The sequence below is a fragment of the Bifidobacterium sp. LH_417 genome, from assembly GCF_056357035.1.
Genome location: NZ_JBKEVI010000005.1, coordinates 1 through 57,671, shown reverse-complemented (window position 1 = coordinate 57,671; position 57,671 = coordinate 1). Strand labels below are relative to the sequence as shown.

The following is a 57,671-nucleotide window of genomic DNA, read 5'->3' as shown; positions in this document are numbered from 1 at the left end:
GCCGATCATCGGCGTGGCGTTGTGCCTGGTCACATCCATCTCGTAATCGCCGGAGCCGGTGGTCTGAGTGAGCAGATCCATGTTGCTGGACTTGTCGACGCCGTAATACAACGTCACGCTGTCGCCGGATTCCAGCGACGAGCCGGGCGCCGGATAGGAGCCGGAGATCTTGCCCACATACTGCTTTGATGAATAGTGCGGTTCCAAATCCACGTCGTAGCCCTGCGATTCGAGCTCGCTGACAGCCTTGTCCTTGTCCATGCCCATCACGTCGACGGGGATGCCGTCACCCTTCGAGGCGACGCCGATATAGATGCCGTCCTCCATCTCGTCATCGGTCAATCCCACGCCCGGCGCCGGGTAGGTGGTGCTCACCTGCCCCTCCGGCGTCTTGCTGTCGGAGGAGATCACGACCTGCTTGTAGTGGATCGGCACGCCCATCTGCGCGAACAGGTCGACCACCTTGTTCACGTTCTTGCCGACCGTGTCCTTCGGCACGCCCGGACCGGCCGACTCCTGCACGACCACCGTCGAACCCGCGTCCACGCGGTCGCCCTGCTTCGCGCCCGAATAGCCGAGGAACACGCCCTTGTCGGAACCGGAGAAGACCTGCACGGTCTTCGTCTTCAATCCCTTCGCCTTGAGTGCCTCGGTCACGTCCTTCGCCTTGACGACCGACGACTTCTTCTTGCCCTTCGCGTCGGTCACACTCGTCGCGACGGACGCCGGATCGGGCAGCGACTTGCCGCCCCACACCTCGCTGCGGTACGTGAGGAACGCGACGACGCCGCCGACGACGACCAAAGCCGCCACGACGATCGCGAGAATCAACGGCAGACGGTTCTTCTTCGCGACGGCCTGCACGCCGCCGTCACCCGAACCGCCGTCACCCGAACCGGCGCCGGGAAGCGCGCCGCCGGGTCCGGCGGGCGCGACCGGCGGCAGCGTGGTCGTCGCCGCGGCATCGGCGGGATTCGCGGGCGTCGGAACCGGCGCACCGGGCATCGGCACGGCCGGGCGCGACGGCATGGACGCGCCCGACGGGCCGGGGACCGGCGGCACGGCGGCGCCGGGAGCCGCCGGAACCGGACCCGGCACGCCGGAACCCGGCGCACCACCCGTGACCGTCGCATCGCCCTGAGGCAACGGAGCGCCGCACTCGGCGCAGAACCTGTAGCCACCCTCGTTGGCGGCACCACATCTCGTGCAGATCATCTTCGTTCCTTACTCTCCATGAACGATGAACTGCCCTCAGTCTACCCGCCGCGCATATCACCGGTAGATATGTACCGGAAACGCGGCGGAACGGCGTTTCGGCGTGTCGCGTCGGATGCCGCACTCAGATGAACAGGCTCACGCCGCGTCGTGCGATGCAATACGCGTTGCCGAGCCACGTGTGGCGGGAGTTCGGCCAGACCGCGCCCAGTCGCGGCGCGTTCTGACTCATCCAGATGCTCGGCACGCGGCCGTCGGCGGAACGCGATCCGAGCAGATTGAAGCCGTTCTTCTCCAGCAGCCATTCCGGATGCTGCGTGGCGATCGCAAGCCCCTCCTCCAACGTGAGCGGCAGACGCTCGTCCGAATCGATGAGCTTGCGCGCCACGTCCGGCTCGCGGTTCACGTAGCAGGTGCCGGTATGCGGGTCGACGACCAGGTAAAACGGACCCTCCGGCGGTTCGAAACCGTCCTGCGGCAGGAAGCTGGCGATGTCGCGCGGCGGCATCGTCGTGAAGCCGGCCATGCGGTAGATGGAGGTTCGCGCGATCAGCGACTCCGGCGAGACCAGCTCGCGCGTCGGCACCAGCAGGATGTTCGTGCCGAGATCGGAATGTTCCAACGCCTCGATGAGCGGGTTCGCGAGCGCGCGGAACGCGGCGGCGCTCATATCCGCCACATCCGGGTACCCCAACGCCACGATTCGATCGAGCTGCCTGCGCGCTTCCTGAGATGCAATCGACATGACTCCTACCCTACCGCGTCCCCCGGCTCCCCGTACCGCGCGGCGGCCCGGCCGGCAATCATCTCAGCCGTCTCGCCGTGTGTATGCACACACGCATGCACACGCGCACCGTCCACACGGACGCGCGAAACGGGTACTCTTGGAGACTATGGAATTGCATGTGTTGAATCACCCGCTCGTCGAGCACAAGCTGACCGTGCTCCGCGACAAGAAGACCCCGTCCTCCACCTTCCGCGAGCTCGTCTCCGAACTCGTCATGCTCGAAGCCTACGAGGCGACGCGCGACCTGTCCGTCGTGGCGACGCCGATCGAGACCCCGGTCGCGCCGATGACCGGCAAGAAGCTGGCCGAACCGCGCCCGATCATCGTGCCCGTGCTGCGCGCCGGACTCGGCATGCTCGACGGCATGACCCGTCTGCTGCCCACCGCCGAAGTCGGCTTCCTCGGCATGAAGCGCGACGAGGAGCACCCCACCCAGCAGATCACGTACGCGAACCGTCTGCCCGACGACCTGTCCGGCCGCCAGTGCTTCCTCATCGACCCGATGCTCGCCACCGGCGGCACGCTCGTCGCCGCCACGCACTATCTGGCCGAGCGTGGCGCGAAGGACGTCACCGCGATCAACATCATCGCCGCGCCGGAGGGCATCAAGTACGTCGAGGAGCACATCGACCCGTCCATCGACTTCAAGGTCGTGGTCTGCGCCGTCGACGAGAAGCTCAACGACAAGTGCTACATCGTGCCGGGTCTCGGCGACGCCGGTGACCGCCTGTACGGCGTCATCGACTGAAGCCCGTACACGGGAACGAATCCGCAGAAAACGTACGCCGAACAGGTTCCGGCGTACGTTTTCTGCACTTAGGCACCAGGGACACGGATGCCGCGGGATGCCAGCCCGCCGCCGGACGGCCAGCTTCCGGACCTCACCATCGAACAGCACCACTCCCCCGAACGACCAGGAACGAAAGCGGACATATGCAGATCGACATCATCGCGCCGGGGCGCGTGAAGGAACGGTACCTGCGCGACGCCATCGACGAATACTCGAAACGACTGTCGCGCTATTGCCGTCTCAACATCATCGAAGTCGCCGACGAGAAGACGCCGGAACACGCCTCGGCGGGCGTGGAACGGCAGATCAAAGCGAAGGAGGGCGAACGCATCGCGAAACATCTTCGCGACAACGCGTTCGTCATCGCCCTGGCGATCGACGGCAAGCAGCTGTCCAGCGAAGAACTCGCCGCGAAGATCGACGACCTCGGACTGCGCGGCACCAGCCACATCCAATTGGTCATCGGCGGCTCCATCGGTCTGGATGACGCGATCCTCAGACGCGCGGATTTCAAGCTCAGCTTCTCGAAGATGACGTTCCCGCATCAGCTCATGCGCGTCATCCTCTTGGAGCAGATCTACCGCGCCTACAAGATCAACGCCGGCGAGCCCTACCACAAGTAGGCCTCGTCCTCGCCGCACCCTCGCCGCACCCGACCCCCATCGCCACGCTCGCACCCTCGCCGCACCCTCACCGCACCCGTGCTCCCGCCCGCGCCCCCGCCCGCACCCCGGGGTCCCGTCGACGTGCCGCCCTCGCCGCCATCGCCATACCCGTCAGCAAAGGCTCCTCAATCAGCGGATGGAAGTGGGTCCTGCCCGGCGATGCCCCCTCCCCATGTAGGCTTGGCCTCGCCCTTGCCGACAGCGAGTGTGCCGAGCCTCCATCACCTCCCCGTGTAGGCTTGGTACGCATGACGGGACGCTTCGCACCTACGCCCTCGGGGCGCATGCACATCGGCAATATGACGGCGATGCTGGCCGCATGGCTCGACTCACGGGCGCACGGGGCACGCATGTTGCTGCGTATCGAGGACATCGATACGCCACGCGTACTGCCGGACGCCGACCGGTGGATCATGGACGATCTCGACTGGCTCGGCCTCGACTGGGACGGCGATCCCATCTACCAGTCACAGCGTATCGACCTGTACGAGCAGGCACTGCGACTGCTGGAATCGCAGACCGTCGCCCCACACGGGCCGCGTGAGTCCGTTTCACGCGAAACGGACGCCACGCGCATCCCGCTCATGTATCCATGCTTCTGTTCGCGCGCGGACATCCGCGCCGCATCCGCACCTCAGGAAGGCGACGGATTCCAGATCTACCCCGGCACCTGCCGTCGTCTCGCGCACGAACGCCCGCACGAAGTGCGGGAACGTCTCGCGCGCGGCGACCGCCACTCGCTGCGCATCGCGATGCCCGGCGCCTCCGCGGGCACCGTCGAGTTCGATGATGCGGTGTTCGGCTCCCAATCGTTCGATCTCGCGCGTGAGATCGGCGATTCGGTAATCCGCCGATCGGACGGACTGCTCGGATACCAGTTCGTCGTCACCGTGGACGATCTCGCGATGGGCGTCGACTCGATCGTGCGCGGACGTGACCTGCTGCGCTCCACCGCGTTGCAAACCTACATCCGCGAGCGCCTCATCGCCGGCGGATGGGACTCCGCATTCCCATCGCACGACATCGCGGTGCTCTCCGACACGGGAGCCGCCGCACACAAGTCTTCGTCCTTCTCTGGCGAGGGGGCTGTCAGCCGCGGACCGACCGGGGAAGAGACCACCCGCGCACAGTCCACACAATCCGCGCCGCAATCCGCCGAGATCCCCTCCCCTGCACGCCCCACTTACGCGCACATCCCGCTCATCGACAACGCGGCCGGGAAGCGTCTCGCGAAACGCGAACGCTCGCTCGACATGGGTGCGCTGCGCGCACGCGGCGTCACGGCGGAACAGGTGACGGGCGTGTGCGCGTGGCTGCTGCGACTCGTCGACGACCCCGAGCCTTGCGCGGCGCGCGACCTGCTCGATATGTTCCGCACGAACGGCTGGGCTCCGCTACGTGCGGACCACGCGGACCGACGGCTCGACCCAGCCGACCCGCACATGCCGGACTGGCTGGCCACCGCGTTATAGCACCGCTGCGACCCATCGCAGGCATAGCGCGGACCGAGTTCCCCAGCGAAACAAAGCGGGCACGGCATGTCACGGACGCCTCGCCAACCAAACCCGGCGAAACAAAGCGGGCACGGCATGTCACGAACACCCCGCTGACCAGCCCAGCGAAACAAAACGGTCACGGCATGTCACCAATGCTTCGCAGGCCAGCCTCCCAGCGAAACAAAGCGGGCACTGCCTACCACAGATGCTCCGCTAACCAGCCCAGTGAAACAAAGCGGGCACGACTTATCACGGACGCCCGTCAACCCCGGCGAAACAAAATGGGCACCGCCTACCACAGGCGTTTCACTGAGCAGTCTCCCGGCGAAATGCAACGGACACGACCCATCACAGACGTTTCGCGAATCAGCCCAACGAAACCAACGGGCACTGCCCATCACTCATGCTTCGCGAATTAACAGCCCAGCGAAACAGAGCGAGCACGACCCGCCGCCGATGTTTCGCTGAGCAACCACCCAGCGAAACGAAACGGCCACGCCCAACCACGGATGCCCCGTTAACCAGCCCCAGCGAAACACAACGGGTACGGCATGTCGCTGATGTTTCGCGGAACAGCAGCCCCGCGAAACGACACGGGCATGTCTTACCACAGACGCTTCGCGGAGCAGCCGCCCAGTGAAACACAACGGCCACGACTTACCACGAACGTTTCGCGGAGCAGCTGACCGACGAAACGGAATGGGCACGACCTGTCAGCGAAACGGAATGGGTATGTCCTGCCACAGGCGCATCACTGGTCGACCTCCCAGCGAAACAAGACGGGCACAACCTGCCACAGGCGCTTTGCACAATGGCCTCAGCGAAACGAAACGGGTATGGCACGTCACAGACGCTTCACCGGACGGCCTCCCAGCGAAACGGAATGGGCACGACCTGTCACAGGCGTTTCACGAACCAGCCTCAGCGAAACGGAACGGACACGACTGGCCACAGATACTTCGCAGGACGACCTCTCAGCGAAACGGAATGGGTATGTCCTGTCACAGACGCTTCGCTGGGAGTGGCGACGGCGTCCCAGTGCGGGCTAAGCCAGCGTGCCCGCATATCCGCACGGGGCCATCCCACGGATACGGGCTGTTCCGGGAGACGACCATCGGTGCCCGCATATCCTCACGAGACCATCCCACGGATACGGGCCGTTCCGGGAGACGACCATCGGTGCCCGCATATCCGCACGGGGCCATCCCACTCCGCTTGGCCTAGCCGCACACCCTGCGCGGCGCCCCGCATCAGCACCCGCGTATCCGCACGGGGCCGCTCGCCCGCTCGGCTTGGCCCCACGAAGTCGCCCGGCTTGGCCGCACCCGCATCCCGCGCGAACTGGGTCGCACGGGGCCACACCCCGCTCGGTCTAGCCACACACCTCTGCATCCCCGCATAAACCGGCTGCACGTCCCGCACCAGCACCCGCATACCCGCTCGACCTAGCCGCGCACCCCGCGGGTCAACCCCGCACACCCCGCACACCAGCGCGGACTGGAAGCGCAGCCGCACACCCTGCGCGGTGTAGGCTTGGAGGCATCATCGGCAACACTTATGGGAGGGATTGCCATGTCGAAAGCCTTGAGGAACGCCATTATCGGCGGAACGGTATTGGCCGGAGCGGCCGCATGGGCCATGGCGCCGCGTTCGTTCGGCGACAAGCGCCGCAACTATGTGCCTGTCATCCCCGACGTGTGGTACGCGCATCGCGGTCTGCACGACGCGGGTTCCGGTCTGGTCGGCATAGAGGACATCGCCGACTACACCGGCGATAATCCGGTCAGCGCCGACGCGGACACGGCCGCCGCATCGATCGCCGAGAACGCCGACTATGTGGCGCTCGCCCGCAGTATGGCCCTGAAGGCCGGCTACGGCACTCCCGACGAGACCGGTCCGATTGCGCCGGAGAACTCGCTCGCGGCGTTCGCAGCAGCCTGCGAGGCCGGCTATGGCATCGAACTCGACCTGCAGCTCACGCTCGACGGTCAGGTGGTCGTCGTGCACGACGCGGACCTTTTGCGCGTGGCGGGCGATCCGCGCCGCATCGAAGACCTCACCTACGACGAGCTGACGCGTATCCCCCTGTTCCCCGCGTCGCGCGGTTCGAAGCCGGGTGATCTCAAGGCGCATCCACTGCCGGGCGCGGACGAGAATCCGCCGCTGGTCGTCACGCCGGCCACCGCACCGGACGGCTACTACCAGCATGTGCCGCTGTTCGCCGACGTGCTCAAGGTGGTGGCGGGCCGCGCACCGCTCATCGTCGAATACAAGTTCAACGACAACGCCGCATGGGGCGAACGCGAAACCGAGCTGATGGAGAAGGGTCATGCGCTGCTCGAGGCGTACGCGGGACCGTATGTCATCGAATCGTTCAACCCGGGCGCGGTGAACTGGTACAAGGAGCATCATCCGGAGGTGTGCCGAGGCCAGTTGAGCTGGCCCGCCTCGCTCGCGAAGGACGGCCCGGCCGAGTTCGTCGCGGGACTGCTCGCCTTCGACTGGTTGTCCCGCCCCGATTTCGTCGCCTATGACTGGACTGGCGGCCATCTGCCGCAGGTGCGTCTCGCCCGTTCGATGGGCGCGATCGCCGTCTCGTGGACGGTACGTTCCAGCGACGAGCTCGCGCAGTGCGATCAGTACTTCGACCACCACATCTTCGAGGCCTTCGTTCCGCCGGAACACGGAGCGTCGTCGTCGTTGTGAACGATTCGATGCACCCCCGTGCACCTTCATCGTTCACGCCTGGACGCCGCACGCGTGTCCGGCTTCACTTCGTTCCGCCGCAGCGCTGACCCCACTCGGCTTACCCCGCTGAACCGCACCCCGATTGTTGGACTGAAGTAATTCGGATCTGATGATTGGAGGTGCGGTTTCTCATGTCCGGGAATCGCAGGAGTCATTACGACGACGGTTTCATGCGGGTCGTCGCCGGCCTGATCCGGAGCGAGGCGAGGAGGCGTTCTCTCGCCCGCTGGCGGGGCTGTCGGTCGAAGACCAACTGGGGCGGTCAGCGCGGGCACAACGCGTGCGTCGACAAACCACCCTCAGTCCCGCTATGCGGGACAGCTCCCGCCAGCGGGAGCAGCAGAAACCGAAGGAGCAGCGGCACGGCTTGTGCCAAATACGAACCAAATACGAACCAAATACGAACCAAATACGAGTAAGGCCGGTGCGCTTCCATCGTCGAATGATGGGAGCGCACCGGCCTTACTCGTCACCGTTCGGGGCTCACCGTTCGGGGCTCACCGTTCGGGGCTCACCGTTCGGGGCTCACCGTTCGGGGCTCACCGTTCGGGGCTCACCGTTCGGGGCTCACCGTTCGGGGCTCACCGTTCGGGACTCACTGAGTCACGAATCACTCGTCGGTCCTGACGTCCTCGACGTTGACATCGGGATCATCGGGGCCGTCGGACGTGGACGAGCCGGCACCGCCAGCGAGCGGATCCTCGGGCATGGCGGTGAGCTCCAGGTGTTCGCCGCCGGTCTGGTCGACGAGCACCGTGTCGCCGTCGTGCACCTTGCCGGCGAGCAGCATGCGGGCCAGCTGGTCGCCGACCTCAGTCTGCACGAGGCGGCGCAGCGGACGGGCGCCGTACGCCGGATCGTAGCCCATGTTGGCAAGCCACTCGCGTGCGGCGGCCGTCACGTCGAGCTTGATGCGGCGGTCGGTGAGGCGCGCGCTCACGCTCTTCACCTGGATGTCGACGATACCGCCGAGCTCCTCGCGGGTGAGCGGATGGAACATCACGATGTCGTCCAGACGGTTGAGGAACTCCGGCTTGAAGTTCATGTGCACCGCGTCCATCACGGCCTTCTTCTTCGCGTCGGCGTCCATATCCTCGTTGACGAGGAACTGGGAGCCGAGGTTGGAGGTCATGATGAGGATCGTGTTCTTGAAGTCCACGGTCCTGCCCTGGCCGTCGGTCAGACGACCGTCGTCGAGCACCTGCAGCAACACGTCGAAGATCTCCGGATTCGCCTTCTCGACCTCGTCGAACAGCACGACGGAGTACGGGCGACGACGCACGGCCTCGGTGAGCTGGCCGCCCTGCTCGTAGCCGACGTAGCCCGGCGCGGCGCCGATCAGACGGGACACGGAAGCCTTCTCCATGTACTCGGACATGTCGATGCGCACCATGGCCTTCTCGTCGTCGAACAGGAAGTCCGCCAAGGCCTTCGCGAGTTCGGTCTTGCCGACACCGGTGGGGCCGAGGAACAGGAACGAACCGGTCGGGCGGTTCGGATCCGAGATGCCCGCACGAGAACGGCGCACCGCGTCGGAGACGGCCTGAATAGCTTCCTTCTGGCCGATCACGCGATGCCCAAGATAGTCCTCCATGTGGAGCAGCTTCTCGTTCTCGCCCTGCATGAGGCGGCCGACGGGGATGCCGGTCCAGTCGGAGACGATCTCCGCCACGGAGTCGGCGTCCACGTGGTCCGGGACCATCGGCTCGGGCTTGCCGGAGCCGATGCCGTCACCGCCTTCCTTCGACTCGGCGTCCGCCTTCTCGGCGGCGGCGAGCTCCTTCTGGATGGCCGGGATCTCGCCGTAGAGGATGCGCGACGCCTCCGCGAGGTTGCCCTCACGGGTGAACTTGTCCGCTTGGACGCGCAGCGCGTCGAGCTTGGCGCGCAGATCGCCGACCTTGTTGTGACCGGCCTTCTCCGCGTCCCACCGAGCCTTGAGGCCCGCGAGCTTCTCGCGAGCGTCGGCCATTTCGGCCTGCAGCTTCTCGAGACGCTCCTTGGAGGCCGGATCCTCGGCCTTCTTGAGCTGCATCTCCTCCATCTCGTAGCGGGTCACCTTGCGCTGGAGCTCGTCGATCTCCTCCGGGGAGGAGTCGAGTTCCATCCTGAGGTGCGCGGCCGCCTCGTCGACCAGGTCGATGGCCTTGTCGGGCAGCTGACGGCCGGAGATGTACCGGTTGGACAGGGTCGCGGCGGCCACGAGCGCGTCGTCGCCGATCGTCACCTTATGGTGCGCCTCGTAACGCTGCTTGAGACCGCGCAGGATCGCGATCGTGTCCTCGACGCTCGGCTCGCCGACGAACACCTGCTGGAAACGACGCTCCAGCGCCGGGTCCTTCTCGATGTTCTCGCGGTACTCGTCGAGCGTGGTCGCGCCGATGAGGCGCAGTTCACCGCGGGCGAGCATCGGCTTGAGCATGTTGCCGGCGTCCATCGAGCCTTCGGCCGCGCCGGCGCCGACGATCGTGTGGATCTCGTCGATGAACGTGATGATCTGGCCGTCCGCGTTCTTGATCTCGTTGAGGACGCTCTTGAGGCGTTCCTCGAACTCGCCACGGTACTTCGATCCGGCCACCATGGAGCCGAGGTCGAGCGAGATGAGCTTCTTGCCTTGCAGTGTGGTCGGCACGTCGCCGGCGACGATGCGCTGCGCGAGGCCCTCGACGACGGCGGTCTTGCCGACGCCGGGCTCGCCGATCAGCACCGGGTTGTTCTTGGTACGACGGGAAAGGATCTGGATGACGCGGCGGATTTCCTGATCGCGGCCGATTACCGGGTCGAGCTTGCCTTCCTTCGCGGCGGCGGTCAGGTCGGTGGAGTACTTTTCCAGCGCCTTGTAGCTGCCTTCCGCGTCCGGGCTGGTCACCTTCGCGCCGCCGCGCACGCCCGGCACGGCCTTGCGCAGGGCCTCCGGCGTGACGCCGTTCTTCTTCAGGATGTCGGCCGATTGGTTCGGGGCCGAGGCGGCGATGCCGATGAGCAGGTGTTCGGTGGAGACGTACTCGTCCCCCATGGCCTGCATCTCCTTCTCGGCCTGTGCGATAGCGGCGGTCAGCTGACGGCTGGCCTGCGGCTGCGACGTGGTCGAGCCGGACGCGCTCGGCAGTGCGACGAGCGCGTTGCGCACGGCCGCGCCGATGGCCTGCGGGTCGCCGCCGGCCGCTTGGATGAGCCCGCGTACGACGCCCTGCTCCTGACGCAGCAGCGCGTCCATCACGTGCAGGGTCTCGACCTGCGCGTTGCCCGCGGCGGCGGCGCTCTGAATGGCGTCGCCGATGGCCTCCTGGGCCATGGTCGTGAACTTCTGTTCCATAAGTCTGTCCTCCAAGTCTCGTGGCGGTCCGTCCGCGCACGTCGCCGCGCGTGACCGGATCACCCATGTCATGTTCTGACATGTCCAACCGACCTGGAGGACATTCTATTCCCAAAACTTGAGTCAGCATCACTCAAGTTTGCAAGTCGAACCGATCGCGGACGAACAGGTGAATGGCACCCCGAATCCGGATCGGCCAGACGCGCCAGCATGGAAGCCGTGCATCCTTGGCGCATCCTTGGCGCATCCTTGCATCCTCGCCTGCATGGACTCAAACTCGGACAGCGAAGACTGCGGAGGTAAGGAGGTAGCGAGGATTGCGCGGCATCAGCGGCCTCATCATTCCTTGCTTTTACGCCCCGCGACGACCTTGCCGATCACGAAGACGACGACCGCGAGAACCAGTATCCACGGCTTGTTGCCGATCAGCGGCCACAACACCAGCCAGACGACCGCCAACATGATGGCAAGCCGCGTGAACGTCTTGCCCGACCCCTTGGACGCGTCGCCTTGGCCGGACGCGCCTCCTTGCCCCGACTGGGACGGGGATGCCGACGCATGCGGAAGCGGCGGCGCGGGAACCGGCCTCGGAGCCGCCGCCCCCATGGGCGTCGCAACCGGGGAGTCGCCAACCTGCGATGGCACGGAACGGCTTGGAGGGGCGAAGTCACTGGAATCCGCATCACCCTTGGAAGCGGAATACCGCTGCATCACTTCCTGCTGCTCTGGATCCAACGGATACCCGTTACGCTGGGCGCGGGCGTACAAAGCCGCCGCTGCACGCATATTGGGAACGCCATCATCCAGGGTGCCCTGCGCGTTCAAATCGCCGAGCAGTACGGCCGCGGTTCCGTGACCATGCTTGCTTGCAAGGGAAAGCCAATGGGCAGCCTGATAGACACCCGTATGGATGCCCGCCAATTCAAGTGATTTGAGATGGCTGGCATTGAACACCTGCCCTTGGGCCTGCAGGCAGGCCATGCCGAAGTCATATTCCGCCCGCGCCACGCCCTGCTCCGCAGGGTTCTGCAGGATACGCATGGCAGCCACGAACCCGTCCGGCGTGCCTCCGTTCAGCATCTGCTCGGCCGATCTGATGTCTTTGAGATACGGCGTCGGATCCGTTCCGAACGACGGCTCGTCCACCTCCTCGCCGACAACGACGCTCCTGATGACGGTGGTCTTTTCATGCTTCAGGGATTCAAGCCACTTCGCTTCCCATTCCGCCGCTTCACTCGACGGAACGGCATAGCCGAAGACCTTGCCGCTGCTCAGATCCTCCATGGCGTCCGAAAATCCGTTCTTTGCCGCCAGACGACACCACTGGAGAGCCTCGTCCATATTCTTCGACACGCCGTCGCCGGTACGGTATGCGCGACTCAGCTGCCATTGCGCGTACGCGTTGTTCCGCTGCGCCTTGCGCAACAGCATGTTCATGTCATGCGGCCATTCCGAAGGAATGTTCATCATCGGCCTTTCACATATTGGCATTGGTATTGGCATTGATCGGCATTGGTATAGGCATTGGCATAGGCGTTGCCTACGGGCGGCGTTGAGTAACGCGCGCCGTTCCTACACCTTTACGTCGGCGTTGGTGCAGTACGGGCATCGGACCCGATGATCGGCCGGCACCAGCACCACATGCCCGTTGGGGCATGTGCGGTTGACGTACAGCAACTCTTTGCGGATGTAGTCCAAGGTCTGCTTGGTGGCGTCGTCCGCCTCGCCTTTGAGCAGGCGGCTCATATAATCGTCCGATTCGATGTACACGAAACGGTTGCGACGGATCACGCGTCGGATGAAATCCGCGAGAATCGCGATCATCGGAACGCCGAGCAGTACGATCAACATCCAAGTGAATACCCACTGAACCCCGAGGATCAGGCCCTGCCCGCGGACGCTGTCCACATCATTGCCCACCACGGATCGCAACGCCTCCTTGAGGGAGTCGCTCCACACGGCTTTGCGAAACACGATGGCGGCGACGACGGCCAGCGCGACGTACAACACCGACAGCGTGCCATATGCGCGCATGTACTTACGATCGCGCTGCCGGGCACTCAGCTGCACGTCGTCCTCGGGGCGCCCCTTGCGAATGGTCGGCGGCGCACCGGCGGCGAACTTCGGCTGACGCGCGGGCCCGTTGTTGAACGCGCTCATCGGTTCCCTCCTCTCATGGCATCAGATCGGACTCCTGCCGCGCCAGCCGGCGGCGCAGGAACGGGCACGGGCGACGGAACCGGCATGCCCGGCGGAATATGCCGTTCCAACTCACTCGCGGCGACGGCATGACCGCATATCGCGCAGACGTATGTCCGGTTAAGCCTGCCGGTTCCACGGCTTCCGCAGGACGGACACGTGATCGGCACCTCGCGCCCGGAAGCGGCGGTGGCGGCCTGTCCGGAGTCGACGTGTGCGGTGGCACCGTAACGGTCGGCCATGATGTCGGCTGCCGTCAGCTGGCGACGGCAGCGCGGGCATACCGGCGGCTGGTCGACGTGCCCTGCGATGGTCGTAGCACAGTCGGGGCAGCGGAACGTCACGGCGGCCGTATCACCCCAGATGGCACGACCGTCCACAGCATGCGTCTGCCGCAATGTGTTGAGGTCGCGTTCGGTCACGCCGGTGCCGTCCTGCAACAGCTCATCGTCGTAGGCGATATCGTGGCCGACGATGCTGGTGGCGGTGGCCGTGGCCTGTGCAGCGAACGAGACCGGATTGCCGCAGCCGGCGCACAGGATGGCGTGGCCCATCGGCAGGATGGCCTCGCAGCCGCATGACGGGCATACGACCGTCTTGCTCACGCCCGAGGCGTTGACGCCGGCGGCTCGATGCATGTCGGTGGAATACTGCGTCTCTTCGGCTACACGTCTGTCCACGCGGAGATCGAGTTCCTGACGGAGCGCCTGCATACTGGCGGCGTCACGCCATTCCTCGTACACGCAGTATGCGACCAACACGACACCAGCCGCCATACCAGCGATGCCTTTGCCCACTTCGGCGGTTCCACCGTCCCTGAACGAGCTGTATCCCCACGCCAGCAGAAACACGGCGGCGACGGGAATCAGGAAGTATTTCGTTTTGCCGCGGAACCCGGCGAGATTCGACGACCTTTTCACCAGACGGACGATCAGGACGATGCCTGCAATCGGCACGATGATGGTCATCAGCAGCAGCACAATCAGTATCACGGCCATTACCGCTCCGGATACGTTCATGATGCCTCCCCGCTACGTTGTGACGACTGTGGCGGCTGCATAGGCTGCATAGGCAGCGGCACTGATCCCGGCACGGGCCGCGGCCCATTCGCCGGCGACGGGGCCGCGGCGAACGATGCACCGGCACCCGGAACATCGCCCGGGACACCACCCGGCACACCAGCCCCCGGAGCGGCCGCGGCGGCCATGGTGGCGTCCAGGACGCCGCGAGTGCGAGCCATCGTGGGCTCGTAGCCCATGGTGTCGGCGATCTTGCCGGAGGTCCGCACATACGTATGGTGACTGTAGGTGTCACTGATATCCTGGTACATGGTCATCGTGGCGACCATACCGAGTAGCGAGGTGACCGCCAGTATCACATAGACCGGCAGCACGCCGGTGAGGAACCCCAGCATGCCGCGGAAGGACGCCACCATGTCCGGGTCGAACTGCGAGGCGGCATCCGGGTTGTCCAGCACGAGCATGAACCCCTGCAACATCAGCCCGCTGAACGACAGGAGAATCAGACACACGGCGACCACGGTCCATACGCCTATGCTGAGGCGCACGAACAGTCGCTTGGCGAACAGCAACTTCATCAGAATCCACCCTGCTTCGGGGTGAAACGGTTGGCGGAATCCTGCGCGTACTGCGCGTTGGCCGCGTCATTGCGCCCCTCGGTGTAGGAGACGGCCAATGCGATGCCGGAGACGACCAGCAACGCGAGCAGTTCAACGATCAGCGTGACACGCCACCAGCCCGTATTGGAGAAGAAGGTGAGCACGATCTGCAGCACGTAGTTCACGGCGAGCACCGCGAACACCGGCAGACGCGTGGTGTAGTCCGTGGCGGGACGCACGACCGCCGGGATGAGGAACGCCAGTCCACTCAGGGTGAGCATGACGAACGCCAGCCAGAACGCCAACACGTTGACATGCGGAATGACCAGCATGATGATGTCGACAACGACCGTGAGCAGCACGGCGAAGATGATGAATTGCTTGCCTTTCATGGGATATCCTCTTTCTTCTGTTCTCAAAGGTTGTTCCGAGGGCTGCCGCATCCGCCGTCGGCGGCGCTGCATGCCGCAGGGGTCCGACGGCGCGGGTCACATGCGCGCGAGAATCTCCTGCTGTTTCGCGGCGAATTGGTCATCGCTGATGAGGCCCATGTCGTGAGCCTTCTTCAGCGTCTGCAGAGCCTCGATCGGATTGCTCGACGGCTGCCCGGATTGCGGTTGCGCCGCGGGCGCCTGCTGACCTGATGCCGGCTGCCCTGTAGGAGCCTGTGGGGCAGGCGGCATCGGAACCGCGGCAGCTCCCGGAGCCTGCGACACAGGCTGCGTCGGGGCAACCGGAGTCTGCGTCGAATCGACCGGGGTCGGCGCAAGCGGCTGGGACGCCAACGGTTGATGCTGACTCGGCATTGCGGTCGTGGGCGTGAAGTCCATGGCTCCCATCGAGGAGACGGCCGCCCCCAGTCCCTTGACGATGGATCCGCCCACGCCGAGACCCACGCCCAGACCGATGCCGCCGTTCATCAGATCGGAGCCGGTTCCCGTGTTGGCCGCCGCCGTCTTGAGCACATCCAACGTGTGTTCCTGTTGGAAGGTGTAGCCACGCTGCCGCTGGTCGTAGGCCTTGGCATCGGTGTGGGCCATGTCGCCCAACGCATCCATACGCTCCCGCACGTACTTCGTCTGCGCGTCCATGCGCTGCGTGTATTGCCTGGTCTCGGCTTTGGCGGCCTCGTCCTCGAATTCCTGGGCACGCTTCTCGTATCGCAGATAATCCCTGCTCGATCTGTCGATGACGACCGCGTTGAGCGTGAAATCGAAGACCTTCACGCCGTACTGCTGCTCCATCTGGGCGAACGGCTCCCGCAGCCGCAACCTCAGCTCGTCGGCGATCTCGGATGTTTTGCTGTCAATCATGTTGATGGGGATTCCAGCCTCCGTGAGGACTTTGCTCAACACGTCACGGATGCCCTCGTTGATCTTCTGCCTCAACGCCGCGACCACATCGTCCACGGTCGTGACCTCACGATCCGAGACGAACTGATGGAAGAACGCATCAAGATGCGCGGCGTTGGATTGATCGGTCTGCGGCCCCGGAGTCGTGTCGGGGTCGATGTAGGAGAGGGCGATCGAGTACATTCCATTGGCGCCAGCGGGAATGGTCAATGCGCTGCCTCGCGGACCGACGTTGCCCGGCACCGGGATGAGAATGGGCGAAGGGGTCCCCCACCCCACGCCGATTTTGTCGGTCAGATTGATGAAGTATACGCGCGCATCATTCGGATTGACCCCGCCGGTGAACATCTTGGTCATGCTGGTCAGCAGCGGCGCACTGTTGCCTTCGATGACGCTGGCCCCCTCGCGGAACGTCTGCGCGATACGACCGCTTTTGACGAACACGGCAAGCTGGTGCGGCATCACCGTGAGTTTGGTCCCCGCCTTGAGTTCGGTGCTCGGATGCCTCCATGCGAACACGTCCTTGGTGTCTCCTCCGCCATAGCGAACGACATCGATGAAATTGAACGGCATGACCGTGTCCTCTCCCTTCCGCCGGTGAACCCCTCAGTGGGTTACACGCCCATAGTCCCCCCCCTAGGGACACGCGGATGAGATACAGACCGATTGAGGGCGGCCGTAACGCAAGTCGACGGCCGCCCTCAGTCCCGCTTGAACGGGACAGCTCCCGCTGGCGGAAGCATCGGGAGCATAGATGCGCATGCGCCGCGCGGTCATGCGGTCAAGCACTCATGCAGGCATGTGAGACCGCACGGCACAACCTCACGCGCGCACGATCACGTTGCGCAGATCGCCGACGCCCTCGACGTGGACGATGGTCTCGTCGCCCGGCTCCAGATGTCCGGAGGCGTTCGGCGTGCCCGTCATGATGACGTCGCCGGGCAGGAGCGTCGAGAACGAGCTGATCGCGGCGATCTGCTCGGGGATGCCGTGGATGAGGTTCGCGGTCGTGCCGGACGCCATCGCCACGTCCTCGCCGTTGAGCGTGAACGAGATCTTCGCGTCCTTCCAGTTCACGTCGTCGCGCGTGACGATCCACGGGCCGAGCGGGCAGGACGTGTCGAAGCCCTTGGCGCGCGTCCACGTCGGGTCGAGGCCCTGCAGGTCGCGCAGCGTCACGTCGTTGACGCAAGTGAAACCGAGCACGTAGTCCATGGCCTTCTCGACCGGCACGTTCTTGGCGACACGGCCCATGACGACGGCGAGCTCCGGCTCGAAGTTCATGTCCTTCGAGCAGGCCGGGTACACGATCGGGTCGTCCGGGCCGATCACGGAGGTGGACGGCTTGGTGAAGATGACCATGTCCTCCGGCGCGTGCGAGATCTCGGAGTGGCCGGCCTCGTGCATGAACTGGGCGTGCGCCTCGTAGTTCTTGGCGAGTCCGTACACCTTGCTCGGCAGGACCGGCGCGAGCAGACGGATGCCGTCCGCGTCGAGCGCGTAGCGCTTGCCGGCGGGGGCGACCTTGCCGCCGAGCAGCGGGTGGCCGTCGAGTTCGACGAGATAATCCTTGCCGTCGGCCTCGTCCGTCTGGACGAAGGCGTATCGCGGCGTGTCATTGAGTGAAAAACGTGCGATTCTCATGTCGCCCAGTCTAGTCCCGTCGCGCGTTCCGGCGGCGTGTGCGCCGCACGCCGGAACGCACGACCGTCGCGGACGCGGCTTCCGCGCTTACGCGACGGTCGCGTACGCCGCGGCGACGACCGCGTCGAGACGCGCGGTCGCATCGTCCGGCGCGGCTGCGAGACGGTCGGCGGCGGTCGTCACGTCGTCGCCGTCGTCGTAGGAGTAGCCGCCGTCGCCGTCATCGTATGAATAGTCGTAGTTGGGGTCGTACGACAGTGCGCTGGAGACGATCGCGACGAGCAGGACGACGAGCAGCACGGACACTATGAGGGATATCGTGCTGATGATGATTCCGGCGATGGCGAGCCCCTTGCCCTTCTCGCCGGTCCGGTTGATCTGGTTGAGTCCGATGATGCTGAGAATCAGACCGACGATCGAGAACAGGAACGACGTGATGAATCCGGCGATGGCCATCGCGTTCCAACCGGGTTCCGGCTGATAGTACTGCTGGTACGGCTGTGAGTATGGCTGCGCATACGGCTGCGAGTATGGCGAGGCGGGGTATTCGTTGGGAGCGGGGTACCCGTTGGGATTCGTGTTGGTTGGCTCGGTCATTGCGTCCCCTTCTCGTCGATGGCGTCGACTCGTCCAGCCGTCGGATGCCTCGCCGAATCATCCGAAACGATTCCGGATGACGGCCTCTCCCCCACCCGCCACGTGGGAAGCACTCTCATCGGAGAGCGATGAACGCACGGCTCGACGTATCCCTCTCAGCTTACCGCGTGGAATCCCGACGCACGACGCCCGGCACGGCATAATGGGATACGGCAAGCAACCACATCACGGCCGGCCGCGCCCAAGCACCGACATGCTCGGCGCGGCCGGTCCGTTCCCAAGCATTCCAAGGAGGAATCATGGCCATCGCGGACAAGAAGGTGCTCATCATCGTGAACAACTGGGGCATCGAGGAGACGGAGCTCACCCGCCCGCTGCGCGATTTGAAGGCCGCGGGCGCGCAGGTAACGCTCGCCGCGACCGAGCTGGAACCGTGCGAGACCGTGCAGCACGACCGCTACGAGGGCGAGACGCTCACCCCGGACGCGAAGCTCTCCGACGTGCAGGCGGCCGACTACGACCTGCTGGTCGTGCCCGGCGGCACCTGCAACGTGGACCGCATCCGTGTGAACGAAGACGCAATCACGCTGGCGCAGGAGTTCGCGCACGAAGGCAAGCCGATCGCCGCGATCTGCCACGGCGCGTGGCTGCTGGTGAACGCGGGCCTCGTGGCCGGCAAGACCGCTGCGCCGTGCCGTTACATCGCCGCCGACATCGAGAACGCGGGCGGCCACTACGTCGACGAGCAGCTGCACGTGGACGACGCGAACGGCTGGAAGCTCATCACTTCCCGCAAGCCCGCCGACCTCGACTACTTCGTCGGCGCCATCAAGGAGGCGCTGGAGGCCTGAGTCCCCAGCTGATCAGATGAGGATTCAGATGATCGGCGAGATGATCAGATGAAGGCGCGGGGGCCGAAGATCGCGGTGCCGACGCGCACGATCGTCGACCCCTCCTCGATGGCGATCGCCATGTCCTGCGTCATGCCCATCGACAGTTCCTTGCAGTGTTCGGTGCCCTGCGCGCCGGAGGCGAGAATCTGGTCGCGGGTGCGACGCAGGTGGGCGAATCCGGCGCGGATCGTCGCCTCGTCGTCCACATGCGCGCCGATCGTCATCAGCCCCTGAAGCTCCAGACCGCCCATCGCGCCGATGCGCTTGGCGAGGTCGATGGCGTGGCTGGGCGCACATCCGGACTTCGACGCCTCGCCCGACTCGTTGACTTCAAGCAGCACGCCGACGGTCATGTTCCGCATGACCGCGCGGCGTGCGATCTTCTCCGCAAGCTCGATCGAGTCCACCGATTCGATGGTGTTGACGACGGGCAGCACCTTGCCGATCTTGTTGGATTGCAGCTGGCCGATCAGGTGGAACGGCACGTCGCGGCCGAGCTCCAACCCGCGTGCGGCGCACTGTCGTGCCAATCCTTCGGCTTTCGCCTGTACCTCCTGCGGGCGGTTCTCGCCGATCATGCGCACGCCCGCGTCGATGGCGGCCATGATCTCGCCCACGTCGCGCGTCTTCGTCGCGGCGAGCAGCCTGACCGAACCGGCATCGCGGCCGGCGGCCTGCTCCGCCGCGGCGATGCCGTCGAGCACACGCCGGACGCCGTCCGCGATCTCGTGCGTGCGCGTCTCGTCGATCGTCTCGTTCGCCAAATCCTTGTGATCCATATACGCCGTCATGTCCGCCGCACTCCCCTCGTATCCGTTTCGTTCCCGCGGCGCGCAGGCCGCGGCTCATCCATTCGCTACCCGCATACTGTACGCGTCACGCCGGCCGTGCGCGAGACGCGCGCGAAACGCGCACGAAACGCGCGTCAGTAGGCGGCGGCGATGGCCTGGTCGAGATCGGCGATCAGGTCGGAGGCGTCCTCCAAGCCGATGGACAGGCGGATGAGATTGTCGGTCACGCCGGCGGCGACGCGCGCCTCGGCAGGCACTTCACGATGCGTGATGTGCGCGGGGTCGACGATGAGCGAACGCGCGTCGCCGATGTTCGGCACGTAGGAGAACAGCCGCGTGCCGTCGATGATGCGGCGCACGTTGTCGGCGCTGCCGTCGACGAGGAACGACAGGATCTGGCCGACGCCGTTCGGGAAGTACTTGCCGACCAGATCGAACTGGGGCGTGTTGCCGAGACCGGAATAATTGACCTTGACGACGTGCGGCGTGCGCGTCAGATGCGCGGCGATGCGTCGCGCGGACTCGACCTGACGCGAGACGCGCTGCGGCAGCGTCTCCAATCCGACGAGCGACAGGTACGCGTTGAACGGGCTCGCGACCGCGCCGAACGTGCGCAGGTACTTGATGCGGATGCGTTTGATGAACGCCGCCTTGCCGTATTTCTCCGCGAAGCTGTGCCATTCGCCGTTGCGGTCGTCGCTGATGACCTGCTGGCGTGCGGTGAACTGCGGGAACCGGCCGTTCGCCCAGTCGAACGTGCCGCCGGAGACCACGACGCCGCCGATCGCGTTGCCGTGCCCGGTGATGCCCTTCGTGGTCGAATGGACGACCACGTCGGCGCCGAATTCGATCGGACGCAGCAGGTACGGCGTGGGCACCGTGTTGTCGACGATGAGCGCGACGCCATGCTCGTGCGCGAGACGCGCCAACGGTTCGATGTCGAGCAGTTCGGTGGACGGGTTGGCGACGGTCTCGGCGAAGATGGCGCGCGTGTCGGGGCCGATCTTCGAGGCGACCTCGTCGAGGTCGTTCACGTTCTTCACGAAATCCGTGTGGATGCCGAACTGCGGGAGGAAGTCGCCGAGCGCGTCGACGCTCGCGCCGTACAGGTTGGAGGGGGCGATGATGCGGCCTCCGCCCTCGCCCGCGCACATGAGCGCGTACGTGACGGCCGCCATGCCGGAGCCGACGGCGACCGCGCCGATGCCGCCTTCGAGCGCGGCGATGCGGCGTTCCAACGCGTCGACCGTGGGATTGGCGACGCGCGAGTATTCGAATCCGTCGAGCTCGCCGGCCGCGAGCGCGTCGCCGCGCAACGCGTCGCCGAGGTCGAATGCGGCGGACGCGTAGATCGGCGGCACGGCGGCACGTCCGTTGTCGGTCGGGACGTATCCCGCGTGGACGGCGCGCGTGGCGAAACTCGACATGACGATGATCCCTTCACTCGTTCGCCGCTGCCGGCCACACCGGATCGACCCTCCTGACGCAGGAGATGCGGGAACGGTGGGATTGCGGCGATTACCCACGATGACACTGTCGGAAAACGGTGTCGATGACGCTGTTCCGAACGCTATCAGACAACGTACTCGCGAATCGTCGCGTCGGTATCGCGATTTCCGCGGCGTGACCATAAGGGCAGGTTATGGGCAGGGTGTTCCTATGTTGTTGTCAACCTTGGTGTGGCTTGTCGTGTTGGCGGGGCGGGTTGTCTGTATTGGGCGCGCTTCGCCGTCCGGCCGGGGGTTTGCCGGTCGAGGCCGGGATGGGCTGATGGGGACGAAGGGCGACGGAGCGAAGGAAAGCCAGACCATAGGACCGAACCAGACCATAGGACCGAACCAGGCTAAGGAACTGGTGGCGAGATACGTCTCCTCAGCGTCAGAAATCCCGGGAATCGATGGCTTCGTCCGGGATATGTGACGCTGACCAGCTCCCAGCGTCACAAATCCCGGACGATAGGACTGTTCTCCGGGATTTGTGACGCGATCGAGCGGTTCGTGCGCCTTGCGAAAATCCTGCGGCATGAAATCGGAATCCTACTGGTCGGCCACCGACTGCCCCGGATGGTTCCTTCGCATGTCAATCACATATGACCAGAGGCACCGCCAATACACCCGTGTCCGGTCACGCTTCGCGCGGGTAGGGGTCCTCCGGCAGTCGCAGCGACGGCTTCACGCCGCGCGTAAGCCGAGCCGCCTCGACCAGCACGGCCACGATGCCGGCCACACCGGCGAGGTACGAGCTGCGGGAGGAGACATAGTCCGGTTCGACGCGCACGAACGCGTCCGGCCAATGCGCCGGCCCGTCTTCCAGGAAGGATTCACCGGCAAGCTGACGTGCGGCCGCCAACGCGAACCCGCGATACTCGTCGCTTCCTGTGGCGGACCAGAGGGCGATACCGAAATGCGTGATGGCGGCAGTACCGCAGCACAGCGTGGACGTATGCCAGTATCCGGCGGAATGCGTCTGCGGCGCCCCAGTCGCCACAAGGCCACGGTACAGTTCGTCACGCCAGTCGAGATGCTGCGAGTCTCCTGTGGCCACGGCCAGTTCCTGCGCGAATCGGGACGTTCCCGCAGGCCCATGGCAGTTGCCGAGGTAGAACAGATCGCCACGATCGGTGCGGTACGGCACTAGACGCCCATCCCCCACCGGCACGGCGATGGATTCAAGGTACGCCTTGCCCTGCAATGCCGCATCAAGGAATTCCTGTCGGCCGGTGACCTGCCATGCACGCGTGAGCAGGAATCCGACGCCCGCGGTGCCGAATTCGAATCCCGGCCATTCGGTAGTCGCCGGAGCCCCCAATGCGGTGGAGTCGAGCCCTTGCCACGACAGTCCGGTCGCCCCACGCGTGGCACCGTCGCCGCTATCGCCATCATCGCCTCCATCGTGGCGGATAGCCTTAGCGAGCACGGCTTCGGCCGCATGTTCGATGATTTGCGCGTAATCCTTACGTCCGAACGTCTCATACGCCCACGCGAGCACGACGATGATGCCGCCGTCGAGCAGGATTCCCGGTTCACCGGACCACTGCACGCCGTCACCACCATCGCCATCATTCGCCGCGACGGGCTTCGCATGCGCGATGACGTCGTCGAGAATCGCAAATCCCGCGTCCACCAGATCCTGACGTTTCGCGTTCCGCCCGACTTCGAGCAGCACATACGCAGGGCCGGTGATGCCGAGATAGTAGCTCCACTCGTTGCCGGGAATCAGCTCCAACCCGGCAAGGCCGCGCTGCGCGCGTTCCGGCGACAGTGTGCCGTGCTTCCACCGGTTCACGTGGGCTTCGGCTTGTTCGATGGCCACGTCGAGATAATGTCGTTCGCCGGTCTCCTGCCACAGCTGCAGGAAGGCGAGCGCCACGCCGCCGTCACCGCTGAACAGGGAGTGGCCTCCGGGAGTGCCGTCCTCCGGCTCGTAGTCCCAGTAGATGCCGTCCTCGTCATGCTTGGCGTGACGTTCCAACCATGCCGCGCCCGAGCGGGCGAGCGTGAGGAAATCGTTCAGGTAGTCGAAGGGATGGGTGTTGTCGATGATGGTGTCCGCCATGGCTGAACTCCTATGTCGTCGTGGTGTCGGATGTGGATGAAAATGAATAGAGATCGGTTGAATGTGAATGCGGATATGGATCGGCACGTGCTGGTACGCGTCTGAGAGCACCGACGCGAAACGGCACGATCAGCCGAGCAGCGAACGCCCGATCCTGCGGGAGCCTTCGACGAGATCGTCTTCCGGGAGGAACGAGAACGCGAGTCGGAGGGCCCGCGAACCGGTGTCGAACGGATAGAAGGAATCGCCCTGCACCACCCGCACATTGCGCCGCGCGAGTTCATACCGCCTCACGTCGGTCGAGGGATCCAGGGATTCCGGGAACGTGGCCCACAGAAAGTACCCGCCTTCCGGCCGGCGCACGACGATGTCCGCGCCGAAGATGCCGGTAAGCGTGTCGTACAACGCGTACGCCTTGCGGCGGTAGACTTCGCGCTGATGCGCGACGAGTCCGTCATACCAGCCGTCCCAACCGAGCAGCGTGGAGACGATGTTCTGGGCGACTCCCGAGGGATGTACTTCGGAACTGGTGCGGTAGGCGGCGAACCGTTCCACGGTTGCGGCGTCGGCGATGTTCCACCCGACGCGCCAACCGGGTCCAAGCGTCTTGGAGAACGAACCGATTTCGATAAGATGGCCGCCATTCCGGCCTTCGCGCGCACGCTGCGGGAATTCCGCGGGAGGCTCGTCGAACCAGAGGTCACGGTAGGGACTGTCCGCGGCGATGACGAAATCATAGCGTTCCGCCAGTTCCAGCAATCGGGCTTTGGCGGCCGCGGACAACGTCACGCCGGTCGGATTCTGGAAGTCGGAGACCGTGTAGACGAGGGAGACACGCACGCCGGATTCAAGTAGCTCTTCCAACGCGCCCACATCCAACCCCCGCGGTCCAGTGGGCACGGTGCGGATGTCCGCGCCGGCGAGACGCAGCGTTTTCAACGCGAACGGGAATGTCGGATTCTCGACCACCACCACGTCGCCCGGATTGACGAACGCCGCCACGGCGAGGAAGATGCCCTGCGTGGCACCGGTGGTGATGAACACATTCTCCACGTTCGTATGGCGGCGGCGTGCCACCTGCTCGCGGAGACGATCGATGCCGGAATACGAGGAGTACGAAACGGCTTCGGCGAACGATGCGCCGCCGAACACTTCGGATGCCGCCTTCGCGTAATCGTCGCGCGGCAACAGGGAGAAATCGGGGATGCCGATGTCGAACGGCAGCAGCCGCGTTTCGATGGGGTCGATGTCATTGCCGGAGGAGAACGGCGACGCGGTGTCGAGCCGCTGGAACAGTTCGGAGTATGCGGTCATGATCACAGCCACTTTCCGGGATTGAGGATGCCGTTCGGGTCGTACACGCGTTTGATGGCGCGTTGCAGTTCGAGATTGCGCTCTCCGATCTGGTCCCCCAGATACGCCTTGAGTTCCAAACCGATGCCGTGCTCGCCGGTGAGCGACCCACCGACGGCGAGCGCCTCCCCCACCATCTCACGATGGGCTTCGTTGAGTTCCTCCGGATAGGTGTCGTATTCGCTTTTCGGCGCGAAGAACGCGGAATGAAGATTGCCATCTCCTACGTGCGCCACGATCTGGTAGGTGAATCCGTGACGTTCGGCGATGCCGGTCACCGTGGCGAGGAATCCGGCGAGCTTCGACAGCGGCACGGCCACGTCGCCGCCTGCGAGCCATGCATCCTTCGGATAGGGTTTGCCGGAGCGGCGAAGCTCGAACAGCCAGTCGACCTCCGCCTGATCGGTGACCTGCACGGCGACGGCTCCGACCGATTCCAAGGCCGTCTTGAGTTTGGCGGCGTCCGCGTCCGCGCCTTCGCCGTCGGTCTGAATGAGCAGCATCCACCGCGCGTCCCCGACGATCGTTCCGAATCGTTCGGATTCACGAATCTGGGGCAGTACTTCGAGCATCTCGCACACCGACGGTTGCACGCGGCTGCCGACCACGGCTTCCACGCCTTTGCCGGTATCTTCGATGCGCGGCACGAACCCCACGACGGTCGCGGTGGTGGTCGGACGCGGGCGAAGCCGCAGCGTGGCCTTCACGACGACACCGAGCAGACCTTCCGAACCGACGAACAACGAGGTCACATCCAATCCGGACACGTTCTTGATGGTGTGGCGGCCGGTGGTGATGATGCTGCCGTCGGCGAGCACGACGGTGAGCGACAGCACGGAATCCTTGGTCACGCCGTATTTGACGCAGTGGAAGCCGCCCGCATTGGTCGCGATGTTGCCGCCGATGCTGGAGATCGCCGCACTGGCAGGATCGGGAGCATAGAACAGACCATACCGTTCGACCGCCTTGTTGATGTCCGCGGTGATGACGCCCGCTTCGACGGTGACGGTCTGGTCGACCGGGTTGATATCGAGAATATGGTCGAGGCGTTCGGTGGACAGGATGAACCCGTCCCGCGTGGGCGTCGCGCTGCCGGCCATGCCGGTTCCTCGCCCCCACGTGAACACCGGCACGTGATACCGGTTCGCAATGGTCAGCACCTGGCTCACCTGTTCGATCGTTTCCGGCGTAATCAGCGCGGAGGTCTTGTGCGGTGCGAAGATCGAGCAATCCTGCGCGTGGGCGGCGATGTCGTCACCCCACACGGAGATGATGCGTTCGGGAACCGTCCCGTACAGTTCGTTCAGCGCGGCATCCACCGCAGCGTTCCCCGCGGGATTTTCCGCATGCGTCGTGACCGCGGTCTCATTCTTCACCGCGACCGGATTATTGGCGATGGTCATGTTTGCCCCTTCATATGTCATGGTTCGTCGTACTGTGGCGTCTTGCCTCGCCGCCGTGTTCCGTCACCCTCCCGGATGACTCACGGTTCAGGCGGCTTTGGCGGTGGCCGGTATCGTCGTTCCGCTCACGCGCTGCAGGAACTGGCGAGTGCGCTCCTGCGCCGGATGGTTGAAGATCTCATCGGGAGTGCCTTCCTCCACCACGACGCCTCCCTCCATGAACAGCACCTTGTCGGCCACGTTCCGGGCGAAGGCCATCTCATGCGTGACGACGATCATCGTGGTGCCGGACTGCGCGAGGTCCTGCATGACGGCGAGCACTTCGCCGATGAGTTCCGGATCCAATGCGGACGTGGGCTCGTCGAACAGAATCACCTCGGGGTTCGTGGCGATGGCGCGGGCGATGCTGACCCGCTGCTGCTGGCCTCCGGACAGCTGCGCCGGATAGTAGTCAACGCGATCCGCGAGCCCGACCTTGTCAAGCGCCTCGCGCGCGATGCGTTCGGCCTGCTTCTTCGGCACCTTGCGTGCGGTGACCAACCCCTCCATGACATTGCCCAACGCGGTCATGTTCGCGAACAGGTTGTAATGCTGGAACACGAACCCCGTTTTGCGACGGACCTCCAGCACCTGCTTCTTGGAAGCGGCATGCAGGTCGTAGACGTCGTCGCCGAACCTCAGGGTTCCACTGTCCGCGCGTTCCAGGAAGTTGAGGCTCCTGAGGAACGTGGTCTTGCCCGAACCGGACGGCCCGAGGATCGCCACCACCTGCCCGTGCTCAAGACTCAGATTCACGTCCTTCAATACCTGATTGCCGCCGAAGGATTTGCCGACATGCTGGATTTCGATCATGATGTTCCGTTTCGCTTTCCGTAATCGATCGGGAAGGCCGACCGCGATGTGTGGGGATGAAGGTGGATGAGTGATGAGATGGTTGCGATACATGCGATCACGAACCGTTCGGACAAGACGCGGACGAGGCTCCGACGGCACTTAAGCCACGTTCAGGCAGCCAGCGCCTTTTTGAATCTGCCGGCGCGCAGCGCGGCCGCCTTCATCAACAGCTCGATGCCCACGGCGATGGCCCAATACAGCACCGCCGCCGCGAGATATGCTTCAAGCAGGTTGTAGTTGTAGCTGGCCGACCGGATAGACTCGTTGAGGATGTCCATCACACCGATGGCGCTGGTGAGCGCCGAAGCCTTGACGAGGGAAATCAGCATATTGGAGATGCTGGGAATCGCCTCGGGAATCATCTGCGGAACCACGATTCTGCGCAGGATCTGCGATTTCGTAAGCCCTGAAGCGTATCCCGCCTCATACTGGCTGTCCGGCACCGCCAGCAACGCCCCTCGGAGGAACTCCGCCGCGACCGGAACGAAGGCGACGCTCAGAATGACAATGGATAGGTTCAGCAGTCCCGAATCCGATTTGCGGGCGGCCCAGCCGAAATGCTCGGCGATCGCATCGAAATACAGGTCGTACAGCAGGTTGGCGATGACGAGCAGCAGGTAGACGGGAATACCACGGATGATGGTGGTGAGCACCTGCAGGACCGGCGCGACCACCGGCACCCGCCAGACACGAATCACCGCGACGACGAATCCGATGGTGATACTGACGACGAACGGCACCGCGACGAGCAACAGCGTCTGCGGGATGAAATGACTCGCCGCGACGAGACTGTCGGCGAACTGCTGGCTGGAGAACGGTCTCATACCGCCTGCCTCCTTCCGAAGACCACGCGCTTGTTGAGCTGACGGAACAACAGTTCCAACGCGACGCTGACGACGAGGAATATCGCCGTGGCCGCCACATACGGTTCGAGATAGTGGTAGGTGGCGGCGCCGATGAGCCCCGCCTTACCCATCATGTCTGCCACGCCCAGCGTGGCGGCAATCGACGTGTTACGGAACAGCGCGATGACGGTGATGCCGAGACCGGGAATGATGAGTTGCACGGCCTGAGGAATGATTACACGGCGGAACGTCTGGAATCGAGTCAGACCTACCGCGTCGCCCGCCTCGTATTGGCCGGTGGGCACCGCCTCGAAACCGCCGCGGAACAGTTCCGCGAGATAAGCGGACTGGTTGACGCCGAAAGCGATGAGTACGAAGTACAATGCCTCGACCGAACTCAGATCCACGCCGGTCAGAGCCTGCGCGATGAGCGGCACGCCATAGTAGACGATGAACAGCTGCACGATCTCCGGAGTGCTGCGCACGAACGAGATATATACGACCGCGATCTGATCCAGCACGGGGATGTGATGCACTCTCACGAAGGCGATGAGCATGCCGAGCAGTCCACCGATGGCGAGCGCCGCCACCACGATGAGCAGGGTGACCGGAAGGGCTCCAAACACCTTCGGGAACACGCTCTCGAAGCGGTCGAGCGAGAACAATTGCACTTCGCCGGATCCCATTGCGATCAGTACTCCTCGGACGCGCTCAGCTGCTGGGAGAAGTCTCCGCCAAGATACTGTTCGCCGAGCTTCTTGAGCGTGCCGTCGGCGCGCAGTTCCTTCAAAGCCCCGTCGATGGCGTTGGTGAGCTTGGTCTGCTTCTCACCCTTCTGGGTGAGGAACGTGGTGTTCTTCTGCTCAAGGGGCTTACCGACCGCCTTGAGTCCGCCGCCGAAGTTCTTGTTCATATCGTTGAGCACCGGTTCGGGGCAGTACCAGGCGTCCACCTTGCCTTGCGCGAGCGCGGTGTATCGCTGTTCGGCGGTAACGTTCGCGTTGGCGTAGACGATCTTGATTGGGTTGTCCGGATGCTGCTTGTTGTATTCCTCCATCTGCTGCGACGTGGATTCGCCCACCGCCGCGTACACGGAGTGTCCGGCGAAGTCTTCGATGCTGTTGAACTGCGTCTTGTTCTTCTTCGAGGTGATGATGCGCACCACACTGCGCAGATCGGACTGCTTGGTCCAGTTGTACTTCTTCTCGCGCTGGTCGTTGAGTCGCCACGTGTGCGCGATGAGATCCAGCTTGCCGGCATCGAGCGAGACGAGCAGGGTCTCGAAGGCGGCCGGCTGGATGTCGAACTTGTATTCGGGAAGCTTCTCGTCGATCTTCTTGAGCACCTCGACCTCATAACCCGCGGGGTCGCCGTTCTCATCCACGTAATCGTAGGGAGCCCACGCGTTGCCGACGCCGACGCGGATGGTCTGCGCGTTGCTTTCCTCCGCATTGGCGGAGGTGCCGCAGCCGCTGAGACCGCCGACGACCAGCAGCGCCGCGAGGGCCGCGGCCGCGGTCTTCTTGAGGTTCCAGTTGAGAATCGCCATGATGGATGTTGTCCTGTTCTTCTTCTTGCGTGAATCGTATGTGTTGATGATCGATGGATGCACCGGTCAGATGAGCGAGTATCCGCCGTCGACGATGATGAACTGTCCCTGCACGTAGTCCGAAGCGTGTGAGGAGAGGAACAGCACCGTGCCATTCAGTTCGCCGTCCTGCCCGTAACGGCCGGACGGGTTGACTTTCTCATACGCCTCGGCGAAGCCCTCCACCTCGAAGTTGTTCGCGGTGATGCCGGTCTTGAACAGTCCCGGACCGATGGCGTTGACGGTCACCCCATGCTTCGCATAACGGGCCGCCAGCGCACGCGTGAGTCCGAGAACCGCCGCCTTGGACGAGTAGTAGGAGTCACGCACGTAGGTATCGTCGGCCTCCACATATCGGGCGTTCACGGAGGAGACGTTGACGATCTTGCCGTAGCCACGGGCCTTGAATCCGTCGATCACGTAGCGTGTAGTGAGCAGGATGCTCTTGAGATTGACGGCGAAGACGCGATCCCACTCGTCATCGGTGAAGGTCTCCGCGCTGTCGCGGGCGAAGATACCTGCGTCGTTGAGCACGATGTCGATGTCGCCGAGCGTTTCCTTCACGGTGTCGATGGCGTCGCGCACCTGTTCTTCGGACGCCACGTCGGTGGTGATGGCGAGTGCACGGTATCCCGCGTCCGTCAGTTCCTTCTCCAAGGCTGTGATGCCATCCGTGTTGACGTCGAGCAGCGCCACCGCGGCGCCGGAAGCGGCATAGGCGCGTGCCGCGTCGCGGCCGAGCCCGGATCCCGCGCCGGTGACCAGCGCGACCTGTCCGGTCAGATCGAAGAGTTGGTTCTGTGCCATGAGTGTTCGTTTCCCCTGTATTGTCCCGTATCGTTTGTGTCGTCTGTCCGTGTCACCGTGCGTTTCGCACTGCGTTTTCCGCTTGCCGGCCCTGGCGGACCTGCCATATGGCATGGCTCGCGCAGGGCCTTGCAGCGTACACGGCTGGAATGAGTGCGCGGGGCGGAGATTGTCGGTTCCGGCTCCCCTATTGCCGGAGCCTGCCTCACGCGTGAAGACTGACTGGTTTACCGCCCGCGGCCGCCTGTAGCTGGCCGCAGGCCATCACATTCGTGTGATGCGCCGCGGTATGGCGAGTATGCCGATCCGGTTCGTGCCTTTCATGACGACCCCCTGTTCCCCGATTCCGCCCGGACGTTCCCCCGCCGGCCGGAATCCTTATGTTTCCTACGCGTTTGCCGCGTGTACCTTGAAGGTACCATGGCGAAACGGTCGAAAACACGGCGTGGCTATACGGCCTCCTTATGAACGGCTATCCCCGTTATCAGCCCGGCTGATGAACCGTTATGCACCCGATACGTCCGACCTCACCAGCCCTGGTGACTATCATCGAAACCGTACGGGAATCGCGGCACACGCCGTACCGCGTCAGCCCTCCCCGAAAAACCGCCCATCTCACGAATCGAGTCGCATATGACGGAACTGAACCCGCAGTCGCTGGTCACCCTGTGGCAGATCGAACGCTACGGCTCGTTCTCGGCCACGGCGAAGGCGCTCGGCTGGTCGCAGCCGGCGATCAGTCAGCAGGTCAAGAAGTTGGAGGCGCAGTGCGGCACGACGCTCGTGGAGCGCACGTCGCACGGCGTGCGCCTGACGGCCACGGGCGCGATGCTCGCCCGTCACGGCGAGTCGATCGCGGAGCGACTCGAGCACGCCTCGCGCGAGTTGGAGGATTATCGCGAGCGCCGGTACTCGCATCTGTCGCTGATCGCGCCGCCGTCGATCTGTTCGACGATTGCGGCGCGCACGGTGGTCAAGCTGGGCATGTTCACCGACGTGAAGCTGAGTCTGACGCAGATGGAGCCACCGGAGGCGATCGTGCAGGTGGCGCGCGGCAAGGCGGACGCGGCGGCCGTGTTCCGTTACAGTTCCATCCCGTCGTTCCTCCCGTTGGGCGACGATCTCACGTTCCATTCGCTCGGTTCGGACCCGTTGCGCCTGCTGGTGCGCCGGTCGAGCGACGTGGCGCGCCGGTATGCGGACGATCACAAGCCGGTCTCGCTGGCCGTGGCGAAGGACGAATCGTGGATCGCGGGATGCCCGACCTGCCGCGCGAATCTCGTCAAGCTCGCGTCGCGTGCCGGGTTCACGCCGGACGTCGTCCACGCGACGGACGACTATTGGGCGACGCAGAATCTGGTGGAGGTGGGCATGGGCGTCTCGCTCGTGCCGGAACTGGACACGCACATCAATCTGGGCGCGGACCTGGTCGCCTGCCCGATCGCCGACGACTATGCGACGCGCGAGGTGGGAGTGGTGACGCGCACCGGCGACCACCGCCCGGCGGTGGACGCGCTGGTGCGCGAGATGAAGCGCACGGCGGTCACGTATCTGACCGCGCGCGACGGCGACGCCGCGTGACACGTGATACGTGACACATGACACGTGTGCATCCCATCGTTGCGCATGTACGTCGCCCGAATATCCGGGGATATCACGTTACTGTCACGCGTCCCGTCGCGAGACGCGTCCCGTCGTTACGCGTCCCCGTCTCCCGCGTCCCGTCGTTGCGCGTCCCCACCTCCCGCGTCCCGTCGTTGCGCGTCCCCACCTCCCGCGTCCCGTCGTTGCGCGTCCCCGCATCCCGCATCCCATCGCGCGCGATAAGCAAAAACGCGAGCGCCATCACGATTTCGTGGCACCGCGGCGTTGAACGGCGCGCGCGACCCGCGGACAATGAGTGCCATGACTATGAACGGCACCATGCTTGACAACAACGACACCACCGTCACCTGCGCCGCCGCCCCGGACTTCGATCCGGCGGCGATCGACGCGTTGACGGCCGACGACCTCGTGCGCATCGGCTCGGACAAGTGGACGCGCTTCCCTGGCACAATCGGCGCGTTCATCGCGGAAATGGACTTCGGCCTGGCACCGTGCATCGCACGCGCGATCGCCGATGCGGCGGCCCGCGGCGCGACCGGCTATCTGTCCGACCCGTTGAAGCGCGAGGTGGCGCGCGCGTGCGCCGCATGGCAGCTGCGCTACGACTGGACCGTGGATCCGGCCATCATCCGCACCGTGCCGGATGTGATGGAAGCGTATGAGGTGTTCCTCGGCGAAATCGTCGGCGAAGGTCATTCAATCGTCGTGCCGACGCCCGCGTACATGCCGTTCCTGAGCGTGCCGGGACTGTGCGGCGTCGATGTGATCGAGGTGCCGATGCTGCGCGACGGCGAGGGCATCGACGCGGGATGGCTGTTCGATTTCGACGCGATCGAGCGCGCGTTCGCGGGCGGATGCCACGCGTTCGTGCTGTGCAACCCACACAACCCGATCGGCAAGGTGCTGACGCGCGACGAGATGCTGCGCCTGTCCGAACTCGCGGACCGGTATGACGTGCGCATCTTCTCCGACGAGATCCACGCGCCGTTCGTCTACGGCGACGCCCGTCACGTGCCGTTCGCCTCGATCGACGAACGCACGGCGATGCAGGCGTTCACGGCGACGAGCGCGTCGAAGGCGTTCAACATCGCGGGCACGAAATGCGCGCAGGTGATCCTCACGAATCCGGCGGACATGGACATGTGGATCCGCGACGCGGAGATGTCCGAGCACCAGACCGCCACGATCGGCGCGGTGGCTGCGGTCGCCGCCTATGACGGCGGCTCCGCGTGGCTGGACGGCGTGCTCGGGTATCTGAAGGGTAACTTCGACGTGGTCGACGACGAGATGCGCGGACGGTTCGCCGCGGTGCGCTACGCGCGGCCGCAGGGCACGTACATCGCGTGGCTTGATTTCTCGCCGCTCGGACTGGACGATCCGGCGGGGTATTTCCTGGAGCGCGCGCATGTGGCACTCACCGACGGCCGTGAATGCGGCGAGGCGGGCCGCGGATGCGTGCGGTTCAACACCGCGATGCCGCGCCCGATCCTCCGCGAGGCGTTCGACCGCATGGCTGCCGCCCTCAAGGCCGATGGCCTGCTCTAACAATCGCCTGCTGACAGCCCCCGCTCCGCTGGCGGAGGCTGTCAGCAAACCTGCCAACCATCCCACCCCGCGTGCAGGGTCTGTCGGCAAACCGAACGCCGCCCCGCCAGTGGAGGCTGTCGGCAAACCCGATACGCTCATCCTTGCCCGCCAGTGGAGGCTGTCGGCAACAATCCGTCACGCCACCTCCGCCCCCGCTGGCGGGGGCTGTCGGCGCAGCCGACTGGGGGTGGTCCCACGCAGGGCGCACCTCCTACGCGAGCACGCCGGCCGTAAGCTCCTCGAACACATCGACGTCGGCGTGACGCTTGATGTACTGCTCGTAGGCGATGTCGAACGCCTGGCCGAGATCCTCAATCAAATCGGACGCATCCTCGATGCCGATGGACAGCCGCACCAGTTCGTCAGTGATGCCGACCTTGAGACGCTCCTCGCGCGGCAGTTCGAAATGCGTCATGCGACACGGAAGTTCGGCGAGGCTCTCCACCGCGCCGAGCGACACGGCCAGACGGAAGATATGCAGGTTGTCGAGCACGTCGGCAGGGTCGACGCCGGGCACGACCTCGAAGCTCAGCACGCCGCCCGCCCCCTTGAGCCCCTTGGAGGCAAGCTCCTGCTCACGTCCGGGCAGCCCCGGGTAGTTGACGGTCTTCACGAGCGGATGCGCGAGCAGATACTGGGCGACGGCCTTCGCGTTCGCCTGCTGACGGTCCATGCGCAGGGCGAGCGTCTGGATGCCGCGGCGCACCGCGTCGCATTCGGCCGGCGCGAGCACGCCGCCGAAACGGTTCTGCGCGAAGTAGATCTGCTGGCCGATCTTCTCGCCGAGCGTGACCACGAGTCCAGCGTTCACGTCGGAATGGCCGGCAAGGTATTTGGTCGCCGAATGGAGGACCACGTCGGCGCCCAAATCGAGCGGACGCTGCAGGTACGGGGTGACGAACGTGTTGTCGACGATGGCGATCGCACCGTGACGGTGCGCGATGTTCGCGATGGCGCGCACGTCGTTCACGTCGAGCAACGGATTGGTAAGCACTTCGAAGTAGACGGCTTTCGCCGGAGCCTGGCCGCTCGCGCGGTCGCCGGCGACGGCGGCCTCCAACGCTTCGGCATCATGCGTGTCGACCGCGTCGAACTCGAGCCCACGATCGGCGAAGTATTCGTGGAACAGCGAGTAGGTGCCGCCGTAGATGTTCTTGCCGACGACGATACGGTCGCCCGGCTTGAACACGCTCAGCACGGCATGGATGGCGGCGAGACCGGATGCGAACGCAAATCCGCGCGCGCCGTGTTCGAGCTGCGCGATCTGGTTCTCAAGGAACTCGCGGGTCGGATTGCCGCTGCGCGCGTAATCGTAGCGGGGCATGGACCCGACCTTCTCGAAGGCATATGTCGTGGAGTTGTAGATCGGCGGGTTCACGGCGCCGGTGGCGTTATCGCCGACCGGAAGGCCGTGGACGAGCTGAGTGTTGAACCTGGTCATTGCGCACCCCCTATCGTGTTCGCGTGGCATTGCTCGGGGCCGTTCCCCGCGCGGCTGCTATCGAAGATAATCGATGATCCGCGCGAACGGAACGGCGTTGCTATACGCCTTCCTTATGAACTGTTATCCGTCGCTCCCAGCCGGCCTACATCTCCGTCCCACCGGCTCCTCTCACCCTGCCCCCGCTGGCGGGGGCTGTCGGCGAAGCCGACTGGAGGTGGCGCCACGGCATGACGGTACGACGGACCGGCCCACCTGCCCGACGGAGCCCGCACCCAGCAGGCCTACACTGGGAGGCATGAAGATCACCAAGGCTTTGACGCGTCTGACCGGCTCCCCCACATCCCCGGTGTTCGTGCTGCTGCACGGCTGGGGCTCCAACGAATACGACCTGCCCGACCTGCTGCGCTACTGCGGCGCATCCTCCGCCGACTACGCAAGTCTCAGGGCCCCGATCCCCTACGGCATGGGCGGCACCTGGTTCGGCGACTGGGCGCACGAAGGCGTGCCGGAAGGCGAATCCCTGACCCGTCAGGCGAAGGCCGCCGCCGAGGCGATCGACGACTGGGTGCGCGCGAACATCCCCGCCGACCGCACGGTCGTCACGATGGGCTTCTCGCAGGGCGGTCTGCTCGCCGCGCACATGCTCCGCTTCGACCCGCAGCGCTACGCGGCGGCCGTGAGCTTCTCCGGCTGGCTCGCCCCCGGCGACCTGCCCGGCGACGCGACGTTGGCCTCGACCCCCGAGGGCGAGCGGCCGCCGGTCTTCTACGGCCACGGCGCAATCGACGACATCTTCCCCAAGTCAGATGTGGCGGCAATGGGCGAGTTCTGGCGTGAGCACGGCACGCTCGACGAACACGTCTACCCGGGCATGGCGCACTCCATCAACATGGACGAGCTGCGCGACGTGCAGCGCTTCCTTGAGAAGCACGGGTTCGTGCGGCCGCAGATCTGGTGAAGGGCCCGATAGGGGTCTACAGCGCGGTCGCGTAGTCGACGTGCGCGAACTCCGGCACCTTGTACCACTTGACCGGATAGCCGGCGCCATGCGCGCAGAACACCGAATCGGGTGTGTTCTCCAAGTCGGATTCCGGGTCGTACATGGTCTCCTCGATCACGCGCGCCGCATCATGGCACGGCCGGTACCCGCCGAACGTCGCGGAGAACCGTCCACGCCCATGCGTGTACGCATTCACGTCCATCGCATAATCACGCATCTCGCTCACCGGCGCCTCGCCCTCGACGACCGCATAGTCACCGTTATCCATATCGGACGGCGCGTCGAACGTGCCAGACATGCGCTGCACGTCGGCCATCGCACGCCCGATCATGTCGGACGGCACTTCGAGCCGGAAACGGTACCACGGTTCCAACAGCACACAATGCCCCGGATCGGCGGCGACGGCCTTCACCATCGCGGAGACGTCGCGGTCGCCGGACGCGCCCTGCACACCGGAATCACCGCGCGACTTGCCACCGTTCCCACGCGACTTGCCGTCGCCCTCGCCGTCTCCCTCGTTCTCCTCCGGAGGCTCGTAGGCCGGCCTCGCCGTGTCCACGCCGATGACCGGACGGCCGGTCACGCCGGCCCGCGACTCCATCAGCCCCTGACGGATCGCACGGTAGGTGGCCTGGCGGAAGTCACCCCCCTCCGTGTGCTTCACATGCGCGCGGGCGGCGACGAGCGTCATCCTCACGTCCGTGAGCGGCGAGCCGGTGAGCACGCCCAGATGCTCGCGCTCGGTCAGATGCGTGAGAATGAGCCGCTGCCAGTTGCGATCGAGCTCGTTGACGCTCAACGCGGACGCCACCGTGACGCCGCTACCCGGCTCGACCGGCTCGATGAGGATGTGTGCCTCCGCGTAGTGGCGCAACGGCTCGAAATGGCCGACGCCCTCGATAGGCGCGTCGATGGTCTCGCGGTAGAGGATCGAACCGGGGCCGAACGCCACGTCAAGCCCGAACCGATCGTGGAGTGTCTGTTGGATGATCTCGAGCTGCACGGCGCCCATGAGCTGCACGTGGAGTTCCTGCAGGCGCTCGACCCAGACGACGTGGAGCAGCGGATCCTCGTCCTCGAGCTCGCGCAGCGCGGCGATCACCTTGTGCAAGGTGAGGTCGTCAAAACGCGGAGTCGGAGTAGGGCTGGCGGCGGAGGCGGAGGAACCGGTGGAACCGGTGGAGCCGACGGCCTTGCCGGATTCGTCGGAGCCGGTAGAGCCGGCGAAACCCGTGCCGGCGTTCGATTTCTCGCCCGTCTTGCCGAGGGCGTCGAACGGCAGCACCGTGTAGGTAAGAACCGGCTGCATCTCCGGGCTGCCGGCATCCGGTTCGGCACCGAGTCCCGCGCCGGGGAACGTATGTTCCAATCCGGTGACCGCGCACACCGCGCCGGCGGGCAGCTCGGTGGCGATCTCGAATCGCGCGCCGTTGTAGACGCGCACCTGGTCGATCTTCTCGGAGGTGAAATCGGGAGCGTCGCCGGCACCAGTTGCGCCGGCATTCCCGCTGGCCTCCCTACCGGCATTGCCGCCGGTCTCCCCACCGGCATTCCCGCCGAGCGCGACCATCGACTTGGCCTTGAGCGTGCCACCGGTCACGCGCAGCCAAGTGAGCCGGTTGTGCTTATCGTCATGCGAAATCTTGAATACGCGAGCGCCGAACTCGTCCGGCCAGGCGGTCTCGCGCGTATAGGCGTCGAACGTGTCGAGGAACTCCTCCACGCCGTCGAGCTTCAACGCCGAGCCGAAGCTCACAGGGAACAGCTCGCGCCTCGCGACCATGCCGCGCAACGTGCCCGCGGTCAAGGTGCCGGTTTCGAGGTATTCGTCCATCGCGGATTCGTCAAGCGTGGCGATGTCCTCGGCGGCATCGCCCAGGTCAATCGGCGTGGCGTCGGGAATGCCGTCACCGGAAGCGTCGCCGGCCGAAGTGCCGGCCGAAGTGCTGACGGAGGTGCTGCCGGAGGTGTCGCCAGCCGCGGTGCTGGCCGAGGCCCTGACGGGACCGGCTGGCAGCGGCAGCGGGTAGACACCGTCTCCCAGACGACGGCGCAGGTCGGTGAGCGCCATGTCCCGGTCGAAGCCGGCGGCATCGCATTTGTTGACGAACACGAACGTGGGTACATGGTATCGGGCGAGGAGCCGCCACAGCGTTTCGGTGTGGCCTTGCACGCCGTCAGTGCCGGAGACGACGAGGATCGCGTAGTCGAGGGCGCGCAGCACGCGTTCGGTTTCGGCGGCGAAGTCGACGTGACCGGGGGTATCGAGCAGAGTGAGTCGGAGGCCGCCGTGTTCCACGAGCGCCTGATGGGCCGAGATGGTGATGCCACGCGCTTTTTCGAGCGTGCCGGTGTCGAGGAAGGCGTCACCGTGGTCGACGCGGCCGAGTTTACGGATTTCGCCGGTGCGGTAGAGCAACGCTTCGGAGAGCGTGGTCTTGCCCGCGTCCACATGCGCCACGATTCCCGCCACGATTCGTTTCATTGCTTTGCCTTCCGTTTTCGACCATCCCGGACAGGCCGGTTAGCTTGGTTGGCCCATCCATCTTGTCCGTCGTGTCCGTCTCCGATCGTCGCCGCCCGTCGGTTTGTCGGCAACGTGACAGTCCAACTATAGGAGACCGTTGCCATGTTCCGGTTTAACGACGGATGTGTATGGTTTGACGGCGAACGTGCATGGTCTGAGATCGAATGTGTATGGTTTCGACCCGAACGTGCATGGTTTCGACCCGAATGTGTGGAGTGTGGTGCTGAAGACCTGCGCGGCGGGTGCCTCGGCAGCAGCGGCACGCCACGCAAAAAGCCCGGAATTCCGCCAATCCTCATCCGGCCAGCATCTCGCTTGCAGCCGCTATGGAACCGCTCTTCAGCACCACACCCCACAGGTTGCCGCCGCTGGACTACACATTCGCCCCGAAACCATACACATTCGCCCCTGAACCATGCATATCCTGCCGGGAACCGGTATAGATGTTCCGTGTCCCGGTGGCTCGTCTACCATGGAGTGCACGCGACGGCCGTCGATTGACGGATGGCTCGCACGCGGATGCACGCGGCGGCGTGCCGCAATGACTTGAATATGGAATATGACTTCGTAAGTAAGGAGCAGCCGTGACCGTTTCCGGCACCACCGTTTCCGACCAGCAGTCCGATCTCGAGACCGTCGCCGCGGTCTCCTCCCGCTTGGAGGGGTTCCCGTCCGATTATGTGGCGCTCGACTTGGAGACGACCGGCTTCTATCCGAACAGCTGCGCGATCACGGAGATCGGCGCGGTGCGCGTGCGCGACCGGCAGATTGTGGACCGCTTCCAGCGTCTGGTGAACCCGCTGCGTCCGATTCCGGCGGCTGTGGTGAAGCTCACCGGCATTACGGATGACATGGTCGCCGGTCTCGATCCGATTGACCAGGTGCTGCCCGAGTTCGTCGCTTGGCTCGCACAGGGCGCGCAGGATGGCGAAACCAACGGAAACACCACGGCTGCGGGATCCGGCATTGCCCTGGCCGAGCCGCTGATCGGGCACAACATCCGTTTCGACTTGAGCTTCCTCGATTGGAACACGCGCAAGGTGCTGGACGGCCCGTTCTCCTGCGTGGATTTCGACACGATGCAGATCAGCCGCACGCTGTTCGCGCGTGAACGTCATCATCGTCTGCTTGACCTGATCCAGCGCTTCGACATCGCGCAGAACGAGGAGCACCGCGCATTGAGCGATGCGATCCAGACGCAGCAGTGCTTCGAGTGGATGCACAAGTACGTGGACCGTCACGAAGGCCGCGGCGGTTTCGGAGCGGTCGACTGGAGGACGGTGCCGGCGAAGAACAACGACGCGATCCTCAACCGTCAGATCATCCTCCTGTAAGCCCCCGCCCGCCCAGCACCCGCCGGCAGGAGTTACCCCGTGTCAGGCCCAGCACCCGCCGACAGCTCCCGCCCTGTCAAGGACTCCTCACTCCCGCCGGCTGGAGTCGCCCGGCAGACTCCAGCACCCGCCTGCCCAGCACCCGCCGGCAGCTCCCGCCCCGTCAAGGACTCCTCACTCCCACCGGCGGGAGTCGCCCGGCAGACTCCAGCACCCGCCTGCCGACAGCTCTCGCCCTGTCAAGGACTCCTCACTCCCACCGGCGGGAGCTGTCTTGCGCAGCGAGACTGAGGGTGGTCCTCCCACACCGAAGCCACACCGAAGCCACACCGAAGCCACACCGAAGCCACACCAACCCCTGCCCGCATACCCCCGAACCAGTGTTCACCCGTTATTCACCGGCCGTACCGCGTCGCCTCCCCGCCGATACGGCCGTCCGTGGGATAGTGAAGACACGCACGGAATCCGGTGCGATGACAACGAGACAACCAAACGACGAAGGAGCGTGTCTCATGGGATGGGGAGCAGGTAAGTCGACCACGGTGGCGTTCACGCAGCAGCCGAAGGAGGTGTTCGACACGCTCGCGCAGCTGGGCCAGTCGCTGAAGGGCTTCACGGTCACAGCGGATCCGAGCTCGTGGACGGTCACGTTCGCCAAGGGGATCAGTCTCACTTCGTGGGGCGAGAAGGCCGTTGCGCAGGTGACGCAAGGTCAGGATGGGCGCACGTGGGTCATGGTCACATCCAAGTTGAATTTCGGCCTCATCGACTACGGCAAGAACACGAAGAACGTGAACGCGATCGTCGAGGCCGCGTCCGCCCGCCTCGGCCAAGCCGACGTCGTCAAGCCGGTAGCGAGCGTCTGACGATCCAGCAGCTCTCCAACCCCTCAACCAAAAGAGGCAGCACGCTGTCGCCCGCCTTGCCTTTGCCCTCTTCAGACGAGTGAGGCGACTGCGAGCGCGCGCAGCATCATGGTCGGGTCGGCCCCTGCCTTCCCGACGAGTGAGCGACGCGCAGCACCGGAGGAAGAGCTACGGCAGAGAGCCCCGCATAAGACCCGGCGACGGGAACGACTACTGTGGTGAGCATGAGTGAAACATCTGCAACTGCCGCCGGCCCGCTCAGGTCCGGCATCGATCCGGCGTCGTTCTCCGGCGTCGTCAAGCCTTCCGACGATCTGTTCCGTTACGTGAACGGTCCGTGGATCGACACGTATCGTCTGCCCGACGACCGTTCCCGCTACGGCTCGTTCGACAAGCTCGCCGAGGATGCGGAGAATCAGATTCGCGATATCCTCGAAGACGAGAACGAGAACGAGGGTGAGAGCACGAACGCCAGCGCCGCCGAGGCGGCCGTCACGCCGGCCGCGAAGTCGCGCGCCCTGTACCGTTCGTTCCTTGATACGGACGCGATCGAGGCGGCCGGCATCACACCGATCAGGCCCGCGCTCGACGCAATCGACTCCGCCGCGGACAAGACCGCGCTGACCCGCGTGCTCGGCGCTCTGAATCCGGAGGGCGGCGCCGACCTGTTCGGTCTGGCGATCTACGGCGACCCGGGCGCCCCGGAATTCAACATCGCGCACGTCGAGCAGGGCGGCATCATGCTGCCGGACGAGGCGTACTACCGTGAGGATCATTACGCGCCGGTGCGCGAAGCGCACGCGCACATGGTCGCCGCGCAGCTCGTGAACGCCGGTTACGCGCCTGCCGCCGAGGACAATCCGAACGTCGACGACGAGCTGCCGACGCGCGGCGACGTGGACGACGACATCGAGAACACGGACGGCGACGGCGAGGATGTCGCGATACCGACGCCGAGCGAGGCCGCGCTCGACCTGGCCCGTCGCTTCCTCGACGTGGAGACGAGAATCGCCGCGAACCATTGGGACAATGTGGCGACGCGCGATTCGGTGAAGACGTACAACCCCACCGATTACGCCGATTTGGCCGCCACGTTGAAGCATTTCGATCTGGACGCGTGGATCGACGCGTGGCAGCACGCGTATGACGCGACGCCTGCCGCGACCGTGCAGCCGCTCGACTTCCGCGGGGTGTTCGACCGTGTGATCGTGCACGAGCCGAGCTTCCTGACGGGACTTGACGCGTTCTGGGAGGCGGCTGACCTGGAGGATCTGAAGCTGTGGGCGCGTGTCCACATGATCGTCGGTTCGGCCTCGTACCTGTCGCGCGCGTTCGACGTGACGAACTTCGATTTCTTCGGCAAGGTGCTGTCCGGTCAGAAGAAGCAGCGTGTGCGCTGGAAGCGCGGCGTGAGTCTCGTCAACGGCATCTGCGGCGAGGATGTGGGCCGCGAGTATGTGAAGCGCCACTTCCCGGAAAGCTCGAAGCAGCGCATGGAGCAGCTGGTCGCGAACCTGATCGACGCATACCGCGTGTCGATCACGAATTCGGATTGGCTGGGCGAGGCGACGAAGGCGAAGGCGTTGGAGAAGCTCTCCAAGTTCACGCCGAAGATCGGCTACACGAACCATTGGCGCGACTACACGGCACTGGACGTGCACGCGGACGCGACGCTCGCCGACAACATGAAGGCCGCCTCCCTGTACGAGACCGGATACCAGCTGGCGAAGGTCGGCAAGGCGGTCGACAAGGACGAGTGGCTGATGAACCCGCAGACGGTGAACGCCTACTATGAGCCGACCATGAACGTGATCGTGTTCCCGGCGGCGATCCTGCAGCCTCCGTTCTTCGACCCGGAGGCGGAGGATGCGGCCAACTACGGCGGCATCGGCGCGGTGATCGGCCACGAGATCGGCCACGGCTTCGACGATCAGGGGGCGCAGTACGACGGCGACGGCAAGCTCAACGACTGGTGGACCGCAGAGGACAAGGCGAACTTCGAGGCGCGCACGAAGGCGCTGATCGAACAGTACAACGCGTTCGTCCCGCGCCAGCTGGCCGAGAAGTACGCCGACGAACCGGAGAAGGCCCCGCATGTGAACGGCGCGTTGACGATCGGCGAGAACATCGGCGATCTGGGCGGTGTGAACATCGCGTTGAAGGCGTACGCGTTCGCGTTGGACAAGGCCGCGGGCCGTCCGGAGGACGGTTCGATGGCGGCGATTGCGGCGTCGCTCGATGCCGCGCCGGAGCTTGACGGGTTCACCGGCCTGCAGCGGTTCTTCCTCAGCTACGCGTCGATCTGGCGCACGAAGAACCGTGACGAGCTGGCCGAGCAGTACCTGCAGATCGACCCGCACTCCCCCGCCGAGTGCCGTACGAACGGCATCGTCCGCAACGTCGACCTCTTCTACAAGGCCTTCGACGTGCACGAGGGCGACGCCATGTATCTGGCCCCCGAACAGCGCGTTCGCATCTGGTAAGAAGTGTGCGTCGCGAATGCGATGCACACTTCTGCTCAAACGTGAGTATTGCGGGCGGTGCACGACGAAAGACGCGCACCGCCCGACCGACGTCACATTTCAGGATCGCCGAAGTCGTCGGAGGAATCACCTCCGACGGCACCTGCGCCGCCGGAGGTGACAGCATCGCCACCGCCCGTTCCGCGCACTTCGCCGGTGACGGGGTCGATGGCACCGTCGACACCACCGGACTCGCCGGGCGTGCCCGCACCGGCACCGGCACCGGCAGCCGCATCACTGCCACCGCCACCGGCACCATCACCGATGCCGTTCGTGTCGATGACGACGCCAAGCGCTGAGCCGACATTGGCTGCGGGATTCGGCGGAATCGCCGGATTCATCGGATTCGAGGGCGGCCCCGCGGTCCCACCGACGCCCGCGCCACCAGCACCGCCGACACCGCCAGCACCAGCACCAGCACCAGCACTCTCACCCCCTTCCGGCGTCTGTGCATCGGCCTGCCGCCGATTGTTGATTTTGTTGAGCCGGGCGATGCCCTGGCTCAGGTCCGGACCGACGGCGGAGGCGTCGATGACCGGCGTGCTGCGGTCGACGCCCTCCTTCTGCCAGCGTTCGGTGCGCAGCATGCCGGTTACGATGACCGGATCACCTTTCTCAAGCGAGCCGAGGATGTTCTTCGCCAACGTGCGGTAGGCGCACACGCCCACCCACGACGTGCCGCGATCGCGCCACTGTCCGGCGTTCTGGTCAAAGAAGCGTGGGGTGATACCCACGCGGAACGAGCATGCGGGGACGCCCGCATTCGTGGTGAAGGGGGCGGGAGGTCCGCCGAGATTGCCGGTGATGGTCACCAGCGCTTGTTGGATGCCCATGGTGAGGTCCTTTCCGTCCGGCCGCTCGGCCGGCGTTGCATCGTTGCGGTGATTACGGTTCTGTACCGGGAAGCCCGTGCGACGCCGATCTCCCCGGTGCATCCAGCGTGCGCCATCGCGCGCCTCCACCGCCACAGCGACAAAGCAATGTGGAAAGAGCCCCTCACCCCGGGCGTGTTGTGGATAGCGTGTGGACGGATACGCGTTATCCACCGTTATGCAAAGAATCTTTCCGGCAACACCGTCGGTCAGCCAGCGCCCCCCGGTCACGCCACACCGCGCCGCGCGTGCACGGACGCACTCAGCCACCCTGCCGCTCGAAAATCCGACCGCTGCCCTCAAGCGGCGTGCGACGCCCCACCTCGGTGGATTCGCGCACGACCATCGGGCATTCCACGCCGAACACGCCGTGATGCGGGTGCCCGTTGATTGCGTCGAGCAGGTATTTCGCCGCCATTCTGCCGATCATCGCGATGTTGTTGTCGAACGTGGTGAGCGTCGGATGCACGTTCGTGGCGAACACGAACCAGTTGTCGTGCCCGATCACGGCGACGTCGCGCGGCACATCCTTGCCGATGGCGGTGAGTCCGCGTACCGCGCCGCGCGCGATCTCGTCGCTCAGGCAGTAGATCGCGTCGAGATGCGGGTGGCGTTCGGCGAGCATCCGCGCCGCGCGTTCGCCCCATTCCTCGCCCCATGTGTCGAACAGCATGTCGATCGGCTGGAAGTCGTAGAGGGTGAACGTGCGTTGCGCGCCTTTCGCACGGTCGCGCGCCGCCTGGAAATCCTCGGCACCACCGATGACCGCGATGTAGCGGCGGCCGATGCTCAGCAGGTATTCGATGGCCTGCGCGCCGGCGCCCACGTTGTCGCAGATGATGCTGCAATCATCCGGATCGCGCGACGGATCGTACGTGTAGACGACGGGCAGTCCCATCGTGGTGCGCGCGTCGAGCGGCGGACGCGGGTTCGTCGTGCTGCCTACGACGATCAGCCCGTCCACACCGTAGGCGGCGAGACGGTCGATGTGGCTGCGTTCCAGCGACGGTTGGCCATGCGAGCTCATGAGCAGCGCCGCGTGGTTGGAGGCGCCGAGCGTCGTTTCGGCTCCGGTGAGCAGCGGCAGTGAGAATCGCCCGTTGTAGTCGGAGGTGATGAGTCCGACGAGACCCGAGCGCCGGCGCCGGCGGGCGACGTGCGTGCGCTCCGTGGGACTCATGTAGCCGAGACGCTGCGCGGCCGCCGCGACGGCGCGCTGCGTCTGCGGGGAGATGCGGTCGGCGTGCCGCAGCGCCTTCGACGCGGCGGACACCGACACGTTCGCCTCCCGCGCCACGTCGGCGAGCGTCACCTTGCGCCCTGCTGTTCCGGATGCCCCTGTCGCCATGGGACCATGCTACCCCGCAACGTCTGTGAGCGTTAACTCACGCATTCCCGTCAAAGCGTTCAGGCAGCGGAATCCGCGTCGATCAGACGCGTCGACCCGCGCGGCACGAGACGGCAGGACACGTAGTCGGTGCCGTGGCGGCGCGTGCCGTTGAGCGCGTCGAGCAGGTAGCGGGAGGCGAGACGGCCGACCGCCTCGCCGTTGTTGTCGATGCTGGTGATCGTCGGATGCGTGGCGGTGACGAACACCGCACGGTTGTCGTGGCCGATGACCGCGACATCCTCGGGGACCCGGACGCCGCGGCGCTGCAGCTCGTCGAGCGCGCCGCGGGCCAGCGGATCGTTCTGGCAGATGACCGCGTCGAAGTCCACGTGTTCGTCATCGAGCAGACGACGCACGGATTCACGCCCCCAGTCCTCGGTCCACGCGCCGAACCGCACCTGCCCGACAGGTTCCATGCCGAACTCGGACAGCGCCTCCAACGTGCCTTTGAGACGGTCGGAGGCGGCGACGAACCGTCGGTCGCCGGCGATCACGGCGATGTGATGCCTGCCGCAGTCGATCAGATGGTTGACGGCGAGACGCCCCGCCTCGAGATTGTCGCAGGTGACCGAACAGTCCATCACGTTGGTGGACGGCCCGTACGCGTAGACGATCGGAATGCCCCATCCGTCGCCGAGCGAGGGATGCGGGTTCGTCTCGTCGTGGATGACGATGAGGCCGTCCACGTTCATCGAGATGAGCTGCTCGACGCTGCCGGGTTCCAGCGAGGCGTCGGACCGGGCGTTGGCGAGCAGCACGCTGATGCCGCGCGAGCTCATCTCCTGCTCGATGCCGACGAGCACCGGGCTCGTGCAGTGCGCGGTGAGCTCGTAGGTGAGCACGCCGATGCTGCTGGTGCGGCCGCCCGCGAGGGACTGCGCCTGCTTGTTCGGCGAGTATTCAAGTCGCCGCGCGGCATCGAGCACGCGGGCGCGCGTGGCGTCGCTGATGCGCGGCTTGTTGTGCAACGCCTTGGATGCGGTGGAGATCGATACGCCGGCGGCGGCGGCCACGTCCTCCAGGCGCGCCGTGATGCGTGCGTCCCTGCCCATGGATGGCGTCCTTTCTGCGATGTCTGGGCGCGAGGCCGATGCGCGAAATCGATGCGCGAGTTCGACGTCCGCGATGACGGATCGTTGCCCGAATCCCCATCGTAGCCGAAAGAACCGTGTCCCGGCAGGCGGATCAACTGGGATCAGCCCGCCGGGACACGGCGTGGAAAGGAAGGGAATCAGGAGATTGAAACCGGCTTGCCTCAATGGCCCCGGAAGCCGGCGAAGGGGGATGGATGGCAACCGACGATGCCGGTCGCCATCCATCCCGGATCGGATCAGGCGTTGGCCTCCTCGGCCTTGAGCTGAGCCTCGTGGCGCGCGGCCAGCTCGGCCTTGATCTGCGGCTCCATCTTCTCGAACCTGCGGTAGAAGCACATGATCACGGCGACGATCACGTACACGATCACCGGCAGCCAGATGAAGCAGAAGCTGATCGCGTCGAGCGCGGACTGCGGCTGGGTCTTCAGGTTGGCGTCGAAGCCGGCCGCACCCATGATCTCCAGCGGCAGGAAGGCGCCGAAGCCGGAGCCGACCTGGATGCAGAAGGCGGAGCCGACGGCGGTCAGGAAGCCGGCCGCGTGGATGCCGGTCTTCCACTCGCCGTAGTCGACGGTGTCGGCGAGCATGCCGAACGGCATACCGCAGGCGATGGCGGCACCGAAGACGCCGATGGTCCAGAAGATGACCGCGAGGGCGACGGAATCGCCGGCGAGCGGCATCAGGGCCTGGCCGATCATGCCGGTGACGAGGCCGATGATCATGGTGAGGGTCTTGTTCTTGGTCTTGTTCGCGATGATCGGCATGGCGATGGTCGCGAGGATGCCGAGCACCTGGACGCCGTTGAACAGGGAGGTCAGGTTGCGGTTGTTCAGGATGTACTGCGCGTAGTAGGTGGACACGCCGTTACGGGTGGACTGGGCGACCCAGTAGATCACGAAGGCGACGACCAGGATGATCCACGGCCAGTTGCCCTTGGCGGCCTTGAGGGAGTCCTTCATCGGAATCGGCTTGTTGAGTTCCGGATGGTAGTTGCGCTCGTTGAGGTTCTTGAAGGCGAACAGGAGCAGCGCGATGGCGATGAGACCCCAGATCGCGGTGACGATCATGAAGCCGGTCTTGTCGCCGCCGCCGACGAGCGTGCCGAAGAAGCCGACCAGCGGGATGGTGAAGGACGAGGTGATGAAGGAGCCGATGGAGCCGCCGCACATGCGGAAGCTGTTGGCGTTCATGCGCTCCTCCGGATCGGAGGTGAGGTTCGGCAGGATGGCGGTGATCGGGGTCTGGATGCCGGTGTACACGGCGCCGGCGGCCAGGATGTAGGTGATCAGCGCGTACCAGAACTTCGGGGCGCCGTCCGGCACGGACGGGGCGGTGAAGGCGATCCACACGGTGACGGCGAACGGGATGCACAGCCACAGGAACCACGGGCGGGACTGGCCCCACTTGGTGTTGGTGTGGTCGACGATGGAGCCCCACACGACGGCGGAGATGGCGTCGGCAAAGCGGGCGACCAGGAGGATCGTGCCCGCGCCGAGCGCGCCGGCGGCCGGGATGTGGAACACGTTGGTGTAGAAGTACATGATGTACGAGGAGATCGTCACGTACAGCAGGTTTCCTGCCATATCGGTAAAGGAGTATGCGATCTTCTCCTTGACCGACAGCTTCACGGCGGAAGCGTCCTTGGTTGCAGCACTCATTGCTTGTCCTTCTTCGTTGATTAGTTTGAAAATCTTTTCGATTCCCTCTGCTCCCCCTGTTCCGGGGGAGCTGTCGGCCTGCGGCCGGCTGAGGGGGTGTCCCCTCGTCAGGGGGCACGGGGAATCAGAAGTCCGAGTCGAACCAGACCTGCATCTGGCCGACTTCGCGGTTGGCCCACGCGTAGTACGGGATGAGCTTCAGGTCGTAGGATTTCTCGCCGACCGGATGCTCTTCGACGTCCGCGAACAACGGGAAGGACTCGTCGTCGTGGGTGCGCTTGGTGGCTGGAATCGTAATGACTTCCACGCCATCGAGCTCGCCGAAGTGGTATTCGGCCTTGGCGCGGGAGGCATCGTGACTGCCGATGTGGTAGTTCCACAACGGAGCGGAGTTGTCGGCTTCCTCGGCGCAGAAGACGATCGGGCCGCGCATCACGGCGATCTTGCCGATGTCGTGGCGCACGACGGTCTTGGAGCGCATGAACTTGACGGCCATGTCGAGGTCGAGCGTGATCGTCGTGGTGCCCGGAGTCACCTCAATGGTCACGAAGCCATCGACCACCGGCAGACGACGGGCATCCTCGCCGTTGACGGTCATCTCATGCTTGGAAGCGGACCACGACGGAATACGCACCAGGAACTTCACCGGGTCAGCGCCTTCCGGCACGTCCACGGTGAATTCGATATGTCCCTCCCACGGGAAGTTGGACTTCTGGGAGACCTTCACGCCGTCGAAGAACTCGGCATCGTTCGCAATGAACTGATGGGCGATAATCTCGCGCTTGTCTTCGTGGGTGGTGTAGAGGTAGCGATCTACGGAGGCGATCAGACGAGCGATGTTGGCCGGGCAGCAAGCGCAACCGAACCATTCGGCGCGGTGCATGAGCACGTGGTAACGGTCAGGGTTGTGCTCGGTGGCTTCCGGATCGGCCTCGAGCGCGTTCACGTAGTAGAAGTGCTTGCCGTCGAGCGCGATGCCGGCGATGGAGCCGTTGAACAGCTCCTTTTCGAGCACGTCCGCGTATTCGCCCTTGGTCTCGATCTCAAGCATCTGCTTGGCAAGGAAGCTCATGGCCACGGAGGCGCAGGTCTCGCCGTACATGGTGTCGTTCGGCAGATCGTAGTCGTAGGTGAACGCCTCGCCGACATGAGTGGAGCCGACGCCGCCGGTGATGTACATACGCTTGGTGACGATGTTGTGCCACAGTCGCTTGGCGGTTTCTTCGAGCTCCTTGTCGCCGGTCAGGCGCGCCACGTGGGCGACGCCGGTGAGCATGTAGCCTACGCGCACGGCATGGCCTTCGGCAGTGAGCTGCTGACGAATCGGGCGGGCGGTCTGGGTGTATTCGTGGGTCCAGCCGCGCATCTGCGGGAAGATATCGGTGGAGCCGTCGCCGATCTTTTCGTTCTGCTTATCGTAGAAGCTCGGATCCTTGCCGCGCACGTCGATGAAGAACTTGGCGAGGTCCAGATACTTCTGCTCATGCGTCACCTCGTACAGGCGGGAGAGCGCCAGTTCGATCTCCGGGTGGCCGTCGGCACCTGGAATCTTGCCGTCTTCTTCACCAAAGTTCGCATCCAGGCAAGCCGCCATTTTCTCAGCGACTTCGAGCGCCTGCTGATTACCGGTGACTTCGAAGTATGCCACGGCAGCCTCAATGTAGTGACCCATCACGTACATTTCGTGGGACTGCTGAATCTGGGTGAAGCGCTCACGGTTCTCGAAAGCACCGGACTTGATGATGTACGGGGTATCCAGGTAGCCGTCTTCCTGCTGGGCGCGGGCGATGAGGTCCACGAGCTTATCGCACAGCTGCTGCAACTGCTCGTCCGGCTCATAAGCCAGAGAGTAGGCGGCCTCTTCCAGCCACTTGTACACGTCGGAATCCTGGAAGACGAAGCCCTTGAACTCGCCTTCTTCATCACCGGCCGCGATGCGCAGGTTACGCACGGCGCGGCTGTAGTGGTAGTCAATATCCTGCTTGGCACCGGAGGGGTCACGCGGAATGTCGATCTTCTGTTCATCGTTGATGACCGCCCACTGGTAGGGAATTACTTCCTTGGCGACGTTTTCACGGTATCGTTTCCAGAACGGCGAAGTAACCGTGACATGCTGGCTCATGATTCGTCCTTTCGACGCTGTAAGTACTGCTTCATCTTCGTTTGAATAACCATGAAAACAGGCTGCAATGCCGACCGATTTTCATGTTCTTACCGCTTGCATTGACGATGGTATGCGCGGTTATTCGTGCAATAATCGAGGTCTTGCGAATGCGAAAATTTTCGCATAATCTGGGCAACATAAGTCGCAAACCTACCCTTGCCGACGTCGCCCGCCTCTCCAATGTTTCCGTAGCCACCGCATCCAGAGCATTGAACGGCACCGACCGCATTTCCGCGGCCACACGGCACGAAGTCATGGCACAGTCATGGCCGCAGCCGAACAACTCGGCTATCGTAAATCCACAAACGGCCACACGCGAAGCAAACGCTCCGGGCTGATTGGACTCATCACTTCTGATTACAACGGCCGATTCGCACTACCGATGCTGACCGGCGCGGAGAATACATTGGGAGCCTCGAATCATGCAGCATTATTGATGAGTTCGCATGGGCGCCCGTCACTGGAGAAAAGCCATATCGATCGGCTTGCCGCACATGGCGTGAATGGTCTGATTGTAGTGGGCAATACGACGAATTCACGCCCGCCGCTCGATCCACGCACCACGATGGGACTGCCGGTGATCTACGCATACGATCCTTCCCGCGATCCCAATGATTGCAGTATTATTTGCGACAATATCGGCGCTGGAGCACAGGCTATTGAATACGTATATGCAATTGCCTCCACAGGCGGCATGTCCTATGGAGGCAATTGCTGTAATCAACCGTTACAACAACGGCATACAATCAGTGGCCGGAATGGCGAGTGCCACCACGACGCATGGCCATAACGGCTGTTCCGGCAGCAACCAGCATTACCGCGATTGCGGCGAATATAGCCACGCCCACACCAGTGTTGGACAATCCGCCTGACGGCTTCTCGCTGGAGGAGCTCTCTTCCGGTTTGCCATTGTTGCCCGGCTTGGAGGAGTTACCGGAATCTCCTTGACCGGACTTGGCAGCTACCGTAATTTCCAGAGAACCAGAAATATTCGAGCCATCGGCAGCGGTAGCGGTAATCGTCACCTTGCCGACAGACTTTGCGCTTACCGCTCCGGTCTTCTCATCCACAGCGGCAATCTTCGGATCGGAAGAGGACCAAGTGACGGTCTTGTTCGATGCATCATCCGGCTTGACGACGGAGGTGAGCACGGCGGATTCGCCGACGGTCAGCTTATCCTTGCCGGATACGGTCACTTCGGTAACCGGCTTCGTCTCAGGAGCTGGCTCAGGCGAGGTCTGCACCGCGGTACGACCGACAGCAATTTTATCGATGTTCGGCGCATATCCATCGGCATTCCCAAGTAGCAGCGTGTTATCGCCCTTCTTCAGATTGACACGAATCGATGTGGTCCAGTACTTAGCCCAACCCCTGGTATTAGCGAACACCACATGCTGAGCAGTTGCACTGTCACCGTTTACGGTCACGTCAGCCCAACGGTTTTCGGTCTGGAAACTGTTGTTATCGGCGACTTGGTTCTGTGCATAGGTGAACGTCAACGTGTAATCACCATCTTCAGGTGCGTTCACCTTGTTGAACTGCAGAGTGTTGCCGGCACCTGCTCCCACATAGGCCACGATTTTGTTCCCTTCGACCCTGGCAGCACCCGATAATGTATTGTCGGAGGACTCGGCCTCATACACATCAGGCGACGTCGCATCATCTTCAAGAGAGATTGCATCAATCTTCACTCCGGTGGATCCACTGTCCAAACCAAGCACATCAATTTGGCTCAATCCAATCGGCAGATACGCGCGAACCGTAGCCGTATTCCAAGCATTTGCGTCGGCAGTCTGAGGCAACGTCAGCGTAATCGTCTGTTCTCGGTTGAGCTTCAGCTCGAGCTTGCGGTTAGCGGGAAGACCGTTAGACGCCGGCGCGGAATAACGAACATGAATGTCGGAGTATCCATCCTTGGCGGAGGTCACAAAGAACGCCGCGTCAGAATCCTTACCATCGAATCCAGTTACGTAGCCGGTTCCAGAGTATCCAGACGATCCACCGTAACCGATGGATGCCGTACCGGCAGTACGGGCATACTCCGCCTCATACTGACCGGTCTTGGTTCCTGAAATGGAAGTTGCCGGAGTCACAATTGCATAGTATGCCGAAGCCTTTTTCAGCCCGGAAAGCACCATGCCACTGTTCAGTTGCGCTGCACTGTAATCACTTTCTGCAACGACATAGTCACCAGTGGACGGCTCGCCCTTGTCCACACCGTAGACGGTCACATGGGCTCCGTCGGGGAATTTGGAACCGGAAATCTTCAGATTAACTGCATAGTTCGCTGCATCAGAACCTCCGAACAGGATACGAGCCTGCTGCTTGGAAGCATCATAGGAAGCCACAGCCTGCGTGGTCTGGTTTTTATCAGCCAATTGCACGTTTACCGTGTTGCCGGTCATGCGACCATACCAGTTGTATAGCCACCATGAGCCAGTGGCCTGATTATTGCGCACAATCAGCTGATCAAGATCACCGGCAGGCTGCCAGTACGGCAAATCGGCAGAGACCTTGGCGTTCTCAAAACGAGTCACGTACTGCACCATGGAACCAGGGGTCTGCAAATATGACGTACTGTTTGGAGCGTATTCGTTGATGCTTACCGGAATATTCGCATCAGGACCAAGCACATCATCAACGATCTTGTTCCAATCATCAAAATCAGTAGTGAACTTCTGCGGGGTGCCCAACTCATGCCAAGTCACAATGTCTGGAATAACGTTGTTTTCCTTGGCGAACTGAAGAAAATCACGGTAATGATTGGAGTAATAGCTGGAGAAGTTCGGTCCGGCAATCCGAGCATTGGGGTCAAGGCTGCGGATGTAATTGAACAGCTTCTTCCAATCTTCCTTCATCTTCACCCAGTTAGGGTTATCCGGGTTGAAGTTTTTGTCCACGTTCTTGTTTTGGCTGATGCATACGCCCTGCTTATAGTTGGCATCACCACAATCGGGTTCATTCAGCGGCACATAGACGTACGAGTCCTTATAGGGACTCTGTTGTACAGCCTCAACCTGCTTCTTCAGCAGCGGGAAATAATCCTCTTCAATGCTTGGATTGTATACGGAATAAGGCCAAGGAACGGGATAGAAATCCTTGAGATATATCTGGATATCGCCGCCACCGTTACGCTTCCACTGCTCCGCAGTGGTCATAACATCACCATTGGGATGTTGTTTGCCATCGATTGGCCGCCCCACCATGGAATGCAGATAAGACAATCCGTTCAGTGTAGTATCCGTTGGAGCGCCATCATCGGCAATACCATACAGGAAGCCTGTCGCCCCGTGCATAACCTCGCCAGTCGATTGATCCAAGTTGACGGAAATATTCGTCGCCTGAGACTCATCGGCAACTGCCGAATTCACCACTGTGGTTGATGCCACTACTGCGCCAGCACCAAGTGTCGTCACTGCAAGCAGTGACGCCAACAATCGTCGTATTTGCATACTTCTCCTTTGATTGATAGACGCATACGCAGTCGTTGCGGAAGCATGGCCAGAAAACCGGCTTCTTTACCGACGCCATATGCCTTGTTGTTGCCCGCCACCATTACCATCAGGAGACGGATGCCTTCGCGGCATGCAAGCCTTCATTCGAGCCTGCCGCGAAGGAGGGTCCTTTTTTTCTTATCCTCTGTACTCTGGTCGAACCGAACAAGACTGGCGCTAGAGCACGGTTTCACGCACCCAGACCTGCATTTGGCCTTCCGTGCGGTTGCACCACGCGTAATACGGGATCATGGTGAGCTCGGCCGCTTGACGTTCAACCGGCTTATCGACGGCAACATACAGGCTCGTGTTCTCCTGCACATCGCGAACTCCGCCGAATGTCAGCACCTCGACACCGTCCAGCAACTTGCTGTCATAACGCTCATGCATTTGCGCATTCACAGGCATGCTGTATGTCCATAAATCATGTGGATTATCCGCCTGCTCCATGCAGTAGACGATAGGTCCGCGAGCCACGGCGAGTTTGCCGGCATCAGCTTTGACATTAAGCGACGCGCGTAGGCATCGAACCGACATATCAAGCACCAGTTTGATATGAGTCTTCTTCTTGGAGACATCCACAGCAATGAAACCATCGCGCGGCTTTACATACGTACGGCGCCCATCGATATCCAACGTCCACTTGGTACTCCAGGCAGGAATACGCAAAGCGATGCTACGCTGCACACCCTTCGGATTGCTGACATCGAATTCGATGTCTCCGCTCCATGGGTAGCCTTCGCCCGGTTGAGATTGGGTAATGACAACATTATCGGCGAATGCAGCCGTATTGGCAACGTATTGGTGTGCATAAATCACATTGCCTTTCACCGTATATAGATAGCGATCCAGTGACGCAATCAATCGCACGATGTTGGCTGGGCAGCATGCGCAATCGAACCATCCGGCACGACGAGTCAGCACATGAGCCTTAGTCGGATTGCCTTTGGATGCGGCGGGATCCGCTTCCAAAGGATTCACGTAGAAGTATCGCGTACCATCCAACTGGATGCCTGCAAGCATGCCATTGAACAGTTCCAGTTCCATAACATCGGCGATGGCACCGGTGGGGTGGCTCTCCATTAACGCTTTGCCGAAGAACAGCATGGCTACAGATGCACAGGTCTCGCCGTAGCCCGAATCATTCGGAAGATCATCGTCATAACTGAACGATTCGCCAATCTGGCAGGAACCGACATTACCAGTCACATACATACGGTGACACACGATATTCGTCCACAACCGTTCGGCGGCGGCCAGCATACGTGCATCGTCAAGCAAGTATCCGACTTCGGCGATGGCAGTGGCCATATAGAGCAGACGGACCGCATGGCCCTCTGCTTTGTCGAGGTCGAGCACCGGCTTTTCCATGATGAAATAACTCAGCGGCATGTGCAGATCCTTATAGAACTGCGGCCCGCCCGCATAATCCTGTTCATCGAAGAATTCCGGATCCATGCCACGCACACGAATGAACCAAGCAGCCAGATTCAGCCAACGCTTTTCACCGGTTGCCTTATACAGGCGCGCCAAGGCAAGCTCGATTTCAGGATGGCCATCCGGACCATGGACCTTGCCTTCGCCATCACCAAAATACTGGTCGATGCAGTCTGCTGCGCGACGGGCCACGTTCAAGGCTTTCTGACTGCCAGTGGACTCCCAGTTGGCAACAGCGGCTTCGATGAAATGTCCCATTGTGTACAGCTCATGGCTCCATCGCAAACCACGGAATCGTTGATCGGCGGGCAAATCAATCTCAAACTTGGTGTCGATATACCCATCTTTATCCTGAGCATCCTCGAAAAGACCCACGACTTCGTCAACCTGACGTTCAAGCTCATCGAGATTCACGTTCGGGTCGTCGCCGGCGAAACCGAGCGCATAACTTGCCGCTTCCAGCCACTTGGACACATCAGTGTCCTGGAATGGCTGGCCACTGAATGAGCCTAGCTCCCGTCCCGCGGCAATGCGCAGGTTACGCATGGAATGGCTGAAGTTGCTTCCATTTTCACCCCATGCCGCACCTTCCGGTACATCGACGGGCACTTCATCGTTCAATGCACGCCACTGGTAGGGCAGCGCATTGTTCAGCGCCATTGAACGGTAGCGCCCCCAGAATTTGGACGTGATGGACACCTGAGGCTCGGCCGGCTTGCAAACGTCAGCATCATCACTTGCGGACTTCGATACGTTGCCAGTCATACGTTTTCCTTCCTTCCACAACAAGGCGGAATATCAATCCTTCATGCCACTGGTTTTGATGCCTTCGGTGATGTACTTCGAGCAGAAGATGTACAGAATCGCCGGAGGAACAATCATCAGCATTGAGAACGCCATTTGCAACGGCCAATTGGTCTGGTTGCCGCCACCGGCGAGCTGGAACGAGGTCAGTGCACCTACGGTCAATGGCTTGAGATTGTCGGAATCGATGAAAATCAACGGAGTGAACAGCTCATTCCACCAGAAGCTTGCGGACATGATGCCCACAGTGATGAAAATCGGCTTGCCAAGCGGAACGATCACCTTCCAGAACGCCTGCCAGCGGTTGCATCCGTCAAGCATGGCAGCCTCATCGATGGAATCCGGAATGGAAACGAAGAACTGGCGGAACAGGAACACGTTGTACGGCTGGGCGAAGAACGCCGGCAGAATCAATGGCCAGAACGAATCCAGCATGCCGAAAGCGCGGAACAGCAAATACTGGGGGATGACCAACGTGGCGGTCGGCACCATCATCGTGGCGATGATGACGGCAAACACCACACCGCGGCCCTTAAAGTGCATACGGGCCAACGGATAGGCCACAATCGAGCTGGACAGCAAAGTACCGACAGTATTGCCGATGCACAGAATCAGCGTGTTGCGCAGGTACAACAATGTGGATGGATTGCTCAGCACCGTAGCGTAATTGCTCCATTGCGGATCACTGGGGAACAATTGCGGCGGGAAGGTGGAGATGCCGGTCAGCGTTTTCAGCGAATTGCAGAAAATCCAGTAAATCGGGAAGAACATGAACAGTGCGACGATGATCATCACCACGTACTGCAGTACGGTGAACCATTTAGGAGCTTTGAACATGATTATCTCTTTTCGTCTTTACAAACGTGGAGTTACTTGCGGTCCATAAGCTTGAACTGCAGAGCGCCGACGATGGCAACGATGATGAACAGCACGACGGCGAGCGCGGATGCCTGGCCCATGTTGAAGCTCTTGAACGCCTTGTCGTAGATGAGCAAGCCAAGCACTTTGGTAGCATCGCCGGGACCGCCGCCGGTCAACGGGTACAGCAAAGTGAAGGCTCCGTTAAAGGAGTTCACGGTGCAGCTGACCACGTTGAACAGCATCATCGGGGCAATGCCCGGAATGGTCACATGGCAGAACTTCTGCCAACCGTTGGCGCCATCCAACGAGGCAGCCTCATAGAGTTCGGTGGGCACATCTTTTAAGGCGCTATTGCTGTTTTCGTGGGTGTGGGTTCGTTGTTGAGCCGTTGTGGGAGTAAGAGAAGAGCGCTTTTTGGGTAGGATGTTTAACGACCAAGAAAAACACAGCCAAAAA

At 63.4% G+C, this 57,671-nt stretch carries 44 protein-coding genes and 2 pseudogenes (1 of these 46 running past the window's edge); 14 read left to right on the top strand and 32 right to left on the bottom strand.

Annotated elements, in window-relative coordinates; all coding sequences use genetic code 11:
* On the bottom strand, positions 1-1,215 hold the 5' end (the start) of the coding sequence (locus tag AC1AYR_RS04820; protein WP_476511657.1) for a PASTA domain-containing protein. It extends 1,323 nt beyond the left edge of the window; the window shows 1,215 of its 2,538 coding nt (coding positions 1-1,215); it begins with the start codon at positions 1,213-1,215; its stop codon lies off the left edge, out of view.
* A gap of 124 nt (positions 1,216-1,339) precedes the next feature.
* Positions 1,340-1,960 (bottom strand): DUF5701 family protein, encoded by a 621-nt coding sequence (locus AC1AYR_RS04815; RefSeq protein ID WP_101622488.1) that lies wholly within the window; start codon positions 1,958-1,960, stop codon positions 1,340-1,342.
* A 148-nt stretch (positions 1,961-2,108) separates the two neighbouring features.
* Here AC1AYR_RS04815 and upp point away from each other — a divergent pair, with 148 nt between their 5' ends.
* From upp to AC1AYR_RS04790, 5 genes and pseudogenes are all read left to right on the top strand, one after another.
* Entirely contained in the window at positions 2,109-2,750 is a 642-nt protein-coding gene (upp, locus tag AC1AYR_RS04810; protein WP_214313899.1) for a uracil phosphoribosyltransferase, read from the top strand.
* 185 nt (positions 2,751-2,935) lie between these two features.
* Positions 2,936-3,415, top strand: coding sequence for a 23S rRNA (pseudouridine(1915)-N(3))-methyltransferase RlmH (rlmH, locus tag AC1AYR_RS04805; protein ID WP_476511656.1), 480 nt, complete (start codon positions 2,936-2,938; stop codon positions 3,413-3,415).
* 290 nt (positions 3,416-3,705) lie between these two features.
* Complete coding sequence (locus AC1AYR_RS04800; protein WP_476511655.1) at positions 3,706-4,929, top strand: glutamate--tRNA ligase family protein; 1,224 nt, start codon at positions 3,706-3,708, stop codon at positions 4,927-4,929.
* 1,596 nt (positions 4,930-6,525) lie between these two features.
* Positions 6,526-7,659 (top strand): glycerophosphodiester phosphodiesterase family protein, encoded by a 1,134-nt coding sequence (locus AC1AYR_RS04795; RefSeq protein WP_476511654.1) that lies wholly within the window; start codon positions 6,526-6,528, stop codon positions 7,657-7,659.
* A gap of 173 nt (positions 7,660-7,832) precedes the next feature.
* Positions 7,833-7,937, top strand: a pseudogene (locus tag AC1AYR_RS04790) (IS3 family transposase); the annotation flags it as partial.
* 374 nt (positions 7,938-8,311) lie between these two features.
* On the opposite strand, the gene clpB reads toward AC1AYR_RS04790, so the two are convergent.
* The 9 genes from clpB to AC1AYR_RS04745 form a co-directional block, all read right to left on the bottom strand.
* Positions 8,312-11,017 carry an ATP-dependent chaperone ClpB gene (gene clpB, locus AC1AYR_RS04785; protein ID WP_476511653.1) on the bottom strand — a complete coding sequence of 902 codons (2,706 nt, stop codon included), beginning with the start codon at positions 11,015-11,017 and terminating at the stop codon, positions 8,312-8,314.
* A 339-nt stretch (positions 11,018-11,356) separates the two neighbouring features.
* On the bottom strand, positions 11,357-12,487 hold the full coding sequence (locus AC1AYR_RS04780; protein ID WP_476511652.1) for a tetratricopeptide repeat protein: 1,131 nt from the start codon (positions 12,485-12,487) through the stop codon (positions 11,357-11,359).
* Positions 12,488-12,589: 102 nt separating this feature from the next.
* On the bottom strand, positions 12,590-13,177 hold the full coding sequence (locus tag AC1AYR_RS04775) for a hypothetical protein (protein WP_476511651.1): 588 nt from the start codon (positions 13,175-13,177) through the stop codon (positions 12,590-12,592).
* Positions 13,174-14,235, bottom strand: coding sequence for a hypothetical protein (locus AC1AYR_RS04770; RefSeq protein ID WP_476511650.1), 1,062 nt, complete (start codon positions 14,233-14,235; stop codon positions 13,174-13,176). Before AC1AYR_RS04770 ends, AC1AYR_RS04775 begins: the two co-directional genes overlap by 4 nt.
* Positions 14,232-14,813, bottom strand: a complete 582-nt coding sequence (locus AC1AYR_RS04765) for a hypothetical protein (RefSeq protein WP_476511649.1) — start codon at positions 14,811-14,813, stop codon at positions 14,232-14,234. Before AC1AYR_RS04765 ends, AC1AYR_RS04770 begins: the two co-directional genes overlap by 4 nt.
* On the bottom strand, positions 14,813-15,226 hold the full coding sequence (locus AC1AYR_RS04760; RefSeq protein ID WP_476511648.1) for a hypothetical protein: 414 nt from the start codon (positions 15,224-15,226) through the stop codon (positions 14,813-14,815). Before AC1AYR_RS04760 ends, AC1AYR_RS04765 begins: the two co-directional genes overlap by 1 nt.
* Positions 15,227-15,322: 96 nt before the next feature.
* On the bottom strand, positions 15,323-16,759 hold the full coding sequence (locus AC1AYR_RS04755; RefSeq protein WP_476511647.1) for an SPFH domain-containing protein: 1,437 nt from the start codon (positions 16,757-16,759) through the stop codon (positions 15,323-15,325).
* A 249-nt stretch (positions 16,760-17,008) separates the two neighbouring features.
* A complete protein-coding gene (locus AC1AYR_RS04750) occupies positions 17,009-17,830 on the bottom strand; it encodes a fumarylacetoacetate hydrolase family protein (RefSeq protein ID WP_476511646.1) in 822 nt (273 codons plus the stop codon).
* 87 nt (positions 17,831-17,917) lie between these two features.
* A complete protein-coding gene (locus AC1AYR_RS04745) occupies positions 17,918-18,427 on the bottom strand; it encodes a DUF4190 domain-containing protein (RefSeq protein ID WP_476511645.1) in 510 nt (169 codons plus the stop codon).
* Positions 18,428-18,726: 299 nt separating this feature from the next.
* On the opposite strand from AC1AYR_RS04745, the gene AC1AYR_RS04740 reads away from it, so the two are divergent.
* Positions 18,727-19,278, top strand: coding sequence for a type 1 glutamine amidotransferase domain-containing protein (locus AC1AYR_RS04740; RefSeq protein ID WP_476511644.1), 552 nt, complete (start codon positions 18,727-18,729; stop codon positions 19,276-19,278).
* 44 nt (positions 19,279-19,322) lie between these two features.
* Here the strand turns inward: AC1AYR_RS04740 and AC1AYR_RS04735 are convergent, their stop codons facing one another.
* The 10 genes from AC1AYR_RS04735 to AC1AYR_RS04690 form a co-directional block, all read right to left on the bottom strand.
* A complete protein-coding gene (locus tag AC1AYR_RS04735; RefSeq protein ID WP_476511643.1) occupies positions 19,323-20,111 on the bottom strand; it encodes a YggS family pyridoxal phosphate-dependent enzyme in 789 nt (262 codons plus the stop codon).
* Positions 20,112-20,245: 134 nt separating this feature from the next.
* A complete protein-coding gene (locus AC1AYR_RS04730) occupies positions 20,246-21,538 on the bottom strand; it encodes an O-acetylhomoserine aminocarboxypropyltransferase/cysteine synthase family protein (RefSeq protein ID WP_476511642.1) in 1,293 nt (430 codons plus the stop codon).
* 697 nt (positions 21,539-22,235) lie between these two features.
* Positions 22,236-23,666, bottom strand: coding sequence for a lanthionine synthetase LanC family protein (locus tag AC1AYR_RS04725; protein WP_476511641.1), 1,431 nt, complete (start codon positions 23,664-23,666; stop codon positions 22,236-22,238).
* 129 nt (positions 23,667-23,795) lie between these two features.
* The gene (locus tag AC1AYR_RS04720; protein ID WP_476511640.1) at positions 23,796-24,980 is read right to left on the bottom strand and encodes an aminotransferase-like domain-containing protein; all 1,185 of its coding nucleotides are present in this window, start codon (positions 24,978-24,980) and stop codon (positions 23,796-23,798) included.
* Between the two features lie 2 nt (positions 24,981-24,982).
* Positions 24,983-26,422 carry an FAD-binding oxidoreductase gene (locus AC1AYR_RS04715; protein ID WP_476511639.1) on the bottom strand — a complete coding sequence of 480 codons (1,440 nt, stop codon included), beginning with the start codon at positions 26,420-26,422 and terminating at the stop codon, positions 24,983-24,985.
* An 87-nt stretch (positions 26,423-26,509) separates the two neighbouring features.
* Positions 26,510-27,274: an amino acid ABC transporter ATP-binding protein gene (locus AC1AYR_RS04710; protein ID WP_476511638.1), complete on the bottom strand. Its 765-nt coding sequence runs from the start codon at positions 27,272-27,274 to the stop codon at positions 26,510-26,512.
* A 152-nt stretch (positions 27,275-27,426) separates the two neighbouring features.
* Positions 27,427-28,140, bottom strand: a complete 714-nt coding sequence (locus tag AC1AYR_RS04705; RefSeq protein ID WP_476511637.1) for an ABC transporter permease subunit — start codon at positions 28,138-28,140, stop codon at positions 27,427-27,429.
* Positions 28,137-28,847 carry an amino acid ABC transporter permease gene (locus AC1AYR_RS04700; protein ID WP_476511636.1) on the bottom strand — a complete coding sequence of 237 codons (711 nt, stop codon included), beginning with the start codon at positions 28,845-28,847 and terminating at the stop codon, positions 28,137-28,139. Before AC1AYR_RS04700 ends, AC1AYR_RS04705 begins: the two co-directional genes overlap by 4 nt.
* Positions 28,848-28,852: 5 nt before the next feature.
* Entirely contained in the window at positions 28,853-29,710 is an 858-nt protein-coding gene (locus AC1AYR_RS04695; RefSeq protein WP_476511635.1) for a transporter substrate-binding domain-containing protein, read from the bottom strand.
* Positions 29,711-29,776: 66 nt separating this feature from the next.
* Positions 29,777-30,556: an SDR family NAD(P)-dependent oxidoreductase gene (locus AC1AYR_RS04690; protein ID WP_476511634.1), complete on the bottom strand. Its 780-nt coding sequence runs from the start codon at positions 30,554-30,556 to the stop codon at positions 29,777-29,779.
* A gap of 633 nt (positions 30,557-31,189) precedes the next feature.
* Between AC1AYR_RS04690 and AC1AYR_RS04685 the strand changes: the two genes are divergently transcribed.
* Together AC1AYR_RS04685 and AC1AYR_RS04680 are read left to right on the top strand one after the other, a co-directional pair.
* Positions 31,190-32,137 (top strand): LysR family transcriptional regulator, encoded by a 948-nt coding sequence (locus AC1AYR_RS04685; RefSeq protein ID WP_476511633.1) that lies wholly within the window; start codon positions 31,190-31,192, stop codon positions 32,135-32,137.
* A gap of 324 nt (positions 32,138-32,461) precedes the next feature.
* Positions 32,462-33,706, top strand: coding sequence for a MalY/PatB family protein (locus tag AC1AYR_RS04680; protein WP_476511632.1), 1,245 nt, complete (start codon positions 32,462-32,464; stop codon positions 33,704-33,706).
* A gap of 253 nt (positions 33,707-33,959) precedes the next feature.
* Here AC1AYR_RS04680 and AC1AYR_RS04675 read toward each other — a convergent pair whose 3' ends face one another.
* Complete coding sequence (locus AC1AYR_RS04675; protein WP_476511631.1) at positions 33,960-35,189, bottom strand: trans-sulfuration enzyme family protein; 1,230 nt, start codon at positions 35,187-35,189, stop codon at positions 33,960-33,962.
* 298 nt (positions 35,190-35,487) lie between these two features.
* Between AC1AYR_RS04675 and AC1AYR_RS04670 the strand changes: the two genes are divergently transcribed.
* Complete coding sequence (locus AC1AYR_RS04670; RefSeq protein WP_476511630.1) at positions 35,488-36,150, top strand: alpha/beta hydrolase; 663 nt, start codon at positions 35,488-35,490, stop codon at positions 36,148-36,150.
* A gap of 22 nt (positions 36,151-36,172) precedes the next feature.
* Here AC1AYR_RS04670 and AC1AYR_RS04665 read toward each other — a convergent pair.
* Positions 36,173-38,677 (bottom strand): annotated as a pseudogene (locus tag AC1AYR_RS04665) (GTP-binding protein); the annotation flags it as partial.
* A gap of 626 nt (positions 38,678-39,303) precedes the next feature.
* Between AC1AYR_RS04665 and AC1AYR_RS04660 the strand changes: the two are divergent.
* From AC1AYR_RS04660 to AC1AYR_RS04650, 3 genes are all read left to right on the top strand, one after another.
* On the top strand, positions 39,304-40,053 hold the full coding sequence (locus tag AC1AYR_RS04660; RefSeq protein WP_476511629.1) for a 3'-5' exonuclease: 750 nt from the start codon (positions 39,304-39,306) through the stop codon (positions 40,051-40,053).
* 512 nt (positions 40,054-40,565) lie between these two features.
* Positions 40,566-40,919, top strand: coding sequence for a hypothetical protein (locus AC1AYR_RS04655; RefSeq protein ID WP_476511628.1), 354 nt, complete (start codon positions 40,566-40,568; stop codon positions 40,917-40,919).
* Between the two features lie 224 nt (positions 40,920-41,143).
* Complete coding sequence (locus AC1AYR_RS04650; protein WP_476511627.1) at positions 41,144-43,402, top strand: M13 family metallopeptidase; 2,259 nt, start codon at positions 41,144-41,146, stop codon at positions 43,400-43,402.
* 92 nt (positions 43,403-43,494) lie between these two features.
* Here the strand turns inward: AC1AYR_RS04650 and AC1AYR_RS04645 are convergent, their stop codons facing one another.
* From AC1AYR_RS04645 to AC1AYR_RS04625, 5 genes are all read right to left on the bottom strand, one after another.
* Positions 43,495-44,274, bottom strand: coding sequence for a single-stranded DNA-binding protein (locus AC1AYR_RS04645; RefSeq protein ID WP_476511626.1), 780 nt, complete (start codon positions 44,272-44,274; stop codon positions 43,495-43,497).
* A gap of 301 nt (positions 44,275-44,575) precedes the next feature.
* Positions 44,576-45,661, bottom strand: a complete 1,086-nt coding sequence (locus AC1AYR_RS04640; RefSeq protein WP_476555142.1) for a LacI family DNA-binding transcriptional regulator — start codon at positions 45,659-45,661, stop codon at positions 44,576-44,578.
* Between the two features lie 59 nt (positions 45,662-45,720).
* On the bottom strand, positions 45,721-46,755 hold the full coding sequence (locus tag AC1AYR_RS04635; RefSeq protein WP_476511624.1) for a LacI family DNA-binding transcriptional regulator: 1,035 nt from the start codon (positions 46,753-46,755) through the stop codon (positions 45,721-45,723).
* A gap of 278 nt (positions 46,756-47,033) precedes the next feature.
* Positions 47,034-48,455 carry an MFS transporter gene (locus tag AC1AYR_RS04630; RefSeq protein WP_476511623.1) on the bottom strand — a complete coding sequence of 474 codons (1,422 nt, stop codon included), beginning with the start codon at positions 48,453-48,455 and terminating at the stop codon, positions 47,034-47,036.
* A gap of 124 nt (positions 48,456-48,579) precedes the next feature.
* Positions 48,580-50,577 (bottom strand): glycoside hydrolase family 127 protein, encoded by a 1,998-nt coding sequence (locus tag AC1AYR_RS04625; protein WP_476511622.1) that lies wholly within the window; start codon positions 50,575-50,577, stop codon positions 48,580-48,582.
* A gap of 83 nt (positions 50,578-50,660) precedes the next feature.
* On the opposite strand from AC1AYR_RS04625, the gene AC1AYR_RS04620 reads away from it, so the two are divergent.
* Together AC1AYR_RS04620 and AC1AYR_RS04615 are read left to right on the top strand one after the other, a co-directional pair.
* Positions 50,661-50,957, top strand: a complete 297-nt coding sequence (locus AC1AYR_RS04620) for a LacI family DNA-binding transcriptional regulator (protein ID WP_476511718.1) — start codon at positions 50,661-50,663, stop codon at positions 50,955-50,957.
* Positions 50,885-51,409, top strand: a complete 525-nt coding sequence (locus AC1AYR_RS04615) for a LacI family DNA-binding transcriptional regulator (protein WP_476511621.1) — start codon at positions 50,885-50,887, stop codon at positions 51,407-51,409. Before AC1AYR_RS04620 ends, AC1AYR_RS04615 begins: the two co-directional genes overlap by 73 nt.
* Here AC1AYR_RS04615 and AC1AYR_RS04610 read toward each other — a convergent pair.
* From AC1AYR_RS04610 to AC1AYR_RS04595, 4 genes are all read right to left on the bottom strand, one after another.
* On the bottom strand, positions 51,366-54,071 hold the full coding sequence (locus AC1AYR_RS04610; protein ID WP_476511620.1) for an Ig-like domain-containing protein: 2,706 nt from the start codon (positions 54,069-54,071) through the stop codon (positions 51,366-51,368). The genes AC1AYR_RS04615 and AC1AYR_RS04610 overlap by 44 nt on opposite strands.
* 219 nt (positions 54,072-54,290) lie before the next feature.
* Positions 54,291-56,315 carry a glycoside hydrolase family 127 protein gene (locus AC1AYR_RS04605; RefSeq protein WP_476511619.1) on the bottom strand — a complete coding sequence of 675 codons (2,025 nt, stop codon included), beginning with the start codon at positions 56,313-56,315 and terminating at the stop codon, positions 54,291-54,293.
* A gap of 33 nt (positions 56,316-56,348) precedes the next feature.
* Complete coding sequence (locus AC1AYR_RS04600) at positions 56,349-57,191, bottom strand: carbohydrate ABC transporter permease (RefSeq protein WP_476511618.1); 843 nt, start codon at positions 57,189-57,191, stop codon at positions 56,349-56,351.
* Between the two features lie 32 nt (positions 57,192-57,223).
* Positions 57,224-57,671 (bottom strand): carbohydrate ABC transporter permease (locus tag AC1AYR_RS04595; RefSeq protein WP_476555141.1); only part of this gene is annotated, 448 nt, incomplete at its 5' end.

What these genes read in the sequence shown, in the direction of transcription:
- AC1AYR_RS04720 (WP_476511640.1), bottom strand. Translation starts at nt 24,980, where the DNA reads ATGACCGCATACTCCGAACTGTTCCAGCGGCTCGACACCGCGTCGCCG.
- AC1AYR_RS04650 (WP_476511627.1), top strand. Translation starts at nt 41,144, where the DNA reads ATGAGTGAAACATCTGCAACTGCCGCCGGCCCGCTCAGGTCCGGCATC.
- AC1AYR_RS04800 (WP_476511655.1), top strand. Translation starts at nt 3,706, where the DNA reads ATGACGGGACGCTTCGCACCTACGCCCTCGGGGCGCATGCACATCGGC.
- AC1AYR_RS04715 (WP_476511639.1), bottom strand. Translation starts at nt 26,422, where the DNA reads ATGACCATCGCCAATAATCCGGTCGCGGTGAAGAATGAGACCGCGGTC.
- AC1AYR_RS04690 (WP_476511634.1), bottom strand. Translation starts at nt 30,556, where the DNA reads ATGGCACAGAACCAACTCTTCGATCTGACCGGACAGGTCGCGCTGGTC.
- upp (WP_214313899.1), top strand. Translation starts at nt 2,109, where the DNA reads ATGGAATTGCATGTGTTGAATCACCCGCTCGTCGAGCACAAGCTGACC.
- AC1AYR_RS04685 (WP_476511633.1), top strand. Translation starts at nt 31,190, where the DNA reads ATGACGGAACTGAACCCGCAGTCGCTGGTCACCCTGTGGCAGATCGAA.
- AC1AYR_RS04635 (WP_476511624.1), bottom strand. Translation starts at nt 46,755, where the DNA reads ATGGGCAGGGACGCACGCATCACGGCGCGCCTGGAGGACGTGGCCGCC.
- AC1AYR_RS04655 (WP_476511628.1), top strand. Translation starts at nt 40,566, where the DNA reads ATGGGATGGGGAGCAGGTAAGTCGACCACGGTGGCGTTCACGCAGCAG.
- AC1AYR_RS04625 (WP_476511622.1), bottom strand. Translation starts at nt 50,577, where the DNA reads ATGAGCCAGCATGTCACGGTTACTTCGCCGTTCTGGAAACGATACCGT.
- AC1AYR_RS04680 (WP_476511632.1), top strand. Translation starts at nt 32,462, where the DNA reads ATGACTATGAACGGCACCATGCTTGACAACAACGACACCACCGTCACC.
- AC1AYR_RS04760 (WP_476511648.1), bottom strand. Translation starts at nt 15,226, where the DNA reads ATGAAAGGCAAGCAATTCATCATCTTCGCCGTGCTGCTCACGGTCGTT.
- AC1AYR_RS04710 (WP_476511638.1), bottom strand. Translation starts at nt 27,274, where the DNA reads ATGATCGAAATCCAGCATGTCGGCAAATCCTTCGGCGGCAATCAGGTA.
- AC1AYR_RS04755 (WP_476511647.1), bottom strand. Translation starts at nt 16,759, where the DNA reads ATGCCGTTCAATTTCATCGATGTCGTTCGCTATGGCGGAGGAGACACC.
- AC1AYR_RS04815 (WP_101622488.1), bottom strand. Translation starts at nt 1,960, where the DNA reads ATGTCGATTGCATCTCAGGAAGCGCGCAGGCAGCTCGATCGAATCGTG.
- AC1AYR_RS04730 (WP_476511642.1), bottom strand. Translation starts at nt 21,538, where the DNA reads ATGTCGAGTTTCGCCACGCGCGCCGTCCACGCGGGATACGTCCCGACC.
- AC1AYR_RS04600 (WP_476511618.1), bottom strand. Translation starts at nt 57,191, where the DNA reads ATGTTCAAAGCTCCTAAATGGTTCACCGTACTGCAGTACGTGGTGATG.
- AC1AYR_RS04750 (WP_476511646.1), bottom strand. Translation starts at nt 17,830, where the DNA reads ATGAGAATCGCACGTTTTTCACTCAATGACACGCCGCGATACGCCTTC.
- AC1AYR_RS04775 (WP_476511651.1), bottom strand. Translation starts at nt 13,177, where the DNA reads ATGAGCGCGTTCAACAACGGGCCCGCGCGTCAGCCGAAGTTCGCCGCC.
- AC1AYR_RS04725 (WP_476511641.1), bottom strand. Translation starts at nt 23,666, where the DNA reads ATGGCGGACACCATCATCGACAACACCCATCCCTTCGACTACCTGAAC.
- AC1AYR_RS04675 (WP_476511631.1), bottom strand. Translation starts at nt 35,189, where the DNA reads ATGACCAGGTTCAACACTCAGCTCGTCCACGGCCTTCCGGTCGGCGAT.
- AC1AYR_RS04605 (WP_476511619.1), bottom strand. Translation starts at nt 56,315, where the DNA reads ATGACTGGCAACGTATCGAAGTCCGCAAGTGATGATGCTGACGTTTGC.
- AC1AYR_RS04765 (WP_476511649.1), bottom strand. Translation starts at nt 14,813, where the DNA reads ATGAAGTTGCTGTTCGCCAAGCGACTGTTCGTGCGCCTCAGCATAGGC.
- AC1AYR_RS04620 (WP_476511718.1), top strand. Translation starts at nt 50,661, where the DNA reads ATGTTCTTACCGCTTGCATTGACGATGGTATGCGCGGTTATTCGTGCA.
- AC1AYR_RS04700 (WP_476511636.1), bottom strand. Translation starts at nt 28,847, where the DNA reads ATGGGATCCGGCGAAGTGCAATTGTTCTCGCTCGACCGCTTCGAGAGC.
- rlmH (WP_476511656.1), top strand. Translation starts at nt 2,936, where the DNA reads ATGCAGATCGACATCATCGCGCCGGGGCGCGTGAAGGAACGGTACCTG.
- AC1AYR_RS04770 (WP_476511650.1), bottom strand. Translation starts at nt 14,235, where the DNA reads ATGAACGTATCCGGAGCGGTAATGGCCGTGATACTGATTGTGCTGCTG.
- AC1AYR_RS04630 (WP_476511623.1), bottom strand. Translation starts at nt 48,455, where the DNA reads ATGAGTGCTGCAACCAAGGACGCTTCCGCCGTGAAGCTGTCGGTCAAG.
- AC1AYR_RS04615 (WP_476511621.1), top strand. Translation starts at nt 50,885, where the DNA reads ATGGCCGCAGCCGAACAACTCGGCTATCGTAAATCCACAAACGGCCAC.
- AC1AYR_RS04670 (WP_476511630.1), top strand. Translation starts at nt 35,488, where the DNA reads ATGAAGATCACCAAGGCTTTGACGCGTCTGACCGGCTCCCCCACATCC.
- AC1AYR_RS04705 (WP_476511637.1), bottom strand. Translation starts at nt 28,140, where the DNA reads ATGAGACCGTTCTCCAGCCAGCAGTTCGCCGACAGTCTCGTCGCGGCG.
- AC1AYR_RS04795 (WP_476511654.1), top strand. Translation starts at nt 6,526, where the DNA reads ATGTCGAAAGCCTTGAGGAACGCCATTATCGGCGGAACGGTATTGGCC.
- AC1AYR_RS04610 (WP_476511620.1), bottom strand. Translation starts at nt 54,071, where the DNA reads ATGCAAATACGACGATTGTTGGCGTCACTGCTTGCAGTGACGACACTT.
- AC1AYR_RS04745 (WP_476511645.1), bottom strand. Translation starts at nt 18,427, where the DNA reads ATGACCGAGCCAACCAACACGAATCCCAACGGGTACCCCGCTCCCAAC.
- AC1AYR_RS04640 (WP_476555142.1), bottom strand. Translation starts at nt 45,661, where the DNA reads ATGGCGACAGGGGCATCCGGAACAGCAGGGCGCAAGGTGACGCTCGCC.
- AC1AYR_RS04780 (WP_476511652.1), bottom strand. Translation starts at nt 12,487, where the DNA reads ATGATGAACATTCCTTCGGAATGGCCGCATGACATGAACATGCTGTTG.
- clpB (WP_476511653.1), bottom strand. Translation starts at nt 11,017, where the DNA reads ATGGAACAGAAGTTCACGACCATGGCCCAGGAGGCCATCGGCGACGCC.
- AC1AYR_RS04645 (WP_476511626.1), bottom strand. Translation starts at nt 44,274, where the DNA reads ATGGGCATCCAACAAGCGCTGGTGACCATCACCGGCAATCTCGGCGGA.
- AC1AYR_RS04740 (WP_476511644.1), top strand. Translation starts at nt 18,727, where the DNA reads ATGGCCATCGCGGACAAGAAGGTGCTCATCATCGTGAACAACTGGGGC.
- AC1AYR_RS04735 (WP_476511643.1), bottom strand. Translation starts at nt 20,111, where the DNA reads ATGACGGCGTATATGGATCACAAGGATTTGGCGAACGAGACGATCGAC.
- AC1AYR_RS04695 (WP_476511635.1), bottom strand. Translation starts at nt 29,710, where the DNA reads ATGGCGATTCTCAACTGGAACCTCAAGAAGACCGCGGCCGCGGCCCTC.